This window comes from Psychrobacillus lasiicapitis (assembly GCF_006861795.1).
Taxonomy (GTDB): Bacteria; Bacillota; Bacilli; order Bacillales_A; family Planococcaceae; genus Psychrobacillus; species Psychrobacillus lasiicapitis.
The window spans coordinates 56,821-114,491 of record NZ_VDGH01000014.1 but is presented as its reverse complement, the minus strand read 5'-3'; the positions used below and the strand labels follow the sequence as shown (position 1 = coordinate 114,491).

Genomic DNA, 57,671 nt, shown 5'->3' with positions numbered 1-57,671 from the left:
TTTGGAATTTCGACTTCTAAAGATTCCTTTTTAAAAAACTTCGTAAATAATGGTCCACCAATAATAATCGCAGGAATCGCAATAATGACTCCATATACTAATGTTCTTCCAATGTCTGCATCGAACACACTAGCAATAGCAGTTGGTCCTGGATGCGGAGGAACAAAACCATGCATCGTTATAAGTGCAGCGATTACCGGCATACCAATATATAAAACTGGTACTCCAGCGGCAGTTGCAATCGTAAATACTAAAGGAATTAATACAACAACTCCTGTTTCAAAAAACAAGGCAATCCCGACGACAGAAGCGGTCAAAACAGCTGCTAATTGAACTCTCTTTTTCCCAAACGCATGAATAAGTGTAGTAGCAATACGCTGTGCCCCACCTGAGTCTGTCATTAACTTACCAAGGATTGCCCCAAAGATAATAATCATCGTCAGGCTTCCAAGTGTTCCACCTAAACCGCCCTGAACAGATGTCATAGCTTCTAGTGGTGTCATACCTTCTAATATACCTACAACAAGCGAAACTAAAATAAGCGAGATGAAAGCGTTTAACTTAAATACAATCATTAATAGAAGTAGAAGCGCAACCCCTATACAAACAGATACTATTGGCATTCGAATTCCCCATTTCGATTTAGAAGCTTGTCCCCATGCAAGACACAGGGACATTTCTTATTTATTTGCAAATAAGCGTACAAATTTGGTCATGACAGATTCCATTGTTTGTTGCATTTCTTCCATAACTGTTGAAAGATGTGGCATTTGTTTCTGCTCAAAAGCATTTTGCAGATAAGTAACAGCAGCCATTGATACTTCCGTATTCACATTGACTTTGCATATTCCAAGTTGAACAGCTTGTTTCACGATTTCATCCGGAGTCCCTGATCCACCATGTAGCACAAGTGGTACATCAACAGCTTGCGCTATTCTTCCTAATAGCGGCAAATCAATTTTCGGCTCCCCTTTATACATACCATGAACTGTTCCGATAGCAGCAGCTAAAAAGTCCACTCCTGTTTCTGCAACAAAATCTTTTGCAGACTGTGGATCCGTTAATGTGCCATCTCCTTCTTCCTCATCAGAGAAATCACCTTTTGCTAAAGATCCAATTTCAGCTTCTACCGATACGCCAGCCTTATGTGCGATTTCCACAATTTCTTTTGTACGACGAATATTTTCTTCTATTTCATAAGCTGATCCGTCAAACATAACAGATGTAAACCCGGCACGAATGGCACGAATGATTGACTCTTTTTCATACGCATGGTCTAGGTGCAGTGCAATAGGAACTGGAGACTTTTCTGCGACGGCTTTCACCAGTCCGGCAAAACCTTCTACATCAACGCTTGGAAAGTAACGCTCACCTAATGCAATAATTACTGGTTGGTTTTCCCGTTCTGCCACACGAATAGCTGCCTGAACTGTTTCTAGACTGTATACATTAAATGCAGCGACTGCATATTTACCGGCTTGTGCATTTTTTAACATTTCTTTTGTATTAACTAGCATGTAAGTTTCCCCCTAATCATTACTTATTTAAGATTTCTACTGTATCTTTTAAAGTTGTAACTGCACCAACATTACCTGGGAAAATAATGTATGCAATGCCAGGAAACTTACTTTCTTCTCCGGTAAACCATACAGGAATACCTGGTTGAATTTGACCCGCTACCGTTGCACGTTTTACTTCTAATCCTTTTGTACCGATATCACTAGATGTGATACCGCCTTTTGCGACAATATAATTTGGACGCACAGTCAGTCGTTGAACAATGCTTGTAACCGCATCGGAAATTTTAACGGATAGTTTTAATTCTTCTTCTTTTTTACCTTCACCTAGATCTAGTCTTTCACGATTCGTGTAAACAGTAACTGTTTTACCTTCACGAATGAAGTTTTCAGTAGTTGAAATCACTCGATCTATTTCTTCTTGGAATTTTTCAGGCTGCAATACAAGATGCGTATTAAATTCAATGAACTCAATGAAATTACTTGTTTTCAATACTTCAAGCTGTTCCGTCGTTTTTTTCACATGCGATCCAACTAGGATTAATCCACCATGATTCGTTTCTTCTTGGATTAATTCTTCCCTTGTTAACAGTGCTTTATCGCTTACTCCTCCAATTACTTTTGTTAGCGCAGCTGCACTTCGGAACATAAATTGTTTCCCTGATTTGATCGCTTTAACTAGTGCAATCACAAAGATTTCTACATCAACATAGTCTACAGCATTTACCACCACTTTATTGAAATCCTTTACTTGCATTAATTGATTGGAAATTCCTTCAATATCAAGTGATCGTAAGCTTTCAAGTGAAATATATGTAGCGTTTTCCGCTGTGAATTTGCCAGCTGATTTTTCTTCTACGTATTCACCTAAATGTGATTTTGTATAGCCGAATGTTCTGTCTTTCGCAAATTCAGTCTCCCCAGCAGGTACTAAATATTCTCCGTATTGTACGTAGTGGATATTATCTACTGTAAAGCGACCACCTTCTTTGAAAAACGGAATAATTACTTCACCATCAAATTGGATATTGGAAGTTGCTTCGATTGTATCTTTTAATACTTCCGTTTCCAGTGGGTAATGACCTCTTAAAGTAGAATCTCCTCGACTAATAACGATAAACTCTTTATTTTGTTTTTTGGCTACTTCTGCAATATTCATAGCAATGTCCGTATGCGCTTTTTTGGTTTCTGCAGCAGTAAATCCGCGAGAATTAGTTAGTATAAAAAACATAGAATTCTCTTCTTGGAACCCTTTTTCCATACTTTCTACAGACCAATCTGTGTAAACAGAAATTCCATGAACCGTTTGTACGCCTGTTGGGTCGTCGTCTAGTACGATGATTTTTTTATTTAAATCAGCTAATTCATTCGCAAGCATGTCTTTTACGGTTTGTCTATCCACAGCTTGGATCTTTTCTAAGACTTCCTCAGCGACTCTCTTTTCTGTACTATCAATTGTCGTCATGAATCAAACTCTCCCAACTTCAACATTTGCAAGTTTTTCAAAGTATTGAACAATACCACCGTGATCGTCTGCTGCTTTCCCGTCTACTTTTAATGCGTGGAAAATTTCTAATAGTTGGCTAGACAAAGGCATCGGTACGCCAAGACTATGAGCTGTATCCATTACGTTTGTTATGTCTTTCATGTTAATATCAATTCTTCCGCCAGCTACGAAATTACGATCTAAGATAAGTGGAGCTTTCGCATCAAGTACTGCACTTCCTGCAAGTCCACCACGAATCGCTTGATACATTTTCTCTACATCAATACCTGCTTTTGCAGCTAATACGAGTGCTTCAGACATCGCAGCGATGTTTAGGTTTACAATTACTTGGTTTGCTAATTTCGCAGTAGTTCCGCTTCCATTGCCACCAACTAAAGTCACTTCTGCACCCATCGCATAAAGAACGTCTTTAACTTGCTCAAATACTTCTTCTTTACCACCGACCATGATGGCAAGCGTACCATCTTTTGCTTTTGGTTCTCCTCCACTAACAGGAGCATCTAACATTTCAACACCTTGTTTTTCAGCAATCGCAGCAATTTCTTTAGAAACAACTGGTGTTATAGAACTCATATCAATAATTACTGCACCTTTTTTTGCTCCACTTAGAACGCCGTTGTCCCCAAGCACAACTTGTTGTACGTGATGAGAAGCAGGAAGCATTGTAATAATTACGTCACTGTTTTCTCCGATTATTTTGGCTGAATCTCCAGCGGTTGCACCTGCATCTATTAAAGTTTGAACTGCCTCTTTGTTTAAGTCGTTCACGATAACTTCGTACCCTTTAGCCAACAAGTTCAATGCCATAGGTTTCCCCATGATTCCCAAACCGATAAAACCAATTTTTTTAGACATAATTATTCCTCCTATATATGTTAGTGTTCCTAATTTGAATGTGTACCATACGTTTTAATAATCTCTATCTGAAACCGTTTACAATAACTTTAACATTTTATATTGTATACTCTTTTCATTATTTTGTATACATTTTTGTTTATTTCGTACACTAAATGGACACTTTATAGATTAGTACTTTCTTTCCTTAATTTATTTTGATAAATTTGATAGTAATGAAATAGATAATTGGAGTGAAAGCAATGACTCAGTACGATAAAAATTCTCGCTTTGCTTCCAAACAAGCATATGAGGTAATTCGTGATCGGATATTGAATGGAGATATGCCAGGTGGCACAAAAATTGTCGAAGAAAAATTAGCCGCTGAATTAGGATTTAGCCGGACCCCTATTAGAGAATCATTGCGACAATTAAATTATGAAGGGCTTATCGTCAATAAAAAGGTCGTACAGCCTACAGAAAAAGATTTACGAAACTTGTTTCAAGTAAGAAGTCTACTAGAAGGATTCTCAGCAAAAGCAGCAGCAACCTATTTACCTGAAGAAGACTTAAACGCTCTTTCTAATTGCATAAAAGTAGGAAGAGAAGGAACTATTGAAGAAATCATGGATGCAAATGAACGCTTTCATGAAATTATTGTTCAAGCCAGCGGTAACGCACTTATGATAGACACTATTCATCGTATGAAATCCATTATCTATCTTTTTCGTAAGACCGTGGTGCTTTATAATCGCCCTCGATTAATAGATGAGCATGAGGAAATATACGAAGCGATTAAAGCAAGGGATGGTGAAACAGCGAAGCAGCTTATGGAAGACCATTTGAACAAGGACTTAGATTTTTGTCTTCAAATACTAAATAGTACAAAAAATGCATAACAAAAAGGTAACAAATAAGCGATTAGACCCCGCTCAGTTGTTACCTTCTTTTGTATGTTATAGTCTTATAAAAACCTCTGTACCATCTTTCGCCTGAACGTCAACAATCTCAAGTCCTCTATGACTTTTTAATTCTTTCACAATTTTCCCTAGTTCCTTTTTGTCTAACTGCGGAATGGTAAATGTCATTTCTTTTTCCTTCATAGATTCCTTTATCCATTTATTCATTTGTTTATGCAAAAACTCTGAAGAAAGTAGGAGAATACCTAGATTTATGAATAAATACGGAACAGGAATAGAAAACCGTATCCCTTCTGTTTTTACTTTTACGCTAATCATATTATGGCTCTACTCAATCGTAACGGAAACTGTATCGCCATTTGCTGATTTAACATCCACGATTTGTCCGTCTAGTTCATTTTCAATCGCTTCTAAGATCAAGCTGATATCAATATCTTTTACATATTTCTCCGACTGCGGAATGCTAGAGGCAATACTGTGTCCAGCCATAAGCACAACCTTCACTAGCTTAATCGGCAAATTGACTGTAACATTATCATTTTCTGCTGAAACTACTCGTACTTTCAATGTTTTATCGGTATATGATTTTGGCGAAGGGGTGCTATCAGAGTCTCTTTCTTTTAAAACTTGGATTAGTTCAGAGGCTTTCCCCGCATCTACTTTCCCTTCCTGTACCATTGTTAATACTTTTTCAATTTCAGTTTTCATCTTTCATTCCCCCTATTCATCTTTTAAAAGTTTTAACGCTTCTTCTGAAGTTATTTCTCCATTTTCTAGCATTGCAATTACCTTTTTTTCATCTACTTCATTTTTCTTCTTCGCTTCGTATCCGAGAGAGCTAACAACCTCATTTAGTTTCCCACGGACTGTTGGGTAGGAAATTCCAAGCTCCTTTTCCACTTCCTTAATATTTCCTCTACATGTAAGAAATACTTCTACAAATCTTAGTTGTTCACTGGATAAGGATGCCATTTTCGATAATTCAAATTCGTTTTCAATTGTTGTGTGACAATGCGAGCAGTGCAGCTTTGTAATTTTTAATGTTTCACTACAAACAGGACACTGACTAATAACTTGATAAGCCATAAGAGCTGTTCACTCCCTCCTTTCATTTGTATTCATCATATATCATTAAAACACCAAAATCAATATGTAAATTAAATAAATAAATAAAAACTATATAAAAGGTTAATAATTTTAATATGCACTTTAATAACAGTTGAATCTGGCATAAAAAAAACATCTTCTTCTACGGGCTATTTGTAGACGAAGATGCTTTTTTATTTTGTAGCATTGAATAATAGTAAAGTAATTAATATTAATCACCAAATGCAAATATTAGTTCTAACTCACAAACCGATTCTCCATCAACAGTAGCAATACCTTTTCCCTTTCCAATAAGGCCTTTTATACGAGTAATTTCCACTTCTAAACGAAGTTGATCGCCCGGTTTTACTTGTCGTTTAAATCGACATTTATCTATTCCCGCTAGCAACCCTAACCGACCTTTGTTCCCTTCTTTCGTTAGCATCGCAACTGCACTGACTTGCGCTAATGCTTCCACTATTAATACACCAGGCATTACAGGATAATTAGGAAAGTGCCCCTTAAAAAAGTTTTCATTTATAGTGACGTTTTTTATACCAACTGCTCTTCTTCCCTCTTCTACTTCCAAAATTCTGTCTACTAAAAGAAATGGATAACGATGTTTTATAATAGTTTGCAGTTCTTGTGTATCAATCAACATGAAATCTTCCTTCCGTGTTTATTGCCTATATTATAGCATCTAGTATTAGTAGTAGGTATAAATTTAAAGTGTTTTAAGATAAAAAATGTTTAGGAATAGAATTTTTAAAGATTATTTGGAGTAGGTTTCGGAAATCGCAAGATACCTTTTAAGAATCGCAAATAGCACTCGAAAATCGCACGTTACCCATGATGCCTCTTATTTTGTGTTGAAACAATGTCTTCTGACTACAAAATTAATAGATGAAGAATTTTTTATTTTCTGACTACCTTTTATTATTGCTCTATTCATATAATGGAATTTTCCACTTTTCCTCTAGTTCAAAAAACCTAGTTGCAGTTAGCAGATGTAAGGACATTTCATCTGGTACTTCTGCTAATCCATTAGTTTTGAAATAGATGGATCGCTTGAAACATTCATTTACTTTTTCAGTAGTTTCATTATCTATTCTATAAGCACTTCCCGTATCGCCCTTTAAGACCCAATTACCTAATACTGCTGCATTGCTTTCTTGACACACCTCCATCTCTATTTCAAAAAAAGCTGAGTCATCTGCGCTTACAGCATTCTGTAGTTTCGCTTTCTTAATTGTTACTGCATTACCCATATATTCAAATGACACGGGATTGTCCTCTATTTTTTCGGGATTAAACTTAACCGAGAAATCAGTAGGAACGACTTTATATACACCCTCCAAGACAAAGGTAAGTTTGCTATCCACTTTTTCTGGTACAAATGATTCCTTCCATGCTGCATGACCTAATTTTCCTTTGCCCTTAGCAGAACTTATAATTAGTTTATCGTCATTTGGTTCCTTATTGGTAAAGGGTGAAAACTTTAGAATAATTTTCTTCTCTTCATTTTCTATATAATATTTAATAGATGTTCCAAAATTGAGTAGCTCACTTACGTTATATCCAAATTCTTCTTTTAAATATTTTAGCTTTTCTTCTGCTTCAACTAATTCAGAAGTTTGATAAGCTGTCTCATATAATAATGTATTAGAAGTAGGAGCATATTGTATTTCTTTTAAAGTAACTTCTACCCCATCAATATTTTGGGCAGCATTATTTAGAAGAACCTTTCTTGTTTCTTTCTCTTTGTCTGCTACTTCTACTGGTATTTCTAGCTCCCAATTCCCCTGCTTGCCATTCAACTCAACTAGATGAAATTTGATCGTTACCTTTTCTAATCCAGGTTCATCATTAATAAACACTTGCAAAGAATTATAATCCAAGCCATTATCCATTCTATAACCCATACTATAATTGTAAGAACCATTATAACCAGTAACAGAAATGATATTTCCATTGTTAGATATATTTGGTCGCTCTGCTATGCCATTTTCATTAATAACTTGAATAGACAATGCTACTCGTGATGAATCTACAATTATATCTTCAACTTTGAATGTAAGTCCCTGATCAGATACTTCTAAATCTAGCCTTTTCTCTAGCCCGTCATCTGATGCCATCTGCAATCCTTCATCTACCTGTTTCGTACTAAACAAACCACCTATAAATTGAGCGAAGCTAGGGTTAATTGTAGCAGTTAAACTAAGTGCCAATAAAACTCCCGCTGCTAATATTAAAATGCGTCTGACCATTTGGCTATTTCTTCGTGCTTTTTTCTTCTTATATGGGTCCAGTTTATCCAAGACAATAGATGCAAAGTCATCTGATAATGTTGGTGATTGTAAACTACCTTTTATAAATTGCTCTTCCTCTTTAAATAATTCAACGATACTTTTACAAGAATCACAACTTTTTAAATGTTGTTGTATTCGTGAATGTTCCTGTTCTGTTAGTAAGTTATCAACATACTGCGAAAGTTTATCTGCCTTTGGACAATTCATAAAAATAGCCTCCTTCGCGTTTGACCGTGTCTCTCATTTTTTTCTTTGCTCGATGCAGTTTATTTCGAACATCGGAGAGAGGAATTTCAATTAGCTCGCTTATTTCGTTATAGCTCAGTTCATTTACATATCGCAGAAGAATAATCATCCGCTCATCCTCCGGTAGAGTTGCAATAAGTCTTTCTAGCTGTCTGCTTTTCTCTTTTTTCAAAAATACAACTTCTGGATGGTTGGTATTCACAATCTTCTCTTCATTTATTTCAACTTGCTTCATCTTGTAGCTTTTTTTACGAAATTCATCCATACAATGATTGATCGCCACTCTATAGATCCAACTAGAAAACGAACCTTTTTGATCATATTTGTTTAATTGCTGATACACTTTGATAAATGCTTCTTGTACTAAATCATGGGCATTTTGTGGATTTCTTGTCATTCGTAAAATCGTTGCATATAGCCTATTTTTATATTTATTAATAATGTGTGCGTATGCTTGTTTATTTCCAGACAGTACTTCCCGGATCCACTGCAGCTCTTCTTCCATATTGACCTCCTTACTAAAACGACCATGCGCTTGTCTCGTTTTGATCACTCGTCTATACTAACGAGTATACCTGCTTAATAATTTCATTTTGTTGAAAATAAACAATTCAAACGTATACATGTAACAATAGAGTAAAATAAAAAAGGTCGTATGATGCGTAAACATCAAACGACCAAATATAATAGTAGGTTCCCTTCAAGGGGATTGGCTATTGATTAGGTAATAACCCACCCGAGCGCTCAACTCAAGTATGGGTTATTTTTTATGGTTAAATGACAGGATTACTACGATTAATGTAGCAAAAGCTATTGCGAACATCAATGCCATACTTTCTATTAAATACTTCCATTACCATTAACTAAATTCCTAAAATAAACTCTTTAGTTAGCTGAAGAGTTTTCTCTTGGACGGCCTTTGTATTTTTGTTTTCTGTTACATATCCTACATGATAAAGATAGCCCTCATAATATGTATATAGTTCATTTGCTGAGGTAACCACTGTAGATACTTGTTTGTTTTTCTCATCATACGAATAATATCTATAAGCTAGTGCACCATCTGTAGTAATCACTTGGTGAAAAATTGGGAGATCATCTATCAATATTTCTTTTCTTAACTCGTTACCTATTGTGTCGGTTTGTTGTTTAGAGAAATCATATTTATCCAGTGGATTTTCCTTGAGCTCTGTGACCGTTATTATATAAAATGCTTCTGTTTGATCGTATTCATCTGAATGGATATATGTAAGCTGAACTTGATTTTGTATATTTCCCTTTTCATCTTCTGAGGTTACTACATATGCAGTTTGCTCACTTACTTCGAAAGGCAATTTTTGAGGATCAATCAGATGAACAGCATTTTTAATAGAATTAGGTACAACACTCACCAACTCATCGATTGGTAAAGGCGTATAATATGTTACTTTTTTTCTGTTATCTTGTTCATCTACTGATTTAAAATATTCACTATATGCAAAACCAGTCCCTTTCACCTTTTTCAGAAAAATTTCATCCTCTTTATTAGCGCAGCCTGTCACCATGAAAAGCAGGGTTAGTAAGAGCAAAAAAGGTTTAGCTACTTTATTATGAGTCATTAAGAACCTCCTTTCTCTTTGTTCACTTTTAACATTTCCTTTAACGTAGAATGTATATTGGTTAGGCTGATTAAAATAAGACCTAACATTACAAAAGTAACTACTTCCCCTGTTATAAAAGAAATAATGCCCAATACTATGAAATACAAAGTATATAGCCAATTATTCATTATCGAATCACTTCACTTTCTTTTTAGCTAGTCAAAGAACCGCAATAAACGGACTATCACCCTAGGGATGAAAGTAATTATGTTCCAATTTGTATAGAAAAAATACAAAAAGAATGAAACTCCAAACCAATTAACCCAAACATCCCCAGTGTAAGGAATACCAAAGCTCTCATAAATCACTCGCAATAGCTTATTAGTTAAAATAAAACCAAGAATTAATTAAACTTAAATCTTAAAAGCGAGAACAGTAGACATTTTTAAAGTAGCCAGTTCTTATTTCCTCCTTCCCTAGGCTCTTACTTACTATTCTACGTGTAAAGATAGCAATCAGTTTCAAAGTTCGAAAATTTGTGTAAATATTTTCATTAAACATGGAGTGTTCTAGACAAAAGTCTCAACTCACAACATTGGAGGGCATTTGCGCAACTTTCTCTAAGAGAGGGGAATGTCATAATCGTCTCACAGCAAGTAAACTTTCTATTTTAATAAGCTGTTACCCCATCCCACTCACTTTGACGCATTCCACATACATTCTGTACAAAACAAAAAAGCAACCCCTACATCAAAAGGGATTGCTTAATATCTACTATAAAACTTTTTCTAAAAACTCTTTCGCACGAGCCGATTTTGGCTCTTTGAAAAACTGTGCTGGTGGCGTGTCTTCTACAAGCTGGCCGCCATCTAAGAATAATATACGATCCGCTACTTCACGTGCAAAGTTCATTTCATGCGTAACAATAATCATTGTCATACCTGAATCAGCAAGAGACTTCATTACCGCAAGAACTTCTTTTACCATCTCTGGATCAAGTGCTGATGTTGGCTCGTCAAATAACATAACAGAAGGATTCATCGCTAGTGCACGGGCAATCGCTACACGTTGCTTTTGTCCACCTGATAAACGGTTTGGATAATCATCCCGTTTCTCATGAAGACCAACTTGACGTAATAGCTCTTCAGCTTTTGCAATCGCTTCTGTTTTTGAAACTCCTTGTACATTTCTTGGAGCATACGTAATATTCTCAAGTACTGTTTTATGCGGGAACAAATGGAAATGCTGAAATACCATTCCTACATTTTCGCGTACTTTCATAATGTTTGTGCTTTTATCCGTGACAACGTCTTTGCCGATCGTAATGACACCATTCGTTGGCTCCTCTAATAAGTTTATACAGCGTAAAAATGTAGACTTACCGGAGCCTGAGGGACCAATGATCGCAATTACTTCTTTTTCTTTGATTTCTGTTGAAATGCCTTTTAGCACTTCATTTTTACCGAATGATTTATGCAAGTTCTCTACTTTAATCACTTCTACTCATCCTCTTTTCTAGCTTTTTACCAAGGAATGTTAAAATGAGCGTCATAATGTAATAAATCACACCAGCAATCATTAAAGCCTCTAAATAATGATAGTTTGAACCGCCAACAACATAAGCACGGCGCATAATATCTAAAGCACCGATTACTGTGACAATGGCAGATTCCTTATTTAATGTGATAAATTCATTCATCAATGCTGGCATAATATTTTTCATCGCCTGCGGTAAGATGATATCCTTCATCATTTTTGCATAGGGAATACCTAATGCGAGCGATGCTTCTTGCTGCCCTTTATCGACTGCATTAATACCACCTCGAATAATTTCTGAAATATAAGCCCCAGAGTTTAAACCAAAGGCAAGAATAGCTGCTGGCATCGGGTCAATATTAATATCAAAAAGCTGAGGAATAGCATAGTAAATAATCATTAATTGCAAAACGAGTGGAGTTCCACGGAAAATGGATGTATAAAAATCTGCAATGATCCGCAGTACGGTTACTTTTCCGATTTTGCAAAGTGCCAGTAAAATACCTAGCACCATACCCATTATAGTTGCTCCCAACACAATCTGAAGCGTGACACCTATTCCCTTTAATATATAAGGAATAGAGGGAACGACTGCATTAAAATCTAACATATCGTTGCCCTCCTTTCTATTCGAACTATTTAAATTAAATTCTCCTCGGCGTATTTGCGTCCAGATCAAGTAAGGAAGTTAGTCTAAGAACATCGCATTCATGCGACAACGACTAACTGACCTGCATCACGCAGGCCAGAGCTTACTCGATAAATCCCTTTAAAAATCTGTGACATCCGCCGGAGACCTTAATTTCCTTCAGCGGTTATTTTTACTGAAGGAAATTAGACTTACTCTGCTTCTACGACAAACCATTTCTGTCTTAATTCCTCAATTTTTCCGCTATCGATTAATTCTTTAATCGCTTGGTCGAATTTCGCTTTTAGCTCGCTTCCTTCTGGGAATACTGCTGCTTTATAATCTATATCGTCCACGACAACTGGGAAATAAGTTAAATCTGGATTGCGCTTTACATAGTTTTCAGCTACGATATCTTCGATAATTGCTGCATCAAAGCGTTTTGTCATTAATTCTTGTACTACTTCCGGGATTAAATTACGGCTTTCCACTTTTAAATCAACCGTTTTTGCCACTTCCTTTGCAAGATCTTCTTGAATAGAAGAAACTTGGGCACCTACTGTTTTACCTGCTAAATCCTCTACAGTTTTAATGCCACTATCTTTTTTCGTAACAACCATTTGTTGTGTTTCATTGTATGGCTCTGAGAAGTCTACAACTTTGTCACGTTCTGGGTTTGGACTCATACCTGCTAAAACGAAGTCAACTTTTCCTGCTTGTATTGCTGGGATTAAACCATTGAAATCAATGTTTTCTACCTTAACTTCAAAATCTAATTTTTCTGCGATTAAATTGGCAAGGTCAATATCAAAACCAATAATTTCTTCGCCTTTTGCTGTGTCTACAAATTCGAATGGTGGATAGTCTGCAGATGTACCCATTACTAATACTTCTTTGTCCTCTGTTGAAGTTCCTTCACTACCGGATGATTTTTCATTGTCTGATTTTGTGCCACAAGCTGCTAATACAGCGATTATTAGTACTAGCATAAGCATAAATAATTTATTTTTCATTGGATTATTTCCCTTCCATATAGCGATCAAGTGCTTTTTCTAGCATTCCTAAACCGTCGTCTATTTGTTCTTTTGTTATTGTTAGAGGTGGAATCATTCGAATAACTTCCCCTTCATTTCCACATAAGTAAAAGAGTACGCCTTCTTCTAATGCATAGTCCAGAATTTCCATAACAGCTTGTCCATCAACCTTGCCAGTTTCTGGATTTGAAATTTCAATTCCGATCATTAAACCTACTGAGCGAACATCACTAATAATTGGATATTTCGCTTGAAGTTTTATTAACTGCTCCGTCGCGTATGCCCCTACCACTTTGGAGTTTTCCACAAGATTTTCCTCGTGAAGTATTTCTAAAGTCGTTAAAGCTACTGAACATGCAATTGGATTTCCACCGAATGTAGTCCCATGCATACCGAGCGGCCATTTTTTCATCAATTCTTTTGAAGCTACTGTTGCGCTTAATGGAAGACCAGATGCAATACCTTTTGCAATTGCCATAATGTCTGGAGTTACGCCAAAGTATTGTGCTGCAAACCATTCACCAGTACGACCGAAGCCTGTTTGTACTTCATCGAAAATTAATAAAATGCCATGCTCATCACAAATTTCTCGAATTTTCTTTATCCATGCCTTTGGAGGAATAATATATCCACCTTCTCCAAGCACTGGCTCTAAAATGACGCAAGCCACTTCTTCTGGTGTCACTTGATGTTTAAATAGACGTGAAAAATCTTTTTCTAGCTGTTCTACACAGTAAACTTCAGGATCTATTCCAGCTGGCCAACCTTTTACGTCTGCATACGGAATTTGATAAGACAGATGCGATGGCTGTAAAAACTTACGATATTTACTTTTAGATGTTGTCACACCTAAAGCCCCTAGAGAACGACCATGAAAACAACCAGTAAAGGATACAACATACGGACGTTCTGTTACGAATTTCGCAAGTTTTAATGCTCCTTCAATTGCTTCGGTTCCACTATTTGCAAAGAAAAAACAATCTAAATTTCCTGGTAGAACATCGCCTAGATTTTTAGATAGTTGTAAAATAGATTCGTACATAATAACGCCAGACGGGCCATGAACAAGCTGATCCGCCGCATCCTTAATACTTTGTACTACTTTCGGATGACGATGCCCTGTATTAGCTACCGCAATCCCAGACGTAAAATCTAAATACGTTTTACCGTCTGCACCATAGTAATAACAGCCTTCTTCTTTCACAATTGGTATATTTGGATGATCCTTTGCCATACTTGGTGCTAAATAATCTCCCATATGATCATATAATTCTAACCAGTTACTCAAACTGTTCACCTTCACTTTTCCATAAGTTGTTCTAGTTGATAATAAAGAGCACACATAATCTATCTATTAATATTTGCACTAGCAAATCTGTATTTCCTTATTTGTTTTTTTACATGTATACAATATAGACCCTTACGCATAATTATTCAACAAGTTTTTTCGTCGATAGAAAAGTTTAAATTAGTCGAATCTTCAGTATTATTTCCTGTTCATTTGTAATTATGAATGAGTAGCGGAATATTGAGTTGTAAAAGCTGATGAGCACGAATTAAAAGCAATAAAAGGGGGTGAATTAAGGACAGAAGACTCTAGAAAAGTTGGAGTATATAAATCTAGTTCAAAATTTTTGGAGAGCCATTGGTACAATGACTCCCCATATTAGTTCAATCAGTTTTTATATTTTCTGCAATATTATTTTCAAGTCAATTAAGTCATCTATTACAAAATCAGCCTGTGTTAGTTCATCTTCTTGTGCAAAATCAAAGTTACAGCCAATTGCAATTAACTCATTATTTTTCGCCGCATTGATATCAGATAGACGATCTCCAACTACCGCTGCTTTTTTAATATCATATTTTTCGATAATTGTTTTAACTAAATCACCTTTATCGAGTGTCTGTATTTGTTGAATACTAAATGTCTCCGTAACCCAATTATCCAAATTATAATAATGCACAATTGCTTTTAAGTATTCCGTTAAACCGTTACTTGCTATGTAGATGGAATAATTATTCTCTTTTAAATAACTGAAAACTTTCTTTACATTAGGATATAAAGCACCTTTTCCACTTCTTATATTTTCAATTAATCTCTTCAGAAAATAAGCATCCACTTGCTCTCTTACTTCATCAGAATGATTAGGCAACAAAGCTTCCCATACTTTCGGTAATGGTACACCCATTATTTCACGATATTTATCAATAGGCGTTACTGAATCCCATTTATCTAATGACCTCAAATGGTTAAAAGTATCTTCTAACGATAATTCTAGAATTTTATCTGTTTGAAATAGCGTACCATCCATATCAAAAATGATTGATTGTAACATTGCTTTTGTCTCCCTTTTTATTCTGCTTGAATAACTGTATTTTTTAGAATATTGATCCCTACCTACTTGTCCTAACCAAGATACTGTTTAAGTGTATCTAATCCCATTTGTAACTCATCTAATGTATTCGTAGAAGAAAGCGCTATGCGTAAATAATGATCCTTTGTTGAACGTCCACTCATAAATCGATTGGAATGAAAGACGCTTATCCCCATATTTTTCAAATCCATTTCCATTTGTGAAGAGTTTAAATTTGTTTGTATCGGTAGCCAACGATAAAAACTAAGTGGATGTTCCCCTTCCCTTTTTTGCGGAAAATAATTTGTATAAATAACATTCGCCATTTGCGCTAATTGTTTCTTTTGATTAGCAATTTTAGATGCTACTCCAGACAGTATCAATTCAGTAATTACTTCTGCATCAAAAGAAGAGGTTTTTACATTTATTGTATAGATGGACTGTAGAATTTTATGATGAAAAGCGTCGCTATACACCATATAAGCTACACGCAGACCAGAACAAATTGACTTAGAGGTTCCACAAATATATATCGTTTGCTCTGGCAATAAGTTAAACATCGGCTGCTTGTAGTCTTCTATTATCCCTGCAGTTAAAAAGGCATGAATATCATCCTCTATTAAGATTAACTGATATTTACGAATGACCTCTGCCAATTCTTGTTTTCTTCGATCTGACATCATAATAGTAGTTGGATTAGAGCACGAAGGCATTAAGAAAATCCCATGAATTTTCATTTGCGCACAATGCTTTTCTAGTTCATCTGGTAGCATCCCAGACGTATCTCCATCAATTGGTACAAGTTGTATATGTAGTAATTTTGCTAATTCGATAAAGTTAGAATAAGTATATAAATCCGTTGCTATACGCTGACCGGGCTCAAATAGAGCAGTTAAAGCAATCGCTAAAGCGTTTTGAGCCCCTGATACGATCGCCATACGCTCCTGCTCCGCTTGTATACCGAATGACTTCATCCAGTTAAGTCCAGCAGTTTTTTGGTGAGGAATACCCGTTGGATCGTTGTAATTAAGTAGCCTGGTTACATAGTTTTTATTCACTACTTTTTGAAGTGTCTCTTCTACTAGTTCATTTGTTTGCTCAAAGGAAGCGACGAAAGCAAGGTCCAACATATTTCTCGAACTTTCTGTTGAAATAGTAATGGAACGAGCTGCATTTGGTGCCACAAAGGTTCCACTACCTGTAGTTGCATAGATTAATCCTCTTCTTTCACAAAGTTTATAGGCACGTGTAATAGTCGTAAAATTCAAGTCAAGAAAATCAGCTAATTCTCTTTGAGGAGGCAATTTTGTTCCTGACGCTAAAAAGCCATTCACAATATCTTGTTCCAGTAACGCAGCTATTGATTGATAATATGGCCTTGTTAAAAGAGCTTTTTCAGGCTTCCAGGACATCGGGTAATGATCGAACGAATTGACAGGCATGGTAACACCTCTTTCCTCATTTTCTATCCAATTATACACCGAATTGTATGAATTTAATTGTAATCCATACAATTAAATTGTTTTTTGTATGCATTTTCAATGCTATATTGAGGTTAATGTAACTTATGAGGAAGTGAAACAAATGACCAAAAGAGAAATAATATGGAATGCTCTTCGCGCCGCTTTCCCACATACCATCCCAATTTTCGCAGGATTTGTCTTTTTAGGTATTGCATATGGAATGTATATGCAATCCTTAGGGTTTAACGCAATTTATCCGATTTTAATGAGTCTCCTCATTTTTGCAGGTTCCATGGAATTTCTGGCAGCAAATTTATTATTGATGTCCTTTAACCCATTAAATGCACTGTTACTCACATTAACCGTAAATGCACGTCATTTATTTTATGGGATTTCCATGTTGGAGAAGTACAAAGGGACGGGGAGAAAGAAAGCTTATCTTATTTTCGGCATGTGTGATGAATCTTTTTCTATCAATTATTCTGCTAATATCCCAAAAGAGGTGGATAAGGGATGGTTTATGACCTTTGTGACGTTGTTGAACCATAGCTATTGGGTGCTTGGCTCCGCACTTGGTGGTCTATTTGGCTCGCTGATCCACTTTAATACAGAGGGGCTTGAATTTGTCATGACTGCGCTATTTATCGTCATCTTTATTGAACAATGGCGTAAAGAGAAAAAACATTTGGTTGCACTTATCGGTCTGACTGCATCTATTATTAGTCTTGTCATTTTTGGTGGTAGTGGGTTCATTATCCCAGCCATGATGGCTATTTTAGCGAGCGTAACCATTATAAGAAAAGTTTCCGAACAGAAGGAGATTACCGTATGAGCTTAAGTCTACAAATTATCACGATCGCGATGGTAGTGTTGGGAACTGTGCTCACTCGTTTTATTCCCTTTCTACTATTTTCTACAGGTAAAACCACACCTTCGTATGTTCAATATCTCGGAAGTGTGTTGCCTTTAGCAGTTATTGGTCTGTTAGTCATCTATTGTTTAAAAGATGTCACCCTTCTCACTGGCTCTCATGGTATTCCTGAATTGTTTGCAGTGGCAGTTGTGACTGGACTACATCTTTGGAAGCGAAATATGTTGTTATCCATAGCTGCAGGGACAATTGTTTATATGTTACTTGTTCAATTTATTTTTTAAATTCATTCAAACAAAGGGGATAGGAAAAATGAAACAAAGAATAAATGAATTAGAAATTCACGAAACACATTACGAAGCAATTTTGCAAAAAGTACAAAATGATCCTTATGCACTTTCTTTAGGCATACAGCTAACCCAATTCAAAGCTGATTTTGCGGAAGCAAAATTAGAAGTACAAAGTCATATGGTGAATGCATATGGTACTGTGCACGGTGCCATTATTTATGCTTTAGCAGACTATGCTTTTTCAGTAGCTTGCAATGCTTTTGGAAAGACTTCACTAGGAGTGAATACAACGATTCAATTTATGGAATCAGCTAAACCCGGGGACACTTTAGTAGCCCGTGCAACAGAAGTTAAACGAAATTTCCGCACAGGCTTCTATCGAATTGAGGTTTATCATGTAGATAACTTGATCGCTACTATGGAGGCTATGTCTTACCGAAAGGATCATTATTTTATTGAATTAGAGAGATAGTTTACTTGAACATAAATAAGTTTTTCAATACCTTCCTTTCTAATAATAAACTCTGCAATAACCTACTATATGCCTTTAAATAGAAAGATGTAATGATTAAAGATCCCTTTGAAAAATCAATTACGCCTCGGCGTAATTGATTAATTCTCTCCCATTTCTTTGCTCCAATTTATAGTTTCCGCATTTTCTACACTCACTTCCCCTAAGCTCAAAATATGGGGGATGTATACAAACATGCCAAACTTATTTCCACTTTTATGTTCCTGTTCAAAATAGGTTTGGGTGTCTCCAGGAATATGTGTTAATTCCTCGAAGCTTTCCATATGAATAAGTTCAATATCCTCGCTGTCTATCTCTCTCGAAGGACCTTTATCGTTTTCTTTTCGATACCAGTACACTGCGTTTTTATTGCTTATAAGACTTTTAGCAGAAATTTTGTAGAACAACAAATTGGTCTTCACATTTACACCGACTGATTTTAATGCACGATATACATGATGCGGATGAATCGGCAAAAAGAAAATAACATCATTCCAAAAACAATCTAGTTTAGGCACTCTGCGTTCCAACAGTTTCACTCGATCTGGATGATCATTATACTTTTTTGCGTACTCCTTATAAAGCTCCTCATTTTTTTCTCTTAAACTATTCAATGACAACAGCTTATCATCAATCATTTTGTTAGGAACCATATGGTAAACATAGTCCATTATATTTTGTCTCCTCTTTTGGAAATCATTTTTTCCATTCGTGATGTAAAATGCCATATAAAAATGAATCCCTCCATCCATCTTTTAAAAGTAAATCTTCACGCATTCTGCCTTCTTGAATCATCCCTATTTTTTCTAGTACCTTCGATGAAGCTATATTCCTAGGGTCACAGGTTGCAAAAATCCGATGAAGGTTACATTTCTCAAAACCAAAATTGATTAAAAGTTTTGCCACCTCGGTTGCAATTCCTCTTCCCCAATAATTAGGATTTACGATGTACCCAATCTCACCAGTCTTATTTCGACTATCTCGTATATTAAACTCCCCTGCTCCAATCATCTTTCCTTTTTCCTTTTCAACAATTGAAAAAACAAACCGTGTCCGCTCTCCTCTTTTGGCATCCGCAAGTACTTCACTTACAAAATTCTTTGATTCTTCTTCACTGTTTGGGCCCCATGGTTGATATTTGCATACCTCTTCATTGGAAGCATATTTATGAACGTCCAGCCAATCCTTCTCATCCATTTCACGCAATAATACATTACTGCTTACTAGAATGCTACTCATCTTAAAATCCAACTTCCTTCCAAATCGTTGTGTTATAACGTATCCATTCGTCGATTTGTTCCTTATTAAAATATTTGTCTTCACCGATTTGAATATAGGGAATATATTCATACGTGTCAAAACTGGAAAGTACTTCTCTACTACTATCTTGTTGCTGAATCATAGCCACTAATCTTTCTTCGTTTAAATTCAAATAAAATGCAGCTTCTTCTACTGTTAGTAACCCCTTAGCTGAATTATCCACCATTTGCACTGATTCATTTGCTTCCATTGAATCACTATTGCCAAACTGAATAGCTAAGAAAAAAATAGATATGCTCAATAAAATAATGGATATGTTTAAAAAATGCTTGCTCAAACTAATTTTCCTCCTTTATATACTTACATGACATTCTCTAATAACTTAATAAAATCCTTTATTCCTATCATATAAAAGACACCCTGCATTTCTTTTAAAGAGGATGTCTACTATGTCATTCATTATTTTTAATATAGCCCTCTATTTCATCCGAGATAATAGAAGTATCCCAAGGATGCCAAAACCAAACATTGCCGTCGAAATATATAGAGAAATTATATGCAATCGGTTCCTCGCTATAGAGAACTACTTGGAATCTGGTAGGATCACCATAAGCGGTGTTTGGATTAAAAGAAGGGTTGGTTTCCCCATCATTAAGAATTGCTATTATTTCTGCTACTTCTTGTTCATTCACGATTGTATGAGCGAGTTGCTGTTCATAATCCCCCTCGTATATTTCCACTTTATTGATAGTTTCAAGTGCAATATCTTTGTAATGGTAGTTAAGATTATTCTCATCCGTTTTGTATATACGATAGCCATTTATTTCAGACGCATCTGGAATGGCAATTAAGCGCTCTCTATCTTTCACACTGTATATCTCAGTTCCTTTCTCCCAATATGCTGCATCCCCCTCTTTAATTCGGTAACTTGGATTAGAAACATTATCTGCCACTCTAAACTTAACTTCACCAACTTTTTCTCCTATGTTTACAGAATCGGAAATCACGGCAGTATAGACTGCATCATATTGCTTCCCATTTATTTTTACAAAGTCAACCCACTCAATAATTGTCTGTGAACCACATGCTACTAATAACATAATACAAAGAAGAAACAAGCCTATTTTTTTCATGTGATCTCCCCGTTCCAATGCATTCTATTATTAGTACGTTCTCTCCAATCATATAGTTACAAAATTCCGTCATCTTTACTCATCCAGTTCTAACTAGAGTGACAAGCATACTATATGTGTAGTACTAAAAGGAGGGAAATCCAATTACTAACGACTATTTAGATTTATTAGCTTATTTTGGTATCGGAGGAGCACATCCTGGAGGATTTGCTTTAACTAAAACTATATTGCAAGCCGAAAATATACAACCAACGGATGCTGTACTAGATGTAGGATGTGGAACGGGGCAAACTGCAGCATTTTTAGCGGAAAGGTTTCACTGCCAAGTGACAGCGATTGATAATCATCCCATTATGATTGAAAAAGCGGAAGAACGACTGAAAAATAATAATCCCCCTATCCAGTTGATAGAGGGTGATGCTGAAAATTTAAATTTTGCAGATGATTCTTTTGATGTTGCCATTGCTGAGTCAGTAATCGTCTTTACTAATATATCGAAAACATTAAATGAACTAGCCCGAGTCTTAAAACATACCGGCAGGCTGATTATCATTGAGATGACTGCTGAACAAAACTTACCAGAAGCATTACAAAAAGAAGTGCGAAATTTATATGGAATACAAGATATTTTAACGGAGGATCAGTGGATATCCAGATTACAGCAAGCTGGATTTACTAAAATTGAAATGTTAGAAGTGCCCTCCACACTATCACCGAGTGAACTTGATGATATCAATCAATCCAATAGCATTCAAACCAAATTTTATGATCTATGGGATAAACATCATCAATTTTTAGATCAATACAATCATTTCATTGGCTTCCGCATATTTAAATGTCATTTATCTTCATAGGAAAGTCAGAACCAGTGATTATCTCTTCCGAAGTTTTCTTATACAATAAGTTATTCGGAAAAGGACCATGTTTCTTTTGAAAACTATCTACTATATGAAATCCTATATGGTAACCAATCCATTTCGGTAAACGACTTCCCACTTTACCGAATAAAAAATGCTGATGATTTTTAACTCCTGTCACATGTAAAGAAGGTATAAAAGATTTTTTCCATATAGCAGCAGCTTCTTCATGTGAATAAAGAGTAATCCATGGTGCTAGCCACTCTTCACCATATAAATCCTTTACTGCATATTCTCCAAGCCCTTCAATAATAAGTGACTCCATTAATGAAATCTTATCGGGAGCCTGATTCAAATAATCTAATCGGCACACATGATTGTACTCATGTGCAAAGAGGGCCTTTATTTCTTCCTTAGATAGATCAGGAGATAAAAACAAAAATAATGCCCCTCTATAAGCTACCCCATTTTTTTTAGGTATTTTCTTACTTGATTTAGCAGTTGCATTTTTTACAGGGAAAATGTAAATAGATACTTTTGGTCCATCCCACCGTTTTCTTAATAATTTATATTCCTGTTTTACGGTTTGCCATATATTTTCTGCTTCCATTTGTTTAACAGTCTCTTTTATATTTCTCCATTCTGCCGGCTGAAATAAACCATTTCTTAATAATTCATACTGTACAAGGTCGGGGTTGATGGTGGGGAATAGTTTTTTGAGAGGCGCTCCTATTATTTCGGCATGTATAGTAGCTGCCCCTCTTCCTGATTTTTCTTCACATAATTCCACAAATTTATAAAGAAGGTTTTGTGTTTGAATTACGGGCATGCATCTCTTCCTTTTTGTTTTTTCTAATCATAAGTTTAACTGTCAGATTATTTCAGAGACTTCCTATTTTTAATATACGGACTTTCCTTAGACGATTGTCTTTCGTGCCATACCATTAACTGCATATGTTAGTAGGACATACATGTATGTAATTTGTCTTGAGAGGAGGACGAATATGAATCGATCTGATTTATACAATCAATGTTGTAGATATCATGGGCAAAGAGTGAGAATAACATGTCGCGATGGTAGTGTTCATGTGGGGGAAGTTACGAGAGTCAGCAGAAATACAGTTTGGATTCGACCAGACGCAGAATTTGGTGGGTATGGTTTAGGGTGGTTTGGTGAAGGATTTGGTGTTGGCTTTGGTATTGCGCTCGGTGCTATTACTGGAATCGTTTTAGCTTCCGCATTTTTTTGGTAAAACATATCCTATCCTATTCAAATACATTTCATAATGCTTATCTGTAAGGAGAAAGAAAGGGAATAGGTGATTATTGATTACCCATTCCCTTTTTCATTAATTGTTTTAATAGTACAGAATTTTATTTATGCCAATCCCTGGTCCAGATCCTCCATCAAATCTTCTACATCTTCAATGCCAACGGAAATTCGTACAAGTCCGTCCGTAATTCCTAATTCTTGCCTGCGTTCAATTGGAATCGAAGCATGGGTCATTCTTGATGGAACAGAGATCAAACTTTCCACTGCCCCTAAACTTTCTGCTAATGTAAAGTATCGAAGCTTCGCAAGTAACGCATCTGCTTTTTCTCCACTACCAACATCAAAAGAAATCATCCCACCAAAGCCGGTTGTTTGTTTTTTCATAAGTTCATGACCTGGATGCTGTACTAAACCTGGATAATACAATTTTTCAACAGCTTTATGTTCCTGTAAAAACTCGGCAATTCGCTGTGCATTGGACTGATGCTCTTCCATACGAAGCCCTAGTGTTTTAATTCCGCGCATTAATAACCAGGAATCTTGAGGTCCAAGTACTGCTCCCACGGAGTTTTGGACAAAATGTAAATCAGTCGCAAGCTTTTCGGAATTTACAACAGCTAACCCAGCTACAACATCACTATGTCCACCAAGATACTTCGTTGCACTATGCAAGACAATGTCCGCTCCAAGAGCTATTGGTTGTTGAAAATAAGGTGTCATAAACGTATTATCAACAATGGTAAGTAGACTTTTTTCTTTTGCAAGCTTAGCCACAGCCTCCATATCTGTAACTTTTAATAAAGGATTTGTAGGGGTTTCTAAAAAAATTGCTTTTGTATTTTCTAAAACAGCCGCTTCCACGACGGCTAAATCACTCGTATCTACAAAAGTAGCCTCTATTCCAAAACGATTTAATACTTTCGACATAACACGAAATGTTCCGCCGTAGACGTCATCTGTTAAAATGACGTGATCACCTTTTTGAAAAAGCATCATGACGGAACTCGTTGCAGCCATCCCCGAAGCAAACGCAAATCCGGCAAATCCGCCCTCTAACTCGCTTATTAATACTTCCAATGCATGACGAGTAGGATTGCCAGTTCGAGAATATTCATAACCCTTGAATTTTCCTACTGCTTCTTGTTTATACGTACTCACTTGATAAATTGGTGTAGATACAGCACCAGTTGCTTCATCACCAACAATCCCTGCATGAATCAGTTTTGTTTTTGCACGCATTTACTTTTCCTCCTTAAACACCTGATAAACATTTTGGCTTAAATAACGTTCACTCGAGTCCGGGAAAATAGTAACAATATGGCTTCCTTCTTTTGCAATTTCAGCTTCTTTTAAGGCAGCAAAAAATGCTGCTCCAGATGAACTCCCAACTAGTAATCCTTCTTTTGTAGATAGTGCTCGAAGTTGTGCAAAGGCATCTTCATCGCGTACAGTATGAATCGCATTAAAATAAGATGGATCCATAAATGTAGGGAGAAACTCCATTCCAATACCTTCTGTCACGTGCGAACCTGCTGTCCCACCATTTAAAATAGATCCAACAGGTTCTACTATGACTGTTTTTATATTCGCGTTGCGCTCTTTCAAAAACATAGAGGTACCCATAAAGGTCCCCCCTGATCCAGCACCAGCAACAAACACATCAATCTGCCCATCTAAATCTCTCCAAATTTCAGGCCCAAGTGTTTTTTCATAAGTAGCTGGATTGGCCGGATTGGAAAATTGGGATGGTGAAAATGCATTGGGGATAGTGCCAACTAGTTCACGTGCTTTATCGATTGCCCCTTGCATTCCAAGAGCCGTCTCTGTATTAACAATTTCTGCTCCTAATGCGCGCATCAACGTTTGTTTTTCCACGCTGAACTTTTGAGGAACGACAAAGATTACTTTATACCCTTTTCCTATTGCGGCAAGTGCAATACCTATGCCTGTATTTCCAGCAGTAGGTTCAATAATCGTTCCACCAGGCACTAGCTTTCCGGAATTTTCCGCATCCTGTATTAAAGATAAGCCGAGGCGGTCCTTTACACTGCCACCTGGATTTAAATATTCCAGCTTTGCAAAAATTCTACAATTATTTGGAACAGTAATATGCGTAATTTCCACGATAGGCGTTCTTCCTATTAATTCCTGGACACTACGAAAATAGTTCATTATGCTTCCTCTTCATAAATTTGGCGCCACTCATCTTTTTTAGCGAGCATTTCCGTCGCAATTTCTTTCGCACCTTCTAAACTATGACTAGCCGCCCATCCACATTGAACTTCATTGCAAGCAGGAACTTCTGTTGCTTGAAGCACATCTTGTAATGTTTTTTCTAGAATCTCTAAAATTTCATCATAGTTTTCATGATTAATAACAGATAAATAGAATCCAGTTTGGCATCCCATTGGACTAAGGTCTACTACTTGGTCCGTGTGATTTCGAATATTCTCTGCCATCAAATGCTCTAGTGAATGCAAAGCTGGCATTTTCATATGCTCTTTATTTGGCTGCTTAAAGCGAATATCGTATTTATAAATTTCATCCCCGCGGATTCCTTCTTTAGTACCTGCTAAACGGACAAATGGTGCTACTACCTTTGTGTGATCTAAGTTAAAACTTTCTACATTCATTTTTTGCATGTTTATCGCTCCTAAAATTTATTCCCGCATTAACGGGCAGTAAGACTTCAACTTCATTATTTAAGAAAAGAGGTAAAGATAAGCAGGAGAACAACTGCCCGTAAAAGCCCGATGAAATGTATCGCAGACTAAGTACGCAACATCGTGTTGGTTCAACTAACAATCAGCGGGGATGAAGACCCCCCTCTGATTGAAGTTTCACTTTATCGCATCCATTAACCAAACAAAATCATTCATTTGCGTGAATTGCACTTGAAAGCCTGCCTCGTTAAACAATTTTGTTAAGATTGGGATCGTCGTATAATATTCTCTTTCTAGATCGTCTGCTACATGATGAAACCCGCGTGCTCTTTCTTTCACGATTTGCGCTTGTTTTGCATCCTCCGATATAAAAGCAGTATCTGCAAATACCACCTTCCCATTTGTGGGTAAAAGCACTGCATATTTTTTTAATGCTTCCCCTTTTTCCGAATCAGTTAAATGGTGAAACACATATGTGCTAACAAATGCATCGATACTTTCTGTTTCTGCTTCAAACTGCAACAAGTCACCATCCAATACTTTCATAAAAGGAAAGCGCATAGCTGTCGCTTGACGCATCTTAGTATTAGGTTCTATACCGATAACCGAAATACCTGCTTCTATTAACTTTGCAGTTAAATTTCCGGTCCCTGTTCCAAATTCGACGATAGTACCCGAAACCCGTTTGGTAACAGCATCTAATATGTTCTCATAACCCTCAAACACATCTCGGTACTCCGGATCTTCTCCAGAAACTGAAGCCTCGTATGAATCCGCCCACTCGTCAAAAATATCAACAAACTCCCTACCCATTTGTTAACCCCTTTTTAAATTAGATTATTCCTATTTAATTACTTTGAATTGGGCTTAATATAAATAGTTATATCACAATTGAGTAAATTGTCAAACAAAAAAAGAGTCTCTCTACAATTAGAGAAACTCTCATCCATAATTACAATGGGAAAAACAGCGGGATAACAATCATCATGACGATAAACATGACGGCCTGCAGGGGAATTCCTGCTTTTACAAAGTCAAAAAACTTGTATCCACCTGCTGTCATCACTAATGCATTTGTTGGTGACGCAACTGGTGTGGCAAAAGCCATGCTAGATGAAACAGCAATTGCTATTAAAAACGTATACGGATTTGCCCCCATACTAATTGCTGCACTCATTGCAATCGGCGCAAACAAAACAGCCGTAGCTGTATTACTTATAAACTGTCCAAACACCATCGTTATAAAATAAATGCCGATAAGTACGCCCATTGCCCCAAAACCACCAAGCAGATTGATAATCCCTTCTGAAAGAATAACCATTCCACCCGTTTTCTCAAGAGCAGTAGCCATTGGAAGCATCGCTGCTATTAACACAATACTTTCCCAGTTCATCTTTCCATACGCATCTTCCATATTACGTAAGCACCCAGTAACAATCATTAAAACTGCCCCAATTAAAACAGAAATGACAGCTGGAAAAACTTCTGAAATCATTAAAATAATCATGAATAACATGATAGCACCTGCAATTGGTGCTTTCCCGCTTGCTGCCGCAATACTTGCATGTTCTTTCGGCTGCCCTACTACAACGACATCTTGCATTGCTTTAGATAGCAATTCTATTTCATCCCATGCTCCTTGCACTAACAGCGCATCTCCAAAGCGAAGCCGCACATCTGCCATCTCACTAAGTACATAATCTCCTTTACGATTAACACCTAGTATATTCAAATTATACTTTTCCCGAAAGCCGATGCTACCAACTGTTTCATTGATCAAGCTAGAATGGGGAGTTAAAAGGACCTCGGCGATGCCTAGCTGTTTCGAAACAAGCACGTCTGCTTCCGAATCTTCCGCGTCTATTTCTAATAAAAAATCCCTTGCTAGCTGTTCCATACTGCTAAAGGCACCTTGAACAAATAAAATATCCTTCGCATGAATGATACTAGTCGGCCCGGCCATTTCCTGATACGTGATTGGTAAAAGATTCATGCCTTCTATCGATTTACGATCAATTTTTAAAATAGCTAAATGATACTTAGCAGGCAGCTTCAATTCCGCCAATTGCTTCCCAATCATCGGTGAATGCTCTGGAACTATAAGCTTGTGTAAATTTCCGCCAAGCTCATAATCGATTGCCAATTGTTTCGGTGAGAGCTTGTGCCCATCCTTTAACGCGTTTTTATTTTTCGCATTTGGTAAGACTACATTTCGAGCTACAACAAAATACAGAATACCGACAATAATAGCAATTACTCCTACAGGGGTAATCTCAAAAAAACCAAGTTTTTTATAGCCTTTATCTACAAGTACTTGGCTGACGATTAAGTTAGCTGGTGTTGCGATTAACGTCAAAAGTCCCGACAAACTACTGATATACGAAAGCGGTATTAAATACTTGGATGGACTGCTATTAATGCTGATTGCAATACTAATAACAATTGGAAGCATTAAGGCAACCGTCCCTGTGTTACTCATAAATGCCCCAACTGTTCCAGTAATAATAAGCAATAAAACAAATAAGCGGTTTTCGCTTTTCCCCGACCACTTAAGCAGTAAATTTCCCGCAATCTGCGCAAGACCCGTCCGTACGATTCCTGCTCCCACAACAAACAGTCCTGCAATCATAATAACAACCGAATTGGAAAACCCGGCAAGTGCTTCGGTAGGTTCTAATATTCCAGTAATAACAAATGCTAATAACGCCAAAACAGCAACCAAATCGGCTCGGACTCGATTACTTATAAATAAAACGATACTAATCGCTAAAATGCTAAACGTCATAATAAGCTGCATACTACCCTGCGCCCTTTCCGTCAGATATTACTTCTATTATATAAGAAACGAAAAGCAAATACTCCATCCCAACTATCCCATTAGTTAAATATTTCACAAAGTGCCACATATTCTTCACTAATATTTCCTTTTACATTAAAAATATTTACCTCGAAAAAAATGGATTTGCAATTACTTAGAAAAAAAAGGATGATTAATATAGAAATACTTAAAAGGAGGCACCAAAAATATGACTTTGTTAAATCGATTAAAAAAGGGAGATAAAATCGGGATTTACTCCCCATCATCTCCCATCACTCATTCTTCACCAATACGATTTCAAAGAGCCAAATCATTTTTACAATCGCAAGGCTTCGAAATTGTGGAAGGTAATCTTACCGGTAAGCATGACTATTATCGAGCTGGAACTATACAAGAACGTGCCAATGAGTTAAACGAACTCATAAGAAATCCAGACATTCGTTGCATTATATCGACTATTGGCGGAACAAATTCTAATGCGCTTTTACCCTATATTGACTATGAAGCTTTTAAAAAACATCCTAAAATTATGATAGGTTATTCGGATGCTACCGCTATTTTGTTGGGGATATATGCTCGAACAGGAATACCGACATTCTATGGTCCTGCTTTAGTTCCTTCATTTGGTGAATTCGAGCCATTTGTTCATTATACATATGAGTATTTCAAGGAAATATTAATAGAAGAACAACAAGTTCCTTTCACGGTTCCTACACCACCTTACTGGACAGACGAGCCAATTAATTGGGAGCTCAAAACAGATAATAAAGAACTGAGACCAAATAATTGGATTTGCGTAAATGGAGGTACTGCTGAAGGCAGATTAATTGGTGGCAATCTAAATGCGATGTATGGTATTTGGGGAAGTCCCTATATGCCTAGCATACAGGAAGGGGATATTTTATTAATCGAAGATACGATGAAAACCGCCTCCGTTGTAGAAAAGAACTTTAACCTATTAAAATTGAATGGGGTATTCGATCGTGCTTCCGGAATTATTTTAGGAAAACATGAACTTTTTGACGATCAAGGAACTGGTAGAAAACCGTATGATATTTTGCTAGAAACGATTGGAAAGCCTACTGTTCCGATTCTTGCAGACTTTGATTGCTGTCATACACATCCAATGCTTACCATGCCTATTGGCAGAACCGTTAAGATGGATGCAACGAATAAAGAAGTAATGATTATGGAACAGTGGATAAAGTGAATAAAAGATAAGTAGTTTCATACGACCAAAAACATGATCATTTTTCAAAAAATGATTATGTTTTTTTTACTAATTTCCCCTTTTACAACTAACACTCCGATTTTTACAACTAAATGCGATGAAATTACAACTAAACTTCCCTTTTTTCCAACTAAAATTATTTTCCAAAAAAAATGCAGGGAGGAACATTAACCTCCCAGCATTTTTATATTCAAATTAGATCAATTTCTGACATATTTCATTAAAATAGGATCTAAATAGTCTTCTTTTAAGGAATGGTCGTTTTCAATAAAGTCTAATACATGTGCTTTCTCTAACAATACAAACACAAACTCTTCAAATTCTGGTTGCTCACCCTTCTCTATTAGACGTCGATTATGTTTATCGAACATCACTCGTAACTCATTTGAAGTGAAGTCTACTCGAAGCTCAAACATGACTGCCCAAAAATCATAGGTTCCTTTACTTTTCAAAAATCTCGGGGCAAATGATTTCACATAAGAAGATTCAATCTGTAAACCCATTTCCTCCTCTAATTCTTTACCGATACTTTTCTTCAAATCAAATACAGAACCATTTAAATCGGTCTCGTCTAATCCTCCACCAGTAAATTGCAGTCTCCCAGGTGTCGAAGTATGGTCATTCATCCGTCCAAAAGCAATATAATTGTCGCTCGTAATAACGGCTACACAAGTGAAGATGACCTTACATGGAAAAGCACAATCTTTGTGACGGATTGTATATAAATAGTGTTTATAATCTGTCTTTGCAACTGTCACTTGCAGTTCTTTTGCAGTATTTTTAATTTGGGTTATCGTGAATACTTCACCGTTGCGTAAATGCGGATTGATTTTTATATGGTCGTTCCAAAATTTTTCGTGCTGTTCCCTTATGCTCTCTGGCAAATCGACTGCTACCGAATCGTACTTAACCGTAACTTTAGAAGGTGTCTCCTCTATTAATATTGGTTCCATTTTATTCACTCCACTTCTTCAGTTGCAAATCCTTCGTGAATAAGTTTTTATAACAAAGCAAACTTAGCATCATGCTCGTAATTGCGGAAGAACTAGTAAACACAAAAATGATTAGTATTTGATAGCGTACAGCTTCTACTGGATCTGCTCCGGCCATAATCATTCCGGTCATCATTCCGGGCAATTGAACTAGCCCCACTGTTTTCATCGCATCGATGGTCGGAATCATACTAAACTTCACCGATTGTTTCAGCACATCCTGAACTGCCTGCCGACTCGTTGCACCTAGTGCTAACAATGTTTCGATTTCTCCTTTAGAGCTTTCTGTTTCCCGTTTTAATTGCGTTAAAAACAATCCACAGGCAACCATTGCATTCCCAATCGTCATACCACTAAGCGGAATGATATATTGAGGGGTTGCTTCGATAATTTGCAAGCTCAGTAAAAGCCCCATCATCAATATTTCCATCGTCGCAATCGAAAGAATAATTCTCCAAACAACTCCACTCATGCCTTTTGCCCGCTTTGCTGCATTAAGTGCAGCAACGACAATCATGACGCAAACGATTAATATTATAAATAGCAGATTCTCCGATTGAAATACAAATTGCAACACATACCCAACAGCAAGTAACTGAATTGCCGCTCGTACCGTACCAATCGCAATATCCTTTTCCAGATCTAGCTTTTGCCAAACAGACAAAAGCATCGTAATAACGACAAATAATAACGTAAAACTTAATGCTAATAAACTCATAATGTCACCGAGTCGGAAAACGAGTGTTGATGTTCAAAAAATGATTCTGCCTTGCAATCAACTGCTAGGGTTCCATTCTCCATAAACCAAATTCGTTCGCTTACCTTTTTTGCTTGTTCTAAGTCATGCGTTACCCAAATAAAAGCAGTTTTTTCAACCTCGCTCCATTTGATCAACAAATTTTCCACATACGCTTTACTTTGTAGGTCAAGAGATGCTGTCACTTCATCAAGCAATAAAATAGAAGGAGCAAGTAGTAAAGAACGAACTAATGCTACTCGTTGCTTCTCTCCCCCTGATAAATCTGTCGCTTTTTTGGCCCAATCAATCGATTCGAGTCCAACATCTTTCATTAACTTCCGTGCATGCTTCTCGTTAAATGTTTCATTATGTAAATTACTAACTGTCTTTAAGTTTTCTTCAATCGTACCAGGCAGCATAACTGCTTGTTGCGCTACATAAGTTATCTTCGTACGCCAAACTCGTGTATCCATTTCTTTGGCCTCAACCCCATTAAAACGCATTCCGCCGCTATCGGCATTATCCAATAGTGCGAGCATGCGTAAAAGCGTACTTTTCCCTTGTCCAGATTTACCAAGCAAAGCAATACGCTCCGAACTCTCTATTGTAGCGGTTAAATCGGAAAACAGATAAGCACGTTCCGTTTGTTTTTCTGTTTGCCAATAATTTTTCGTTAAGCCTTTCATTTCAAATAAAGCTGTCATACTTGTCCTTCCCATTCTTCTCGGAGTATACCCATTCGAATAGAATCATAGTAAATACCATCATAGTACCGGCATTTGCGAAGTCGGGCTTCCATCGTCATCCCTAACTTCTCTCCTACTTTGATCATACGTTGGTTACCAGACCAAGTTGTATAACCTACACGTACAAGTGGTAATTCTTTAAACAAATGGGTAATCCACATACGCAGGGCTTCTGTCCCAATTCCGCCACTCCAATACTGTGGTTCATAAATAACAATGCCCATTTCTAACCAAAGCGATTCTTCATGCTCCCAGTAATAGCAAAGCGAACCTACCAGTTCATCTTCTATATAAATACCCCACATATCATCTTGATGAATCAGCTGATCTTTTTTCTGTAGAAATTGCTCTAAAGTTTTTGGTTCATAAGGATAATATGGAGCATCCCATTTTTTCCATTCAGGTAATTTTTCTTTTGCACTTAACTCCCAAAGCCGAATAATCTCTTTTTCTACGATTGGCCTTATAGTAATATCTTGCATTTTCATGACCCCCGTCCTACATGCATATACATAATATTATCACAATTTCGTTCATATGAACCGTATCACAAACATACTTTCTTATGATAAAGTGTTATACAACAAAAGTATTATTTTAAAAAGGAGTGACACAACTTTGGGTGGAAATCAGCAACTACAACGAGGACTTGAACAACGGCATATCACCCTCATGTCATTAGGCGCAGCTATTGGAGTCGGATTATTTTTAGGCTCTGCAACGGCTATTCGATTAGCTGGGCCGGCAATACTTATTTCATACATAATTGGTGGAGTATTTATCTTTATCATCATGCGTGCCCTTGGAGAAATGGCAGTATATAATCCTGTTTCTGGATCATTTAGTAGATATGCGAAAGACTATTTAGGACCGCTTGCAGGATATATCACCGGCTGGAATTACTGGTTTTTATGGGTAGTTACATGTATGGCCGAAATTACAGCAGTTGGAGTGTATATGCAAATGTGGTATCCCGACTCTCCAAGCTGGATATGGGCATTAGCGGCACTTATTATTATGACTTTAGTAAACTTAATCGCCGTGAAAGCTTATGGTGAATTTGAATTTTGGTTTGCCCTTATAAAAATTATCGCAATTTTAGCAATGATTTTCGTTGGACTTGGTGTCATTATTTTTGGTTTAGGTAATGGTGGCGTAGGTGTAGGCATTAGCAACTTATGGTCTAATGGCGGGTTTGCACCAAACGGTATTACAGGAATTTTAATGTCCTTGCAAATGGTCATGTTCGCTTATTTAGGTGTAGAGATGATCGGAGTTACGGCAGGGGAAGCTAAAAACCCGAAAACAGTAATTCCTCGTGCAATAGATACGGTTTTTTGGCGTATTCTAATTTTTTATGTTGGTGCTCTTTTCGTTATTATGTCTATTTATCCTTGGAACGAAATTGGTGAAAATGGAAGTCCATTCGTTTTAATGTTCGAAGCAATCGGTATAGGACCAGCTGCGGGGATTATTAATTTTGTTGTTTTAACAGCGGCACTCTCTAGCTGTAATAGTGGAATTTTCAGCACTGGACGGATGTTATTTAACTTGGCGGAACAAAGCCAGGCCTCTCCTTCTTTCAAAAAAATAAATGGAGCTGGAGTGCCTGCTAGGGCGGTATTATTTTCTGCTTTATTGCTATTATTCGGGGTTCTATTGAATTATCTGGTCCCTGAAAAAGTATTTATATGGGTAACGAGCATATCAACTTTCGGCGCAGTTTGGACTTGGGGAATTATTCTTTTGTCTCAATTAAAATTCCGTAAGACGCTATCTAAAAGCGAGGTTTCCAAACTAACATATAAGACATTGTTTTATCCACTTGGTTCCTATTTAGCTTTAGCATTTTTAATACTTGTGCTTGGTCTAATGGCATACTTTCCTGAAACAAGAATCGCTTTAATCGTAGGTCCTATCTGGATTTTCTTGCTAGTTTTTTTATATTATAATAAAGGATTTCATAAAAGATAAATTGATATATTGAATCGTCAAAACCCCTTCATTTTCTACAAATGAAGGGGTTTTGGATTATTACAGGTATTTTTCAAACCAACTAGTAATTTGTTCTAATCGGGTTTGACGTAAATTAGGCAAACCAACTCGTGATAAATTATGATCTGCTTGCGGGAAACGTACAAAACTTGTTTCTTTCCCCATCGCTTTCAACGTAATATACAATTGTTGTCCTTGCTCAATCGGACATCGGTAATCATTTTCACTATGCAATATCAAGAGCGGTGTTTCTACATTCGATGCGTATTTCAACGGAGATGCATTCCAAAGCTTCTCTATATCCTTCATATCAGAACCAATTTGCCATGGCGTGAAGTAATAGCCAATATCAGAAACGCCATAAAAACTAATCCAGTTTGAGATTGATCGTTGCGTAACCGCTGCTTTAAATCGATTTGTATGACCAACAATCCAGTTCGTCATAAAACCTCCATAGCTACCTCCAGTTACACCAAGTCTTGTTTCATCAATCCAGTCATTTTCAGCGAGAATATAATCTAGGCCAGCCATAATGTCCTCGTAATCTCCTCCACCGTAGTCACCACGTACTGCATCGACAAATTGTTGACTATAGGAATGACTACCGCGCGGGTTTACATATAACACTCCATATCCTTTTGCAGCAAGCAATTGCAGCTCATGGAAAAATGTATTTGCATACATAGTATGTGGTCCACCATGAATTTCTACGATAAGTGGATACTTTTTACCTTCTTCATAACCGATTGGTTTCAATAACCAGCCATGAACTTCCCAATCTTTAGCACCTTTATATACAATTGCCTCCGGTTCAGAAAGCTCTATCTCTTTTAATAATTCTTCATTAAAATGCGTTAGTTGAACTCTTTCACCAGTCGCTAAATTTTGCTTAAATAATTCCCCGGGAAATATTGCGTTACTTATTGTCGCAAGAGAGAATGTGCCTGTCGTATCTATATCATAGCTATAAACATGCTCATTTTCCCCTGTCGCAGGATACACTGCACCATCTAACGATGCAAAATAAAGTCGAACGTCTCCCATCGTTGACAATTGAAAATATAAATGATTGCCAGCTGTCCACACAACATCTGGTGTACTTACACCTTGTTGAACATCCCCGCCAGCATAGTCTCCCACCGGTGCATCAATTCCCTCTGTTAATATTTGAAGAAATCCTGTACTTACTTCGTAAACATACACTTCTGCATGTGTAGCGTTTTCATATTGTCGATTACTGCCCGTGAAAGCGATGTATTTGTCGTCTTTTGAGAAGGCTGCTCCCCCATAATATCCGTCATCAGTCGTTAGTATTGCTTCTTCTTTAGTCTCAATATCCACTAACAATAAGGGCTGGCGGAATGTGAAATCTTGATTTTCTTCTCGGTTAACACCCATTACTAATTTCTTTCCATCATGTGAGATAGCTTGCAAGTTATAATTGTAATTTCCTTTTGTAAACTGAGTTATCTCCTGTGTGGTGATATCTATGTATCCAATTTGTTTATATGTCTCTTTCGGTAAAAGACCAACACCATCTGCATGATACTTCATTTTTTCTACAATATAAGCTTCCGGCAATGTTTTTTCTTCTTTTTCCGCCTCATCTATCCATGCTTTTCCTTCTTTTAATGATGCAGCAAACCATATTTTTTGACCGCATGGAGACCAAAGAAAACTAGTAATCCCTTTTTCCAGTTCCGTTAACTTCTTTGCTTCCCCACCATTTGCAGACAGGATATAAACTTGATTGTCCTCTTCACGGTTCGATAGGAATGCAATGTATTTTCCGTCCGCAGACCATTGCGGTGCGGATACGCGTTCTTTCTTATGCGTCCATTGTGTTATCTCTGATGATTCTACATTCACATGATATAAATATGCATAATATGTATTATCTTTTTCATCCATTTCCGTGCGAATAAAGACTGCTTCTTTCCCATTTGGTGCGATAACCGGATTTGTAATTGAATGCAGGTTAAATAAATCTTTTGCCTCTAATTTTCTTTTCGTCATTTGTCCATTCCTACCTTTCAAAATGATTCTTCCATATATTTCGACACTCGAAACCTTTTTCCTTCTTTATAGTGAAAATTGAAAAGATTAATGGCAAATGATTGAACCGACATAATCAACAGCCACCTTTAGAAAGGATAGTTCGTATAGTATAGGGAAACTGCGTAGTAAAGTGATACGGCAAAGGCAATTGATTTCCGCTCCAGGCGGACGCTTACCGCGGGGCGGGCGGTGAGCCTCCTCGTCGCACGCTCCTGCGGGGTCTCACCTGTCCCGCTGATCCCGCAGGTGTCGCCGCCTTGTGCTTCAATCAATAGAACTTGCTGACTAATCCATAATTAAATGCAAAAAATTTATTTAATTTATTTACAACTGCCGAGCAGTTTCATATTTAGAATCATTTTATGTACAGCATAAATTATAGGAAAGGTTGCTATTAGCCATTCAAGCAATGGCAGCTCCCAATAATTAATCACAATCGCTAGATAGTATATCTTATTCAACTAATCAAAGGTTTTCACCAATAGAAAATGCAACGTAGTACTATATTTAGTGTCTCATTGAAGTAAATAACGAACTCTATTAGATTGTAGCGAAGGGGTGGCGACTCCGGCGGGAACAGTACGAGCTGAAAGCCCCGCAGGAGCGTGAGCGACGAGGAGATGGAAGCCGTGCCCGCGGAAAGCGTCCACCCTGTAGCGAAAATTCTAGTGGTTATCTACTAAAATTTCTTACTTCACAGTTTCCCTATACAGTCCTTAATATAAGATCTGGCGTGGCTTATATCTATTTGCAGGTAATTATTTGCATAATATTAAATTTATTAATTCCAAAGTCACCAAAAAGCCGCCTCTATTAGAAGCGGCTACTGTTTTTATTGGACCGTTTGTTCTTTCAAGGAACGACGTAGAATTTTGCCAGTAGTGTTTTTCGGTAATTCTTCTAAAAATTCAATGCGTTGAGGAATTTTATATTTTGCTAGTTTTTCCGAACAATATTCCACCAATTGTTGTTCGGTTAACGAAGGATCTTTCTTCACTACGAATGCAAGAACTTCTTCTCCAAAAGTAGGATCTGGTACTCCGACAACAGCGGCTTCTACAATACTTGGATGTTCAAAGAGAACTTCTTCTACTTCTCTAGGATATACATTATACCCTCCTACGATAATCATATCTTTCTTACGATCGACAATATAAAAATATCCTTCTTCGTCTTGTCTCGCGAGGTCTCCTGTATAAAGCCAGCCATTGCGAAGCGTGTTTTCGGTTTCTTCAGGCATTTTATAATACCCCTTCATCACATTAGGTCCACGGACAATCAGTTCCCCAACTTCTCCAACAGGAACCTCTTCTCCCAATTCGTTCACTACTTTGTTTTCCACATTCAAAATATTAGTACCGATAGAGCCTGGCTTCCGTTCGCGATCAATTGGATTGAAACAAGTTACTGGTGATGCTTCAGATAACCCGTACCCCTCTGACACACGTACATGGAATTTATTCTCAAAATTATGCAGTAACGCAACTGGCAATGAAGAGCCGCCGGAAATCGCCAAGCGTACGCTTGAGAAATCCTCCACTCTATCTTCTGGGTATTGATACAAGAAATTATACATTGTCGGAACTCCCGCAAAAACAGTCGCTTTTTGTTCTCTTGCAATCGTGAATACCTCTTGAGGACTAAATCTAGGAACTAGTAATATCGTAGCTCCTACAAGTAATGGTGCGTTCACCACAACAGTTAGAGCAAATACGTGAAAAACAGGAAGTGTTGCAATGACACGATCATTTGTATTAATACTCAAATACTCGGCTACATCACGTGCATTAGAGTAAATATTATTATATGTAAGCATCGCACCTTTTGGATATCCAGTAGTACCTGATGTATACAAAATAATTGCTGTATCATCGTCTGAAACTTCCACTGCCTTTACATGGTCTCCAGAAATAGCAAGCAAAGATGAAAACGTTTTCACTCTTTCTTTTAAAGAATCTGAAAGACTAGCTATCTTCTCTAACGTCTCCGCTTGCGTTTCACAAATAATATAGTTTTCCACAGTCGTAAATACATTAGCCGCTCTTTCCACTAAAGGTAATAAAGCATCAAGCGCAATAATCACCTTTGCATCACTATTTTTCACAATATAACTAATTTCATCTGGTGTATATATAGGATTTATCGGTACAGCAGTTGCTCCTAAACGCATCGTTGCATATAAAGCTATTAAAAAATGTGGTGTATTACCGAGTAAAAATCCAACATGGTCACCATTTTCAACCCCTAATGTACGGAGTCCATGTGCAAATCGTTCTACTGATAGGTCAAATTCTGAATAAGTCGTATCTTTCCCAATAAAATGGTACGCTATTTTTTCTGGATGCATTGAGGCAATTTGTTGAACTTTCGAAGCTAAACTCATTTTCCCATCTCCCGTTTTTTATTTGAATGAGTATTCATTCACATCCCCAAATTCATTATATAAAAAAAGTTTTGACAATTCAATCTCAAAAGAAGATTGCATACGACAATCTTCTTTTACTCTTGTATATGGGCAATATATCTCCATCGAATTAAGAAAAAATAAGAAACTTGAATAACAGTAAATACAATTAGCACAATTAACATTTCCATCGCAATCGAAACCGCTGCAAGATCTACCCAAAAGGCTTGTAAAAAGATAAATGAAAATGTACTATGCACCATTGCAAGTCCCCAAGGTAAAAAGAATTGTGGCACCAATTGTCGATTCACAATTTTCACTAGTTCGCGATCGGTTACCCCCATTCTTCGAAGGACATCATATTGCTTTTTATCCCTATCTAGATCTGTATAAAGTTTGAAATAGACAAAACTTCCAGCCGCGAGCAAAAGGACTGCTGCTACAAGTAAGCCAGTAAACAATAATAATGCAAACGTTGCTCGAATAACAGAAAAATTCAATCCAGGATTCACAAAATAAAACGGATTGGGATTCACTTCTGAAACACCCATCGTTTCGGTCATAATCCTATCTAAATTTGTTCCTACATCTTTTGTTCGCAACCATTCCGATACATGAAATGCATAAAAAGTAGTTTTAGACTCTTCGATACTAAATCCAAATAGTGGCTCCGTAATAAAAGAAAAATCCTCGTCACTAATAATGAAAGCTCTATTTTTTATAGCAAAAGAAGGAAAAATCGAATGTTTATACATTCCTTTTATTTGGATAGGGACGCTACTTTCTTCGAGTACCGTTTGTTCCTCTCCACTTCGAATGTTTTCAAAGTCCACTTGGTTATTCCAAACTAATAGTGCTTCCCCTTGTTTCAAGTCGATTAACGGTAGTTTCAAGGCAACCGCCAAGCTATTGACTTCTGATTCCTTTATGACATTCACTGGTTCATGGGAGTTAGAAGAAGTTTGCTTTTTCACATTAAATTTCACTAGCTCGTAAGACAAGCCTTCCCTTTGAAGCTCCTGGGACAAGTTCATAATATGTGCTTGTTCAAATGGATTGTCCCAATCACTAGCATAGAAAATACTGACTGGGTTCAGATCCCGATACTGGGCTGTAAAGGAAGTGAAGGATGTCACGACTCCAACAGATAAAAATGCAATAGTAGACACTATCGTCACAACAAAAAACATCCGGGCATTTTCCCTCATTTTAATTGATGCTTCCGCAAACGCAATTAAACGAAAAGAATGCCAATAGAGACTTTCCCTTCTCCGGATGACGTCGAGTATATATAGCATACTATCTGTGTAAAAGAAATACGTCCCAATAAAAGCCATTAATATAATCAGTAAGCTCATAAATATATTCATATGGAAAATAGAAAAAATAACGAGACCATACGCTCCTACCAGCAATCCTAGCCCTAAAAAAGCATTCCCTTTTTTAAACGTAGCGACTTCGTTATATTTGCCGTCGCCTTTTATAAGCTGGATAACCTCTTTTTTTCGAATGAATACAACGCTACTGATGGAGATGATGATAAATTGAGATAAAAATACAATAATCGTTAAAGCAAAAGGCTTCCACGATAAGTAAAGAGGTAAACTATCCAGTAAAAATAATTCTCGGATAATCATGAAGAAAAATTTAGAGAAAGAAAATCCAAAGAAAATCCCAATTGTAATAGATATTAACCCTAAAATCATCGTTTCTAAAAAAATTAAACGATTTAACTGTTGCCTTTCCATTCCTAAATTTAGCAACACCCCGAACTCGTGTAATCTCGCTTGTAAAAACGCACTCATTGAATAAAACAAAAAGAACATTGTAAAGATGATTAGAATTACTTGCGCGACTAGCATCCCACCAAAAGCAATATCTCGTAAAAACTTGTCTTCAATATTCGGATGAAACATAAGCATCGAGTAAACGAAGAACACCATGACTGAAAATATACTCGCCATAAAAAATGCGGCGTATATTCTACTATTGCGAATTACGTTATGATAAGCGAATTGTTGAAAGGTCATTTACATTTCCACCTAATAAAGACAACACATTAAGTATTCTTTGGAAAAAAGTTTGTCTTCTGTCATCTTTATAAATCTCATTGAAGTATTCTCCATCTTTTATAAATAACACTCGATCACAGTAACTAGCGGCTATTGGGTCATGTGTCACCATCATAATGGTCGTTTCACTTACCTTATTTACTTTTGAAAGAATTTCTAATACATCTTTTGCTGCTTTCGAATCTAAATTTCCGGTAGGCTCATCCGCAAGAATAATACTCGGTTCATGTATTAACGCACGTCCAATAGCCGTTCTTTGTGCCTGGCCTCCCGAAATCTCTGATGGTCTTTTTTCTAAAATAGACGTTAGGTTAAGATGTTCTGCAATACGTTGTACTTTCGCTTTCATCACTTCCACCGATTGGCCATCGAGCGTTAATGGTAGTACCATATTTTCTTCCACCGTTAGCGCAGGGAGCAAATTGAAGTCTTGAAACACAAAACCAAGTTCCCTTCTTCTAAAGAGAGATAAATCATTTTTAGGGAGCTCTGCTGGTTTTAAACCACTTATCGTAATTTCTCCGGAAGTTGGTCGATCTATAGTTGAAATAATATTCAATAATGTCGTTTTCCCGCTTCCAGAAGGTCCCATTACGGCGATGAACTCCCCTTTTTCTACTTCAAAGCTTAATTGATTAATCGCTAGATGTGCTACTTTGCCTTCATATACTTTCGTTACTTCCTCCAGTATTAATATGGACATCTTGCCCACCTCGCTTCATAATTTCTTGTCTATCAAACTTAATCGACACGGTTGTTCCTTGTCCTATACTCGATTCAACGTCTATTTCATGCCCTAAACGGCTACAAATTTCCTGTGCCAAATATAATCCCATACCTGTTGACTCGCCAGTTTTCCGACCATTTTCTCCTGTGAAAAATGCTTTTGTCACCCTTTTGATATCCGATGCAGGAATACCGATTCCTTCATCTCTAACTGAGAAAATGATTTGCTTCTCTTCGATACTCGTTTCAAAATATACTTTTTTATTTTTTTCAAATGTATATTTAACCGCATTCGTTACAAATTGTGCAATCACATAACGAATCCATTTTCTATCCGATGTAATCATGCAGTCATCGTCCATTGAAATCACTGGAAATAAATGCTTGCCGATAAATAATCGCTTGTTCTCCGTCACAACTTCCTTTACCAATTGCTTTAAATCTATTCGCTCGATTTGCATATCTTCTTCAAATGTGTCCAATCTCGCATTCATTAGAACTGCTTCTAACCCTCTCTTCAGCCGATCCATTTCTTCCATTACACTTTTCGAGTCTATTTGTTCATCATTTTGTGCTATCAGTTCAAGAATAGAAATCGGGGTTTTCATTTGATGTACCCAGCTATTCATAAACTGTAAATGCCTATTTTGTCTTGCATATAAAAGCTGTACTTCTTTTTGATATAAACGATAGATATGTTGTAAGTAATTCTCTACTTGTTTAATTTCGGGAGACTGCGCTGATCGTTGTAAGACCACTTCTAATTGGGTTGGGATAGAGAGAATTTTTTTATAAAACGTATATTTTTTCACAAACAATGTCCCTAAAAAAGTAAGCGTTAATATAATACTAATAACAATGGAATAGACTGCGGTGTCTAGATTTCGAAATCCGTCTAGCCAGTACAATAGCATCACAAATAGTACTAATGAAAACTGAAAAATGATAAATAGTAAATGCTCCTTTAAAAATAATCGAAACATATTAAGCTTCCTCCGGACTTAGGTTCAAACGATATCCTGCTCCTCGAACGGTTTCAATTGTAGATATCACACCGTAATCCGCCATTTTCTTTCGCACTCTCGTCATATTGACATTAAGCGTATTTTCATCAACAAATGACTGGTCATCCCATAGTTCTTCTAGTAATTGCTCTCTAGTGACTAGCTTTGGATAATTCTTTAGTAATAATTCTAGAATTGTACATTCTTTCTTTTGAAGTGGAATTTCTTCTTTGGATGTGTGTAATTCCATACGCTCCATATATAGCTGCAATTTTCCTATCTTCACTACTCGCTCTTCTTGTTTCGCTGCATATTCACCATATGTTCTTCTTAAATGGCTTTTTATCTTAGCTAGAACGATTTCATAGTGAAAGGGCTTCGTAATAAAATCATCTCCACCATTTTCAAGTGCGAATACTTGGTCCATCTCACCAGATCTTGCTGAAACAAAAATAATTGGGCAAGTAGTTAGCTGGCGGAGTTGACGACACCAATAGTAGCCATCATAAGATGGTAAATTCACATCTAATAACACAATATGAGGATCGAATGCTGTAAACTCCTCGATTATATGATCGAAATTTTCAATTGTATGTACTTCATAATGGTATTTCCTCAAAGTATCTGCAAGTAGCGATGCGATTTTCCGATCATCCTCTACTACTAACACACGGTGTACCGTCACAAAAATCCTCCTCCGAAATATTATTCTTACCTTATTATATCAAAAAAGAGTCTCCCATACGTTAGTATGTTAGACTCTTCCATCATTACTCAAATCAGGCTAGGAGTTAGCAATTCTCTGTTTGCCATAAAGACCAATTTAGTAAATAAGCTGTACTAGTTCTTCCTTCGTAATCCCTCCGAAGTATTTAGGGACATCCACCTGCTCCAGTGCTTCTTCAATCGCTTGCTTACTATATACTTTACCTGTTAATAATTGTTCCACTTCTTTAATATCTCCAACACCAAAGAAGTCACCATAAATATTTACTTCTTCTATAATGCCTTTATTTACTTCTAAACGCACATCGACACCACCTGCTGGGAATCGGTGTGAATGCTTCATATTAAATTTTGGGGATTTACCGTAGTTCCAATCCCATTGTTGATAACGTTCTTCCGAAAGCTTATGAATATTTTGCCAATCTTCATCCGTCAGCTCCCAATATTGAATATTTTCTGTTCCACCGAAAATAGAGGAAAGAATTTCAGAACGGAATTGTTCAATCGTCATCGGTTCTGCAAGTAAATCAGCAATATTTGTTACACGGCTTCGAATTGATTTGATACCTTTTGACTCAATTTTTTCTTTGCTAACTTTTAATGCGGACACAACTGCATCAATTTCCGTATCAAACATTAATGTTCCATGGCTAAACATTCTGCCACGAGTAGAAAACTGTGCATTACCGGAGATTTTTTTACCTTCAGCTAATATGTCATTGCGTCCCGATAGTTCCGCGTCCACACCCATTTTATGCAATGCATCAACAACTGGCTGTGTAAACTTTTTAAAATTGCGGAAGCTGTCTCCATCGTCTTTCGTTAAAAAGCTGAAATTCAAATTCCCCAAATCATGGTACACAGCACCGCCTCCTGAAAGTCTGCGGACAGGGATAATCCCGTTTTTTTCTACAAAATCTGTATTAATTTCTTCTATCGTATTTTGGTTCCTGCCAATGATGATAGAAGGCTGATTTATGTAAAACAAAAGAAATGAATCTTTTTCCACATCCATTGTATTTAGTGCATATTCTTCAATTGCTAGGTTAATACGTGGGTCGGTTATACCTTTATTATCAATAAAATACATGATGATCTCTCCTTTACTCCTATTTTAACAAAAAACGAATTAATGTGTTGACAAAAGATTCTGTGTTATATTACAATGTATTTAACTTAACCAGTTATATAACAGATGGAGGTGGAACAACTATGTTAGAAAACGTACTTGAATTTTTCCGTAACCTGCCTAAAAAGAATTGCGCTACATGTGGCGAAACCATCGAAGAACAACATGAGTGCTATGGAAATCACTGCGACAAATGCAGTAATCTTTAATTTCATCAAAAAAGCCAACTAGATACTCCCCTTTCTAGTTGGCATTTTTTTTAGGATGATGTTAATAATTTTTAAAAGTAAAATACAGTATGGCATTCATTATATAGTGCGCTATATAGAGATAGTGTGTCTTAGAGGGTTGAATGAAATGTCCGCTGGGATTTCCGCTACAGGGTGGATGCTTTCTGCGGGCACGGCTTCAATCTCCTCGTCGCACCGCTCCTGCGGGGCTTTCAGCTCGTGCTTTTCCCGCTGGAGTCACCACCCTTTCGCTCCAATCCAGTAGAGTTTGCTACTTATTCAGAAACAATGCACTAAATCCAAACGTATGTCTCATTTGCTGTAAAATTAAATGCAAAGTTGAATGGGACAGACTATCAAACAATTAATATCAAGTTATTGGAAGCTATTTTCCGTTAAATGGCTAATAATAACAATATGCTTAATTTATATTGTTTAAACTAAGACACTGCTAGGTGGATGCTCATAAACTTAGTGCGCTATTTATTTATATACAAAGTAGTCAGCAAGTTCCATTGATTGAAGCGCAAGGCGGCGACACCTGTGGGATCAGCGGGACAGGTGTGACCCCGCAGGAAGCGCTAGCGACGAGGACGCTCACCGCCCGCCCCACGGTAAGCGTCCGCCTGGAGCGGAAATCATAGCGGACATCTTGGTATCTTTATGACGCATTATCCCTATAACGTTCGCTATACCACTTATAGTTTTTTTCACTTCTTATTTTGGAATAGCAAAAGCGCTTATCTCCTTTCATTAGGGATAAGCGCTTTTTATTATGCTTCTGCTGTTTGTTTTGAATGACGTTTTTTGAATATAAGCATGAAATAGCCGAATGTTAAGACTAGACATACTACCATAAATCCAATTAGTACACCATTGCTCGCCCATAGGTTACTCATATTTCCTGTAGAAATAGCCGCTTTAAAAGCTTGAACAGAATAAGTCATCGGCAAGAGTTTATTAAATATTTGTAATGGCTGTGGAATCAGTTCCAATGGGAATGTTCCCGCACTTGTTGTTAATTGAAGGATCAACACAAGTATAGCCAGGAATCGTCCTGAATCACTTAGAACAGATACAAATAATTGAATCAACGCTAAAAATGTAAAGCTTGTAATAATCGCTGTAAGGATGAACATACCTACATTTTGTGTTTCTAGCTTAAGCGCAAATAATGCGATTGCTACGACGATTAAGGATTGAATAATACCTACAACCCCAAGTACTGTTACTTTACTTGTAAACCATGCTGCTCCATTTGTAGGCTTGATAGCTGGTTGCACAAGTGGAAACACAATCGAAATTAGTAATGCTCCAACGAATAGACCAAGTGATAAGAAGTAAGGTGTGAATCCTGTACCATAGTTAGGTACTGCATTGACTGCTTCTGTATCTACATCTACCGGAGAGGAAATCATATCAAATGTATCATCATTTGCACTTACGTCTCCAACCTCTTTACTTGCATCTTGTAAGCGAGTTTTCAATGTATCTGTACCATCGACCAATGCTTTTGTACCGTCCGCGAGTTTAGTCGATCCAGCTGCAAGTTCTCCAGATTTTTCTGCTAGCGTTCCTGTTCCTTTTTGTAATTGTGTAGAACCGTTTGCTAGCTGATTAAGACCACTAACCAAGTTTGTTGAACCTGTATATGCCTGTTTTATACCAGTATTAAATTCTTTCATTTTTGCTGCTAGTGTGTTTGTTCCTGTTGCTAAACTAGAAGAACCTTCTACTAATGCTGCTGATGACTCATTTAGTTTTGCAACACCTTGACCTGCTTGTGCGTAACCAGCACTTAATTGTGCAGCCCCATTATGCACTTGAGCTGTTCCATCAGATAATGCAGTTGTTCCTCCAGCAAGCTTTTCTAAACCGGCTGACACAGAAGAACTTCCAGTTTCTAATTGTTTCAGTGTTTCCGTTAATGCTGCTGCTTGTTCTGCTGGAAGTGTAGCACTTATTTGTTCCATTTGACTTGCTAACGCTTTAATACCAGTAGTTACTTGAGAAGCCCCTTGTGATAATTGGTTGGCGCTATCGTTTAATGTTGCAGAACTACTTTGTAACTTCGCTAATGATTCGACTAAAGCTTTTTCTTTCTCACTAAGTAATTGATAGCTTTCATTTAACTTTGCAACTCCTGCTGTATAATCGCTTATACCTTCTTTTAATGACCCTGCTCCTGTTGCTGTTTGGCTTGCACCATCTGCTAACTGAGTGGACCCGTCAGCAAGTTTAGCTATGCCGTCATTTAGCTGAGTAGAGCCTTTTGCTGCTGATTGAATACCATTTACTACTGTATCTGTACCATCTTGCAGTTGAATTGTGCTGCTTGCCAGTTGTTCTAAATAACCTTTTAAATCGCTAGCACCGTTATCTATTTCTGAAGCGCCATCTTTTAATTGACCAGCGCCATCTGACGCTTCGGCAAATCCATCCCCAATTTTAGTAATCGAATCAAAAAGCTGTTCTGCATAAGTTGAAGTGACTTCTTTGTTCACCTCTGCACGAATACGATCCATGGCAGTTCCACCAATTTGAGATGCTAGGAAATTATATCCTTCATTTGCTTTATACGTAATTACCATTTTTTCTGGCTGTTCATCTAACAATGTTGTTGCATGCTGTGAAAAGTTTTCTGGAATTTCGATGAGCAAGTAATAATCCTGATCTTCTAAGCCTTGCTGTGCATCTTTTTCCGATACAGATATAAAATTGAATTGCTCACTATCCATCAATTTATCCTGTAACGTCTCTCCAAGCTTAAGTTCTAGTCCCTCCATTTGTGCACCTTCATCTGAATTGACGATTGCTACAGGTAAATCACTTAAGCTTGCATATGGATCCCAAAAAGCCCATAAGAACATTCCTGCATACAAAACAGGAATAAATAATACAGCAATAATAGGAATCAATAATTTTCGATTCGTCAATATCGCTTTCCATTCCGCTTTTATCATTCTATCTTCCTCCTAAAACCATTTGACTAAATTATTCATTCAGTCATTTATTATCAAAAAAATTAGTCTCAAACTAAGAGACTACGAAAAATTGTTTCCTGAAAAAAGTTTGCGATTTCTACTTCGGGTAATGATTCGTCATGCGTTACATTCCAATCATTAATAAAAGCAAGATACGCCTTAAACAATAAGTATGCTACAAGTTCGCTATTTATTTGTCTCAATTCACCCTTTGCTACATACTTATCAATCTTCTCTTTAATGAATGTAACAATGGCTTGCTCCGTTTCATGTAGCATTTGTTTGACAGCTGGTGTTCTCCAATCTTTTTCCTCATCTACAATTTTGGCATATAGTTGATGAGTTTCTCGGAATTCCAACATTTTCATCAAAGCAGCATGGGCATTTTCTTGAAAAGAAGCACCTTCTTGAATAGCGTCTGTTGCTTCCTGCTTCATCTCACAAATCATTTTCCGTACAATTTCTTGAAAGAGCACTTCTTTATTTTCAAAAAAAGTATAAATCGTTCCTTTACCTACATTTGCGATTTTTGCTATTTGCTCCATCGTGGTAGCTTTGTAGCCGAACAGCGAAAAAGATCTAGTAGCAGCTTCTAAGATTTCTTTTTTGCGATCCATTTAGCACCCCTCCGTTTTCCACTTTAAAAATGACCAGAAAACCATTTCGGTCATCTAGTCATTATAATACTCCTAACATATTCTTTTTGCAAGCATTTCTTAATGACCGTTATGCATTGTATCATCACTTTCGTCTGGTAATACTTTACTCAAGTCTGGGCTTCCAACAGTAAGCTTTTGTTTTGGCATTGTATGAAGACCTCTTGCAGTAGTGTGGGCAAACATATAATAGACGCCGTCATGATCGAATGTATGATTCGCTTCATATACACCATCTTTAGTTAACGTCCCTTCAATCATTTCTCCTTCATCGCGCAAACCTGATTCCCACACTTCGAATTCTACCTTATCCGCATCGTCAACTGCTTCTTCCCCTTGAGATACTTTGGCAGATAAAACAACTTTCTCACCTACTGTTAATTGTTCAGGTGTTTGTATTTGTACAACAATCTCTTGAAAAGTAGTTTCCTCTTGACTAGCCTGATTTGCCTCTTCTGCTCCACAACCTGTTAACACCATTGCCGTTAATGTAAAAGTCGATATCCATTTAATCATTCGAATAAATCCTCCCAAATTGGTAATGTAATATATACAGTAGTCCCTTTTCCTACTTCACTTTCAAAAGCAAGTTTACCATTTTGCGCATCTACTAGTTGCGCAGCAATGGACAGCCCTAATCCTGTTCCACCATCAGATCGACTTCTCGCCTTATTCACACGGTAAAAACGCTCCGTAATATGAGGCAAGTGCTCCTTTTCAATTCCACATCCTTCATCTGTAACTTGAATGATCGTTTCTTTTTTCATTGTTTTATTCGAAATAACGATTTTGGATGTGTTTGATGAATATCTAATGGCATTTTCTAAAATGTTAATAAGCACTTGCTTTGTTTTTTGTTCGTCTGCACATAAAATCGTCTCTTCGTCTATCGAAATAGCAAACGTTATTTCTTTTTCGTTTGCCATTGGTTTAACAAGCTGTATTACCTCCCGAATTGTTTCTGCTAAAACGAGTGGTCCACTTTCTACCTCTTCTAACGTTTCTGATCTTGCTACAGTTAACAAATCATTGGTAAGCTTCTGCATACGATTTGCTTCTCGCACGATGAGATTGTATATTTCTGCTTTTTTCTCTTCGGGTATTAGTTTTTGTTCAAATGCCTCTCCATACCCTTTAATATAACTAATCGGTGTGCGAAGTTCATGGGAAACGACAGACAGAAAGTTGCGTTTCTTGTCGTCTTCTTGCTGAATGGATGTGGCCATTTGGTTAAAACTTCGCGCTAAATCTCCTACTTCATCTTGAGACTCCACTTTCACACGTGTATCATACTTTCCGGCAGCCATATCTAATGCTGCCTCATTTAATATGGCTAATGGTTTTAGCACTCTTTGCAAACTCTTCAGGCTAATATATGCCAAGCAAATTAATAGAAGAGAAACAATCGCTATTAAAAAAAGTACATCACTGGATGCCATCTCAGCAATTTTGGTTAAAGGTACATATATATAAATAATTCCTTCTAATCTATTCTCATCAACAAGTGGATAAATAACCGACACTACTTCCCGGTCAAACCGCTTTTCATACCCACGTTTTGTTATTGCATTTCCATTTATTAGTTCGACTCGTTCTTCTGCTCCAATTAACGTATCATAATCAATATCGAACGGTAGACAAGCACTCAGCTCTCTTGGATTGCGCACCGTAAATACTTCCACATCTGAAAAACGATTATAATCTTCGGTTTGTTTAATAAAATCATCTGTTACGACTCCGCCCTCATAGGTACGCTGCAAATTCTCTGCAACTTCTTTCATAATAGCTTCTGTATGCTGCACATAAAGCTCCTCATATAAGAAATTCGTAAAGATGACTAAAAAAACAATCGTCGTTGTGATAAATAAAAGCAACAACATCCAAATTTTAACCGATAGTTTCTTCATTTTCTTACCTCAAAACGATAACCAATTCCCCAAACTGTTTCAATGTATCTTCCTGCAGCAGTACCAAGCTTTAATCGAAGCGTTTTGATATGTGTATCTACTGTCCGAGTTCCGCCTTCATAATCTAGCCCCCATAGTCTTTCTAGGAGCTGCTCTCTTGCGAAGGCCACCCCTTCATTGTCCATAAATAAATGAAGCAGCTCATATTCCTTCAATGTAAGGTTGATTTTTTTACCACCACTTAATATTTGTCTTCCAGCAGGATCATTTACTAAGATTCCTTTTGTGATTTTTACATCTTTCGATTCTTTCCCCATTCTTCTTAAAATAGCCTCTATTCTCGCTATTAGTTCAATCGCAGTAAACGGTTTAATGACATAATCATCCCCACCTAGCTTAAGTCCTTTTACTAAGTCTGTTTTTGCATCTAATGCTGTGAGAAAAATGATTGGTATCGATGAAAACTCTCTTAATTCCTGGCACACTTCAAAACCGCTTTTCCCAGGCATCATGACATCAAGTAGTATTAAATCAATCGAAATTGAATGAACCATTTGGATGGCTTCTTCTCCATTTTCAGCATGCAACACATCAAAACCATTTTTTTGCAAATGCAATTCAATTAGTTTGCGCATCTCCTGTTCATCATCTACTACTAATATCGTTGTCATTTGCTAACCTCCCTTACGACTAACTGAAATGGACCTTTACCTACTTGAAGCTTATTCGTTACTTTTCCCGAATGAATAAAGTATAGTTGATGATCATCATAACCTGCCAGTACAATGTTTTCTCCAAATGTTGCGATGGAAAATGGGTTCGCGCCTGCTTTCATGGAAGCTAGTACCTCTCCCGTTTTTGAAATGTCATAAACTGTGCTGCTTCCATGACTCACCGCAAAAATATGTCCATTTCCTGCCTCCGTCATATCAATCGGCATCATTGGTGCTTCTATCTCACCGAGTAACTCTCCAGTTTTAATATTATATCTTTTAATAACTCGATTAGGACTACTACCAGCTCCATGTCCCCCGAGCCATAGTTCGTTTCCATTTACTAAAATCCCATGCGAGGAACTCGGAATATCCCATTTCGTTTTTTCCGTTAAATTTAATGAAAAGATCGAAAGGATTTCATCTTTGAAGTTTACTACATACAGATCACCATCCTGTGCAATCATCGACATCGGATAATTCCCAGTAGCTGCCTCTGCTAGAAGTTCTCCTTTTTGATCGAAAAGAGAAACCGTATTTTCTTTTCCATTTGCTATGTAAATATTTTCTTCATAAGCGTAAGCAAAGGTCGTTCCTTCTCGTACATCCAACGTTGCCAATTGTTTCCCCGTAGACAACTGAATAAGTACCGCTTCTTCTAATGTAAATCCATATAGTAATAAAAGGTCATCTGATACTAACGTAAATCCTGTATATGCTGCATCCAGCTGCCAACTTTCCATAACTTCCTGCTCCTCGGAGATGAAATCTATCGTTCCTTCTATCGTATTTAAGCTTGCGACAAATTTTACCGATGGATCAATAGATGGCAACGAGGGCTTTCCACACGCACCCAGCAAAAACAAGACGAACAATATACTTAGCTTTTTCAAATCTCCACCCCCTAACACTATTTTACCGAATACGTGTGAAGAAAGTTTGAAATTCCACTAAAGATATGAGCCGTTTCTGGGTAAAATATCCTTTTACAACTAAATGCTCAGATTTTACAACTAAATATGTTAAATTTACAACTAAACTCCTCGAAATTCCAACTAAACTAAATTTCCAAGAAAAAATCCCTCAAAATCAAAGGAGAAAGAGTTTGTGGATTGAAAAAAGCCATTAGAATCTGGATAAAATATCCTTTTACAACTAAACGCTCAGATTTTACAACTAAATATGTTAAATTTACAACTAAACTCCCCGAAATTCCAACTAAACTAAATTTCCAAGAAAAAATCCCCAAAAACCACCTTAGAATAGTTTTCGGGGATGTCATTTTTCTATTAATTACGCACGAAGCTGTTTTAACACAACATCCGCCATTGCATCGATGAATAGTGGTTGATCATTTGGCATCGCTGGGCGTACATAAGTAGCTCCAATTTCCTCACAAACAACTTTACACTCATAATCGTTATCGTATAGTACTTCTAAATGCTCTGCTACGAAACCAACTGGTGTATACACAAAAGTTGTATAGCCCTTTTCTTCGTGTAATTCGCGGGTTAAATCTTGTACATCTGGCCCGATCCATGGCTCTGGAGTTTGTCCAGCACTTTGCCAACCAACCGCATAGTTTTTCACGCCTGCCGCTTTTGCGATTAAATCTGCTGTCTCGTTTAATTGATCTGCATATGGATCTCCCATAGCAAGAATTTTTTCAGGTAGGGAGTGAGCAGAAACGATTAAACAAGCTTTTTCTCTTTGTTCTTCCGACATTGCTGCAAATGCTTCGCTTACTTTTTCATTCCAATATTGGATGAATTTTGGCTCATCATACCAACTTTCCACGGATGTAATCGTTAAATTGCCTAATTTCTCCGCTTCTTCCTTGATGCGACCATTATATGATTTGATCGAGAATGTAGAGAAATGTGGCGCCAACACGATAGATACCGCTTCTGTAATTCCATCTTTATGCATTTGTGCAACCGCATCTTCTAAATAAGGCTCAATATGCTTTAATCCAATATATAGCTTGAATTCGATTTCATCTTGCACTCCATTTAAGCGTTTGCAAAGACCTTCTGCTTGATTTTGCGTTATTTTCGCCAGTGGAGAAATTCCTCCAATTGCCTTGTAACGACCCGTTAGGTCTGCTAATTGTTCCTCGCTTGGTTTCCTGCCATGGCGAATATGCGTATAGTAACGTTCAATATCTGCTTCTTCGTAAGGAGTGCCATATGCCATTACTAATAAACCCATTGTCTTTTTCATCAATTGTCACCTCAAAAAGTTTAGTTAGACTTTGCTGCGATGAGTTCGCGGCTATATTCATGTACAAATGTTGTTAAACGTTTTAATGTATCAGGATTCACTTCAGGGAATACGCCGTGACCAATATTAAATATATGACCTGGTTGTGCTACCCCTTGCTCAATAATAAGCTTCGCACGTTTTTCAATTTCCGCCCAGTCTCCGATTAGGTAAGATGGATCCAAGTTTCCTTGAAGCGGTTTCGTCAATCCTTTTGCACGCGCTTCTTCAATCGATAAACGCCAATCTAGTCCAACTACGTCTACCGGAAGGTCATGCCATTCATTTGCTAAATGACTTGCACCAACACCAAAGGTTATTAATGGAACACCTAGCTCACGAAGTTCTGTAAAAATTCTTGTCATTACAGGTTTAATGAAAATACGATAATCTGCTACATTCAAAGCTCCTACCCATGAGTCGAAAATCTGAATCGCTTTCGCTCCGGCTTTTACCTGTGCTTTAATATAAACGATAATCATATCTGCAAGTTTGTCCATTAATGCAAACCAAGCTTCTGATTCAGAAATCATGAATGCTTTTGTTTTGTTGTAACTTTTAGATGGTCCACCTTCAATCATATAACTAGCAAGTGTGAATGGTGCTCCAGCAAAACCGATTAATGGAACATTCAACTGTTCAGTTGTTAACAATTTTATCGTTTCTAATACAAAAGGCACATCATCTTCTGGAGATAAATCTCCAAGATTATTTACATCTTGCACCGAGCTAATCGGATTTGAAATTACTGGACCTACACCAGCTTTTATCTTCACATCTACACCGATCCCAGGTAGTGGGGTTACAATATCTTTATACAGTATTGCTGCATCCACATTGTAATTTTCTACTGGCAAACGTGTAACGTAAGCACATAATTCTGGTTCATGCGTAATTTGTTCTAAAGAATACTTTTCTTTTATTTTTCTATACTCAGGTTGGGATCTTCCTGCTTGCCTCATATACCAAACTGGAGTGTGCTCAACCTCTTCTCCGCGGGCTGCACGAAGAAGTGTATCATTAAAAGTAGTCATTCAAAATTCCTGCCTTTCTTCTACTCACGATCATTTTTCCAATATACGTCTTCACTATAGTCGTTCTATTTCCTATTGTATAGGTATATAGTGTAATTGTCATAAATTTGTCCTGATTCCTCTTTTAAATTGGATTCAAAGGTTTTTAAATTTGCAATTAGGGGAAAAGTAATAGAAATAAACAAATTTAGGAGGTACTTACATGTATTTATATATTACTTCTGGAACACCCGAATTTATGGAATCTATAAAAAAGAAACATCCCAATGAGCAATTATATGCATTACATGGAATAGGTAATTCTGTACTCATCCATGAAACTGACAAAAAATCTGTTTTTCAAGCTCCTAGAAAATATGAAATTATTGAAGCTTCTGGACAACTCTCCAAAAAGGGCTATTTCGCTATACAAAACATTCCCCTTTCAGACGAAGGCAAACCCATTTTTGAATATAAATATACAAACTTATCGCCAACTCTTGAACGTGAGCCAGGTTTTATAGCATTACGTGTATTAAAACCAATTAAATCAGACACTTACATTATTTTAACAGAATGGTCAGGTCCAAACAGCTATGAGGTTTGGGCAAAGTCTCACCAAATGAATTTTGACGACATTGCCGATAAACAGCAATTCTTCACAAGTGCCCCTTATGTATCTACTTATTCATCAACAAATGAAGAAGACTAAATTAATGTTAGTACACAATAAATAAAATAACTTTGCTTTAAAGTTGATCTGCAAATGATAAGTAAACCATCCCTGCTCGCTACGGTTTAGGGACGGTTTACTTTTTTCTATTAACAAGATAGAAGTACCTCATTAGAACTATAAAATCTTCATGTAAACTCCCGTTTAGTTTAAAATCACATGCTCTGCTATTGCATATTATAGGGAAACTGTGCGGTAGTGAGTTGAATAAAGTGTCCGCTGAGATTTCCACTGCAGGGCTTACGCTTTCCGCCGGCTTGGCTTCTGCCGCTTCCTTCGCTACGCTCAGTCCAGGGTCTTAGCTCAAGCTATTCCGGCTGGAGTCGACACCCTTCCGCTACAATCCATAAGAAATAATGCAAATTAATTAGCGTCACTATTTATCATTAAGCTTTAGTAAAGTAATCCTAAATAATGCTCCCTTAATATTGGCGTCTCACTCCAAGTAAACTTGTTTTATGAAAATTGGTTGCTTTCGACAATTGTTTGGTCGCCCTTATCCATTCTCTGGAGATACTTATTCTGCAACTACATAATTGGAGGGATTTAGTGCGCCGTCGCGAGGCGGACGAGCCCGTGGAAAGCGAAGCGCTGCCGTGCTAATTCCAGCGGTCACTTTCTTCAAGCTCACTACTTAGTAGTTTCCCTAAAAAATGTCTTCACTTAAATTAATGAAAGTCCCTAATTTTGCAAAGCGAATTCCAGCATTCATCACACAAAGTCTTACATTTACTAATAAAATGGAAAATATCAATCTACCCAACTAATAGTCTTCTTTTTTGTTATAATAAGAAAAAGATAAATGGAGGCTTAGATTAATGACAAAAGAATTAACAGAAAAATTAGATAGTGCATTTGAAGAGATGGTCGAAATCCGTCGTTATTTACATATGCATCCCGAAGTATCGTTTCAGGAAACAAAAACGGCTCAATATATTCAAGATTTTTATACGAATTTAGGTATACCGTTTGAAGCAAATGTAGGAGGAAATGGCGTTGTCGCAAGAGTAAAAGGCGCTTTACCTGGTAAGACAGTTGCACTACGCGCTGATTTCGATGCTCTACCTATTCAAGATGAAAAAGATGTCCCATACAAATCTACCGTAGACGGTGTTATGCATGCATGTGGGCATGATGGCCATACCGCAACGCTGCTCATTCTTGCACGTACAATCAATGAATTAAAAGACGAGTTAGCTGGAGAGTATGTATTTATTCATCAGCATGCAGAAGAATATGCACCAGGCGGAGCAAAACCTATGATTGAAGCGGGATGTCTAGAGGGTGTCGACGCTATTTTCGGTACGCACCTATGGTCTTTATTCCCACTTGGATCTATCGAATATAAAACTGGTCCAATTATGGCGGCAGCGGACCGTTTTGAAATTACGATTCAAGGGCAAGGTGGACATGGAGCGAATCCTCATCAGTCAAAAGATGCAATTGTTGTTGCCTCCCAACTTGTCGTAAACTTGCAGCAATTAGTAGCTAGAAGAGTGGATCCTACACAATCTGCTGTTCTTTCTGTCGGTTCTTTTGTTGCTGAAAATGCTTTTAATATTATTGCGGACAATGTAAAACTGGCTGGGACAGTACGTACTTTTGATGCTGGAGTAAGGGATTTAATGGAGCGTGAATTAGAACGTGTACTCGAAGGTACTTGTCTTGCCGCTGATTGTACATATACGTTGAAATATACTCGTGGATATCCACCAGTTATTAATCACAAAGCTGAAACTGAGTTTCTAGCAGAAGTTGCAAAAGAGGTACCGGGTGTGGAACTAGTAAAAGAGTCAGAGCTTCTGATGATTGGAGAAGATTTTGGTTATTATATGGAAGAGATTCCTGGAACATTTTTCTTTACTGGCGCAATGCCAGAAGGCGAAGCTTACCCACATCATAGTCCTAAGTTTGACTTTGATGAACGTGCTATGCTTATTGCAGCCAAAACATTAGGAACAGCTGCTATTCAATATCAAACGAAATAAAAAAAGGCTGTCGATCGACAGCCTTTTTTATTTCTTACTCATTCGAATGGTCAGCTCTGAAACAATGTAGACAGCAAGTGGTATGAAGAACAATTGTAGCGTAAACTCACCTTGCACTAACACTACGATAAGTACCAAAACTGCTTGTACGAATTGAATCACGCGCATTAACTTATTGACTGCCCATTTCCTAGCATTCGGATCTACCGGAAATAACTGATCCATTCGAAACTCATGTCCAGATAACAAAGCATGTCGCAGTTGCACAACTGTGGCAAATGCAAGCGCACTGGAGAAGATAACCGCAACTATTGGAAATGGAATAAAATACACACCAATAACCGATATAGCTGTAAGTCTTACCCACAAATAGAAATAATCATTCGTGCGTATAAAGGTCCGCATCACTAGATATAGCTGACTATTTTTTTGCACATATGGAGCAATGTTATAAATAACATCTAGCCATTTTCTTCTTTTCGTCATTCCTCTTATATGCGGAACATCGGTGAAATAATTCGCAAATCGATAAAAACGCATCATGCGAGACTGTTCTACTTCGATAAAATGATCAAATGGAAACGGAACCTCGCTCTTTTTCCTTTGCCATACGATTGTATATATTAATTGAATAACAACAATCGCAATTAAAAATAGATAGTTTCCACTCATT

Annotated in this window: 58 protein-coding genes (2 of these 58 only partly in view); 11 read left to right on the top strand and 47 right to left on the bottom strand. The window is 37.1% G+C overall.

Annotated elements, in window-relative coordinates:
* The 4 genes in view from FG382_RS20565 to garR are tightly spaced (at most 57 nt apart) and all read right to left on the bottom strand, a layout consistent with a single transcriptional unit that may run on beyond the window.
* On the bottom strand, positions 1 to 623 hold the 5' end (the start) of the coding sequence (locus FG382_RS20565; protein ID WP_142540725.1) for a gluconate:H+ symporter. 700 nt of this gene lie to the left of the window's left edge; the window shows 623 of its 1,323 coding nt (coding positions 1-623); it begins with the start codon at positions 621 to 623; its stop codon lies off the left edge, out of view.
* Between the two features lie 57 nt (positions 624 to 680).
* A complete protein-coding gene (locus FG382_RS20560; RefSeq protein ID WP_142540724.1) occupies positions 681 to 1,517 on the bottom strand; it encodes a class II fructose-bisphosphate aldolase in 837 nt (278 codons plus the stop codon).
* 19 nt (positions 1,518 to 1,536) lie between these two features.
* Positions 1,537 to 2,982, bottom strand: a complete 1,446-nt coding sequence (locus tag FG382_RS20555; RefSeq protein WP_142540723.1) for a four-carbon acid sugar kinase family protein — start codon at positions 2,980 to 2,982, stop codon at positions 1,537 to 1,539.
* A 3-nt stretch (positions 2,983 to 2,985) separates the two neighbouring features.
* Complete coding sequence (gene garR / locus FG382_RS20550) at positions 2,986 to 3,879, bottom strand: 2-hydroxy-3-oxopropionate reductase (protein WP_142540722.1); 894 nt, start codon at positions 3,877 to 3,879, stop codon at positions 2,986 to 2,988.
* Positions 3,880 to 4,121: 242 nt separating this feature from the next.
* On the opposite strand from garR, the gene FG382_RS20545 reads away from it, so the two are divergent.
* Positions 4,122 to 4,757, top strand: a complete 636-nt coding sequence (locus FG382_RS20545) for a GntR family transcriptional regulator (protein ID WP_142540721.1) — start codon at positions 4,122 to 4,124, stop codon at positions 4,755 to 4,757.
* 57 nt (positions 4,758 to 4,814) lie between these two features.
* On the opposite strand, the gene FG382_RS20540 is transcribed toward FG382_RS20545, so the two are convergent.
* The 13 genes from FG382_RS20540 to FG382_RS20480 all read right to left on the bottom strand — a co-directional run bounded on the left by FG382_RS20540 (position 4,815) and on the right by FG382_RS20480 (position 16,993).
* On the bottom strand, positions 4,815 to 5,096 hold the full coding sequence (locus FG382_RS20540; RefSeq protein ID WP_142540720.1) for a hypothetical protein: 282 nt from the start codon (positions 5,094 to 5,096) through the stop codon (positions 4,815 to 4,817).
* Positions 5,097 to 5,105: 9 nt separating this feature from the next.
* Positions 5,106 to 5,486, bottom strand: coding sequence for a hypothetical protein (locus tag FG382_RS20535; protein WP_142540719.1), 381 nt, complete (start codon positions 5,484 to 5,486; stop codon positions 5,106 to 5,108).
* A gap of 12 nt (positions 5,487 to 5,498) precedes the next feature.
* The gene (locus FG382_RS20530; RefSeq protein WP_142540718.1) at positions 5,499 to 5,864 is read right to left on the bottom strand and encodes a DUF2089 domain-containing protein; all 366 of its coding nucleotides are present in this window, start codon (positions 5,862 to 5,864) and stop codon (positions 5,499 to 5,501) included.
* Positions 5,865 to 6,096: 232 nt separating this feature from the next.
* On the bottom strand, positions 6,097 to 6,525 hold the full coding sequence (fabZ, locus tag FG382_RS20525; protein ID WP_373287659.1) for a 3-hydroxyacyl-ACP dehydratase FabZ: 429 nt from the start codon (positions 6,523 to 6,525) through the stop codon (positions 6,097 to 6,099).
* Positions 6,526 to 6,808: 283 nt separating this feature from the next.
* Positions 6,809 to 8,380, bottom strand: coding sequence for a DUF4179 domain-containing protein (locus FG382_RS20520; RefSeq protein ID WP_142540734.1), 1,572 nt, complete (start codon positions 8,378 to 8,380; stop codon positions 6,809 to 6,811).
* A complete protein-coding gene (locus FG382_RS20515; protein WP_244950552.1) occupies positions 8,358 to 8,972 on the bottom strand; it encodes an RNA polymerase sigma factor in 615 nt (204 codons plus the stop codon). The genes FG382_RS20520 and FG382_RS20515 overlap by 23 nt, the downstream gene beginning before the upstream one ends.
* Before the next feature lie 310 nt (positions 8,973 to 9,282).
* Positions 9,283 to 10,017, bottom strand: coding sequence for a hypothetical protein (locus FG382_RS20510; RefSeq protein ID WP_142540716.1), 735 nt, complete (start codon positions 10,015 to 10,017; stop codon positions 9,283 to 9,285).
* Positions 10,018 to 10,773: 756 nt separating this feature from the next.
* The gene (locus tag FG382_RS20505) at positions 10,774 to 11,496 is read right to left on the bottom strand and encodes an amino acid ABC transporter ATP-binding protein (protein ID WP_142540715.1); all 723 of its coding nucleotides are present in this window, start codon (positions 11,494 to 11,496) and stop codon (positions 10,774 to 10,776) included.
* A complete protein-coding gene (locus FG382_RS20500; RefSeq protein ID WP_142540714.1) occupies positions 11,489 to 12,145 on the bottom strand; it encodes an amino acid ABC transporter permease in 657 nt (218 codons plus the stop codon). Before FG382_RS20500 ends, FG382_RS20505 begins: the two co-directional genes overlap by 8 nt.
* Positions 12,146 to 12,375: 230 nt before the next feature.
* Entirely contained in the window at positions 12,376 to 13,176 is an 801-nt protein-coding gene (locus FG382_RS20495) for a transporter substrate-binding domain-containing protein (RefSeq protein WP_142540713.1), read from the bottom strand.
* Between the two features lie 4 nt (positions 13,177 to 13,180).
* Positions 13,181 to 14,485 (bottom strand): aspartate aminotransferase family protein, encoded by a 1,305-nt coding sequence (locus tag FG382_RS20490; protein ID WP_142540712.1) that lies wholly within the window; start codon positions 14,483 to 14,485, stop codon positions 13,181 to 13,183.
* A gap of 394 nt (positions 14,486 to 14,879) precedes the next feature.
* Positions 14,880 to 15,533: an HAD family hydrolase gene (locus tag FG382_RS20485; RefSeq protein ID WP_142540711.1), complete on the bottom strand. Its 654-nt coding sequence runs from the start codon at positions 15,531 to 15,533 to the stop codon at positions 14,880 to 14,882.
* A 71-nt stretch (positions 15,534 to 15,604) separates the two neighbouring features.
* Positions 15,605 to 16,993: an aminotransferase-like domain-containing protein gene (locus FG382_RS20480; protein ID WP_142540710.1), complete on the bottom strand. Its 1,389-nt coding sequence runs from the start codon at positions 16,991 to 16,993 to the stop codon at positions 15,605 to 15,607.
* A gap of 142 nt (positions 16,994 to 17,135) precedes the next feature.
* Between FG382_RS20480 and azlC the strand changes: the two genes are divergently transcribed.
* Genes azlC through FG382_RS20465 form a run of 3 tightly spaced genes read left to right on the top strand, consistent with a single transcriptional unit; the run spans position 17,136 to position 18,647 of the window.
* Positions 17,136 to 17,846 (top strand): azaleucine resistance protein AzlC, encoded by a 711-nt coding sequence (gene azlC / locus FG382_RS20475; RefSeq protein ID WP_142540709.1) that lies wholly within the window; start codon positions 17,136 to 17,138, stop codon positions 17,844 to 17,846.
* Complete coding sequence (locus FG382_RS20470) at positions 17,843 to 18,169, top strand: branched-chain amino acid transporter permease (RefSeq protein ID WP_142540708.1); 327 nt, start codon at positions 17,843 to 17,845, stop codon at positions 18,167 to 18,169. Before azlC ends, FG382_RS20470 begins: the two co-directional genes overlap by 4 nt.
* Positions 18,170 to 18,197: 28 nt before the next feature.
* Entirely contained in the window at positions 18,198 to 18,647 is a 450-nt protein-coding gene (locus FG382_RS20465) for a PaaI family thioesterase (RefSeq protein ID WP_142540707.1), read from the top strand.
* Between the two features lie 140 nt (positions 18,648 to 18,787).
* Here the strand turns inward: FG382_RS20465 and FG382_RS20460 are convergent, their stop codons facing one another.
* The 4 genes from FG382_RS20460 to FG382_RS20445 form a co-directional block, all read right to left on the bottom strand.
* Positions 18,788 to 19,357 (bottom strand): group-specific protein, encoded by a 570-nt coding sequence (locus tag FG382_RS20460; RefSeq protein ID WP_142540706.1) that lies wholly within the window; start codon positions 19,355 to 19,357, stop codon positions 18,788 to 18,790.
* Between the two features lie 25 nt (positions 19,358 to 19,382).
* Entirely contained in the window at positions 19,383 to 19,925 is a 543-nt protein-coding gene (locus FG382_RS20455) for a GNAT family N-acetyltransferase (RefSeq protein ID WP_142540705.1), read from the bottom strand.
* Position 19,926: 1 nt separating this feature from the next.
* On the bottom strand, positions 19,927 to 20,283 hold the full coding sequence (locus FG382_RS20450; protein WP_142540704.1) for a helix-turn-helix domain-containing protein: 357 nt from the start codon (positions 20,281 to 20,283) through the stop codon (positions 19,927 to 19,929).
* Positions 20,284 to 20,398: 115 nt separating this feature from the next.
* Positions 20,399 to 21,079, bottom strand: coding sequence for a putative periplasmic lipoprotein (locus tag FG382_RS20445; RefSeq protein WP_142540703.1), 681 nt, complete (start codon positions 21,077 to 21,079; stop codon positions 20,399 to 20,401).
* A 227-nt stretch (positions 21,080 to 21,306) separates the two neighbouring features.
* Here FG382_RS20445 and FG382_RS20440 point away from each other — a divergent pair, with 227 nt between their 5' ends.
* On the top strand, positions 21,307 to 21,933 hold the full coding sequence (locus FG382_RS20440) for a class I SAM-dependent methyltransferase (RefSeq protein WP_229677461.1): 627 nt from the start codon (positions 21,307 to 21,309) through the stop codon (positions 21,931 to 21,933).
* Here FG382_RS20440 and FG382_RS20435 read toward each other — a convergent pair.
* On the bottom strand, positions 21,911 to 22,765 hold the full coding sequence (locus FG382_RS20435) for a DUF2268 domain-containing putative Zn-dependent protease (RefSeq protein ID WP_142540701.1): 855 nt from the start codon (positions 22,763 to 22,765) through the stop codon (positions 21,911 to 21,913). The two genes, FG382_RS20440 and FG382_RS20435, sit on opposite strands and share 23 nt — an antisense overlap.
* 175 nt (positions 22,766 to 22,940) lie before the next feature.
* Between FG382_RS20435 and FG382_RS20430 the strand changes: the two genes are divergently transcribed.
* Entirely contained in the window at positions 22,941 to 23,189 is a 249-nt protein-coding gene (locus FG382_RS20430; RefSeq protein ID WP_142540700.1) for a hypothetical protein, read from the top strand.
* A 125-nt stretch (positions 23,190 to 23,314) separates the two neighbouring features.
* On the opposite strand, the gene FG382_RS20425 is transcribed toward FG382_RS20430, so the two are convergent.
* The 5 genes from FG382_RS20425 to FG382_RS20405 form a co-directional block, all read right to left on the bottom strand.
* Positions 23,315 to 24,448 carry a bifunctional cystathionine gamma-lyase/homocysteine desulfhydrase gene (locus FG382_RS20425; RefSeq protein ID WP_142540699.1) on the bottom strand — a complete coding sequence of 378 codons (1,134 nt, stop codon included), beginning with the start codon at positions 24,446 to 24,448 and terminating at the stop codon, positions 23,315 to 23,317.
* Positions 24,449 to 25,381, bottom strand: a complete 933-nt coding sequence (locus tag FG382_RS20420) for a PLP-dependent cysteine synthase family protein (protein WP_142540698.1) — start codon at positions 25,379 to 25,381, stop codon at positions 24,449 to 24,451.
* Positions 25,381 to 25,851 (bottom strand): S-ribosylhomocysteine lyase, encoded by a 471-nt coding sequence (locus FG382_RS20415; protein ID WP_142540697.1) that lies wholly within the window; start codon positions 25,849 to 25,851, stop codon positions 25,381 to 25,383. Before FG382_RS20415 ends, FG382_RS20420 begins: the two co-directional genes overlap by 1 nt.
* A gap of 198 nt (positions 25,852 to 26,049) precedes the next feature.
* The gene (locus FG382_RS20410) at positions 26,050 to 26,685 is read right to left on the bottom strand and encodes a class I SAM-dependent DNA methyltransferase (RefSeq protein ID WP_142540696.1); all 636 of its coding nucleotides are present in this window, start codon (positions 26,683 to 26,685) and stop codon (positions 26,050 to 26,052) included.
* A gap of 139 nt (positions 26,686 to 26,824) precedes the next feature.
* Complete coding sequence (locus tag FG382_RS20405; RefSeq protein WP_142540695.1) at positions 26,825 to 28,669, bottom strand: SLC13 family permease; 1,845 nt, start codon at positions 28,667 to 28,669, stop codon at positions 26,825 to 26,827.
* 229 nt (positions 28,670 to 28,898) lie between these two features.
* Here FG382_RS20405 and FG382_RS20400 point away from each other — a divergent pair, with 229 nt between their 5' ends.
* Complete coding sequence (locus FG382_RS20400) at positions 28,899 to 29,900, top strand: S66 family peptidase (RefSeq protein WP_142540694.1); 1,002 nt, start codon at positions 28,899 to 28,901, stop codon at positions 29,898 to 29,900.
* A gap of 221 nt (positions 29,901 to 30,121) precedes the next feature.
* Here FG382_RS20400 and FG382_RS20395 read toward each other — a convergent pair whose 3' ends face one another.
* The 4 genes from FG382_RS20395 to FG382_RS20380 are packed head-to-tail and all read right to left on the bottom strand — an operon-like array spanning position 30,122 to position 32,880.
* Positions 30,122 to 30,874, bottom strand: a complete 753-nt coding sequence (locus FG382_RS20395; RefSeq protein WP_142540693.1) for a hypothetical protein — start codon at positions 30,872 to 30,874, stop codon at positions 30,122 to 30,124.
* Position 30,875: 1 nt separating this feature from the next.
* Positions 30,876 to 31,631, bottom strand: a complete 756-nt coding sequence (locus FG382_RS20390) for an ABC transporter permease (protein WP_142540692.1) — start codon at positions 31,629 to 31,631, stop codon at positions 30,876 to 30,878.
* The gene (locus tag FG382_RS20385) at positions 31,628 to 32,356 is read right to left on the bottom strand and encodes an ABC transporter ATP-binding protein (protein WP_142540691.1); all 729 of its coding nucleotides are present in this window, start codon (positions 32,354 to 32,356) and stop codon (positions 31,628 to 31,630) included. The genes FG382_RS20390 and FG382_RS20385 overlap by 4 nt, the downstream gene beginning before the upstream one ends.
* Positions 32,353 to 32,880, bottom strand: a complete 528-nt coding sequence (locus FG382_RS20380) for a GNAT family N-acetyltransferase (RefSeq protein WP_373287658.1) — start codon at positions 32,878 to 32,880, stop codon at positions 32,353 to 32,355. Before FG382_RS20380 ends, FG382_RS20385 begins: the two co-directional genes overlap by 4 nt.
* Before the next feature lie 190 nt (positions 32,881 to 33,070).
* Between FG382_RS20380 and FG382_RS20375 the strand changes: the two genes are divergently transcribed.
* Positions 33,071 to 34,372, top strand: coding sequence for an amino acid permease (locus FG382_RS20375; RefSeq protein WP_229677463.1), 1,302 nt, complete (start codon positions 33,071 to 33,073; stop codon positions 34,370 to 34,372).
* A 60-nt stretch (positions 34,373 to 34,432) separates the two neighbouring features.
* Here the strand turns inward: FG382_RS20375 and FG382_RS20370 are convergent, their stop codons facing one another.
* The 7 genes from FG382_RS20370 to lplA all read right to left on the bottom strand — a co-directional run bounded on the left by FG382_RS20370 (position 34,433) and on the right by lplA (position 44,473).
* Positions 34,433 to 36,409 carry a S9 family peptidase gene (locus FG382_RS20370; RefSeq protein ID WP_142540688.1) on the bottom strand — a complete coding sequence of 659 codons (1,977 nt, stop codon included), beginning with the start codon at positions 36,407 to 36,409 and terminating at the stop codon, positions 34,433 to 34,435.
* A gap of 874 nt (positions 36,410 to 37,283) precedes the next feature.
* Positions 37,284 to 38,834, bottom strand: a complete 1,551-nt coding sequence (locus tag FG382_RS20360) for a fatty acid--CoA ligase family protein (RefSeq protein ID WP_142540686.1) — start codon at positions 38,832 to 38,834, stop codon at positions 37,284 to 37,286.
* Between the two features lie 116 nt (positions 38,835 to 38,950).
* Positions 38,951 to 40,885 (bottom strand): FtsX-like permease family protein, encoded by a 1,935-nt coding sequence (locus FG382_RS20355; protein ID WP_142540685.1) that lies wholly within the window; start codon positions 40,883 to 40,885, stop codon positions 38,951 to 38,953.
* A complete protein-coding gene (locus FG382_RS20350; protein WP_142540684.1) occupies positions 40,857 to 41,630 on the bottom strand; it encodes an ABC transporter ATP-binding protein in 774 nt (257 codons plus the stop codon). The genes FG382_RS20355 and FG382_RS20350 overlap by 29 nt, the downstream gene beginning before the upstream one ends.
* A complete protein-coding gene (locus FG382_RS20345; RefSeq protein ID WP_142540683.1) occupies positions 41,590 to 42,636 on the bottom strand; it encodes a sensor histidine kinase in 1,047 nt (348 codons plus the stop codon). Before FG382_RS20345 ends, FG382_RS20350 begins: the two co-directional genes overlap by 41 nt.
* Position 42,637: 1 nt before the next feature.
* The gene (locus FG382_RS20340; RefSeq protein ID WP_142540682.1) at positions 42,638 to 43,342 is read right to left on the bottom strand and encodes a response regulator transcription factor; all 705 of its coding nucleotides are present in this window, start codon (positions 43,340 to 43,342) and stop codon (positions 42,638 to 42,640) included.
* A 138-nt stretch (positions 43,343 to 43,480) separates the two neighbouring features.
* Positions 43,481 to 44,473 carry a lipoate--protein ligase gene (gene lplA / locus FG382_RS20335; RefSeq protein WP_142540681.1) on the bottom strand — a complete coding sequence of 331 codons (993 nt, stop codon included), beginning with the start codon at positions 44,471 to 44,473 and terminating at the stop codon, positions 43,481 to 43,483.
* A gap of 122 nt (positions 44,474 to 44,595) precedes the next feature.
* Here lplA and yhfH point away from each other — a divergent pair, with 122 nt between their 5' ends.
* A complete protein-coding gene (gene yhfH / locus FG382_RS20330; RefSeq protein WP_142540680.1) occupies positions 44,596 to 44,721 on the top strand; it encodes a protein YhfH in 126 nt (41 codons plus the stop codon).
* A gap of 794 nt (positions 44,722 to 45,515) precedes the next feature.
* On the opposite strand, the gene FG382_RS20325 is transcribed toward yhfH, so the two are convergent.
* From FG382_RS20325 to hemE, 8 genes are all read right to left on the bottom strand, one after another.
* Positions 45,516 to 47,705 (bottom strand): YhgE/Pip domain-containing protein, encoded by a 2,190-nt coding sequence (locus FG382_RS20325; RefSeq protein ID WP_142540679.1) that lies wholly within the window; start codon positions 47,703 to 47,705, stop codon positions 45,516 to 45,518.
* Between the two features lie 68 nt (positions 47,706 to 47,773).
* On the bottom strand, positions 47,774 to 48,343 hold the full coding sequence (locus FG382_RS20320) for a TetR/AcrR family transcriptional regulator (protein WP_142540678.1): 570 nt from the start codon (positions 48,341 to 48,343) through the stop codon (positions 47,774 to 47,776).
* Positions 48,344 to 48,442: 99 nt separating this feature from the next.
* Entirely contained in the window at positions 48,443 to 48,898 is a 456-nt protein-coding gene (locus tag FG382_RS20315; RefSeq protein WP_229677460.1) for a FixH family protein, read from the bottom strand.
* Entirely contained in the window at positions 48,895 to 50,289 is a 1,395-nt protein-coding gene (locus tag FG382_RS20310; protein WP_142540677.1) for a sensor histidine kinase, read from the bottom strand. The genes FG382_RS20315 and FG382_RS20310 overlap by 4 nt, the downstream gene beginning before the upstream one ends.
* Positions 50,286 to 50,960 (bottom strand): response regulator transcription factor, encoded by a 675-nt coding sequence (locus FG382_RS20305; RefSeq protein ID WP_142540676.1) that lies wholly within the window; start codon positions 50,958 to 50,960, stop codon positions 50,286 to 50,288. Before FG382_RS20305 ends, FG382_RS20310 begins: the two co-directional genes overlap by 4 nt.
* Complete coding sequence (locus FG382_RS20300; RefSeq protein WP_142540675.1) at positions 50,957 to 51,895, bottom strand: YncE family protein; 939 nt, start codon at positions 51,893 to 51,895, stop codon at positions 50,957 to 50,959. The genes FG382_RS20305 and FG382_RS20300 overlap by 4 nt, the downstream gene beginning before the upstream one ends.
* Positions 51,896 to 52,295: 400 nt before the next feature.
* Positions 52,296 to 53,228: a ferrochelatase gene (hemH, locus tag FG382_RS20295; protein ID WP_142540674.1), complete on the bottom strand. Its 933-nt coding sequence runs from the start codon at positions 53,226 to 53,228 to the stop codon at positions 52,296 to 52,298.
* 17 nt (positions 53,229 to 53,245) lie between these two features.
* Complete coding sequence (gene hemE, locus FG382_RS20290; RefSeq protein ID WP_142540673.1) at positions 53,246 to 54,298, bottom strand: uroporphyrinogen decarboxylase; 1,053 nt, start codon at positions 54,296 to 54,298, stop codon at positions 53,246 to 53,248.
* Positions 54,299 to 54,500: 202 nt separating this feature from the next.
* Here hemE and FG382_RS20285 point away from each other — a divergent pair, with 202 nt between their 5' ends.
* Together FG382_RS20285 and FG382_RS20280 are read left to right on the top strand one after the other, a co-directional pair.
* A complete protein-coding gene (locus FG382_RS20285; protein WP_142540672.1) occupies positions 54,501 to 54,989 on the top strand; it encodes an antibiotic biosynthesis monooxygenase family protein in 489 nt (162 codons plus the stop codon).
* A gap of 839 nt (positions 54,990 to 55,828) precedes the next feature.
* The gene (locus tag FG382_RS20280; protein WP_142540671.1) at positions 55,829 to 56,998 is read left to right on the top strand and encodes a M20 metallopeptidase family protein; all 1,170 of its coding nucleotides are present in this window, start codon (positions 55,829 to 55,831) and stop codon (positions 56,996 to 56,998) included.
* A gap of 27 nt (positions 56,999 to 57,025) precedes the next feature.
* On the opposite strand, the gene FG382_RS20275 is transcribed toward FG382_RS20280, so the two are convergent.
* Positions 57,026 to 57,671: the 3' portion of an ABC transporter permease gene (locus FG382_RS20275; protein ID WP_142540670.1), read on the bottom strand. The gene runs 551 nt beyond the window's last position; 646 of the gene's 1,197 nt are visible here — the last part of the coding sequence; its start codon lies beyond the right edge, outside the window; the stop codon is at positions 57,026 to 57,028.

Bases quoted from the DNA above. Each gene is read 5' to 3' on its own strand.
- FG382_RS20560 (WP_142540724.1), bottom strand. From the start codon at position 1,517: ATGCTAGTTAATACAAAAGAAATGTTAAAAAATGCACAAGCCGGTAAA.
- FG382_RS20555 (WP_142540723.1), bottom strand. From the start codon at position 2,982: ATGACGACAATTGATAGTACAGAAAAGAGAGTCGCTGAGGAAGTCTTA.
- garR (WP_142540722.1), bottom strand. From the start codon at position 3,879: ATGTCTAAAAAAATTGGTTTTATCGGTTTGGGAATCATGGGGAAACCT.
- FG382_RS20545 (WP_142540721.1), top strand. From the start codon at position 4,122: ATGACTCAGTACGATAAAAATTCTCGCTTTGCTTCCAAACAAGCATAT.
- FG382_RS20540 (WP_142540720.1), bottom strand. From the start codon at position 5,096: ATGATTAGCGTAAAAGTAAAAACAGAAGGGATACGGTTTTCTATTCCT.
- FG382_RS20535 (WP_142540719.1), bottom strand. From the start codon at position 5,486: ATGAAAACTGAAATTGAAAAAGTATTAACAATGGTACAGGAAGGGAAA.
- FG382_RS20530 (WP_142540718.1), bottom strand. From the start codon at position 5,864: ATGGCTTATCAAGTTATTAGTCAGTGTCCTGTTTGTAGTGAAACATTA.
- fabZ (WP_373287659.1), bottom strand. From the start codon at position 6,525: ATGTTGATTGATACACAAGAACTGCAAACTATTATAAAACATCGTTAT.
- FG382_RS20520 (WP_142540734.1), bottom strand. From the start codon at position 8,380: ATGAATTGTCCAAAGGCAGATAAACTTTCGCAGTATGTTGATAACTTA.
- FG382_RS20510 (WP_142540716.1), bottom strand. From the start codon at position 10,017: ATGACTCATAATAAAGTAGCTAAACCTTTTTTGCTCTTACTAACCCTG.
- FG382_RS20500 (WP_142540714.1), bottom strand. From the start codon at position 12,145: ATGTTAGATTTTAATGCAGTCGTTCCCTCTATTCCTTATATATTAAAG.
- FG382_RS20495 (WP_142540713.1), bottom strand. From the start codon at position 13,176: ATGAAAAATAAATTATTTATGCTTATGCTAGTACTAATAATCGCTGTA.
- FG382_RS20485 (WP_142540711.1), bottom strand. From the start codon at position 15,533: ATGTTACAATCAATCATTTTTGATATGGATGGTACGCTATTTCAAACA.
- FG382_RS20480 (WP_142540710.1), bottom strand. From the start codon at position 16,993: ATGCCTGTCAATTCGTTCGATCATTACCCGATGTCCTGGAAGCCTGAA.
- azlC (WP_142540709.1), top strand. From the start codon at position 17,136: ATGACCAAAAGAGAAATAATATGGAATGCTCTTCGCGCCGCTTTCCCA.
- FG382_RS20470 (WP_142540708.1), top strand. From the start codon at position 17,843: ATGAGCTTAAGTCTACAAATTATCACGATCGCGATGGTAGTGTTGGGA.
- FG382_RS20465 (WP_142540707.1), top strand. From the start codon at position 18,198: ATGAAACAAAGAATAAATGAATTAGAAATTCACGAAACACATTACGAA.
- FG382_RS20460 (WP_142540706.1), bottom strand. From the start codon at position 19,357: ATGGACTATGTTTACCATATGGTTCCTAACAAAATGATTGATGATAAG.
- FG382_RS20455 (WP_142540705.1), bottom strand. From the start codon at position 19,925: ATGAGTAGCATTCTAGTAAGCAGTAATGTATTATTGCGTGAAATGGAT.
- FG382_RS20445 (WP_142540703.1), bottom strand. From the start codon at position 21,079: ATGAAAAAAATAGGCTTGTTTCTTCTTTGTATTATGTTATTAGTAGCA.
- FG382_RS20435 (WP_142540701.1), bottom strand. From the start codon at position 22,765: ATGCCCGTAATTCAAACACAAAACCTTCTTTATAAATTTGTGGAATTA.
- FG382_RS20430 (WP_142540700.1), top strand. From the start codon at position 22,941: ATGAATCGATCTGATTTATACAATCAATGTTGTAGATATCATGGGCAA.
- FG382_RS20425 (WP_142540699.1), bottom strand. From the start codon at position 24,448: ATGCGTGCAAAAACAAAACTGATTCATGCAGGGATTGTTGGTGATGAA.
- FG382_RS20420 (WP_142540698.1), bottom strand. From the start codon at position 25,381: ATGAACTATTTTCGTAGTGTCCAGGAATTAATAGGAAGAACGCCTATC.
- FG382_RS20415 (WP_142540697.1), bottom strand. From the start codon at position 25,851: ATGCAAAAAATGAATGTAGAAAGTTTTAACTTAGATCACACAAAGGTA.
- FG382_RS20410 (WP_142540696.1), bottom strand. From the start codon at position 26,685: ATGGGTAGGGAGTTTGTTGATATTTTTGACGAGTGGGCGGATTCATAC.
- FG382_RS20405 (WP_142540695.1), bottom strand. From the start codon at position 28,669: ATGCAGCTTATTATGACGTTTAGCATTTTAGCGATTAGTATCGTTTTA.
- FG382_RS20400 (WP_142540694.1), top strand. From the start codon at position 28,899: ATGACTTTGTTAAATCGATTAAAAAAGGGAGATAAAATCGGGATTTAC.
- FG382_RS20395 (WP_142540693.1), bottom strand. From the start codon at position 30,874: ATGGAACCAATATTAATAGAGGAGACACCTTCTAAAGTTACGGTTAAG.
- FG382_RS20390 (WP_142540692.1), bottom strand. From the start codon at position 31,631: ATGAGTTTATTAGCATTAAGTTTTACGTTATTATTTGTCGTTATTACG.
- FG382_RS20385 (WP_142540691.1), bottom strand. From the start codon at position 32,356: ATGACAGCTTTATTTGAAATGAAAGGCTTAACGAAAAATTATTGGCAA.
- FG382_RS20380 (WP_373287658.1), bottom strand. From the start codon at position 32,880: ATGCAAGATATTACTATAAGGCCAATCGTAGAAAAAGAGATTATTCGG.
- FG382_RS20375 (WP_229677463.1), top strand. From the start codon at position 33,071: ATGTCATTAGGCGCAGCTATTGGAGTCGGATTATTTTTAGGCTCTGCA.
- FG382_RS20370 (WP_142540688.1), bottom strand. From the start codon at position 36,409: ATGACGAAAAGAAAATTAGAGGCAAAAGATTTATTTAACCTGCATTCA.
- FG382_RS20360 (WP_142540686.1), bottom strand. From the start codon at position 38,834: ATGAGTTTAGCTTCGAAAGTTCAACAAATTGCCTCAATGCATCCAGAA.
- FG382_RS20355 (WP_142540685.1), bottom strand. From the start codon at position 40,885: ATGACCTTTCAACAATTCGCTTATCATAACGTAATTCGCAATAGTAGA.
- FG382_RS20350 (WP_142540684.1), bottom strand. From the start codon at position 41,630: ATGTCCATATTAATACTGGAGGAAGTAACGAAAGTATATGAAGGCAAA.
- FG382_RS20345 (WP_142540683.1), bottom strand. From the start codon at position 42,636: ATGTTTCGATTATTTTTAAAGGAGCATTTACTATTTATCATTTTTCAG.
- lplA (WP_142540681.1), bottom strand. From the start codon at position 44,473: ATGTATTTTATTGATAATAAAGGTATAACCGACCCACGTATTAACCTA.
- yhfH (WP_142540680.1), top strand. From the start codon at position 44,596: ATGTTAGAAAACGTACTTGAATTTTTCCGTAACCTGCCTAAAAAGAAT.
- FG382_RS20325 (WP_142540679.1), bottom strand. From the start codon at position 47,705: ATGATAAAAGCGGAATGGAAAGCGATATTGACGAATCGAAAATTATTG.
- FG382_RS20320 (WP_142540678.1), bottom strand. From the start codon at position 48,343: ATGGATCGCAAAAAAGAAATCTTAGAAGCTGCTACTAGATCTTTTTCG.
- FG382_RS20315 (WP_229677460.1), bottom strand. From the start codon at position 48,898: ATGATTAAATGGATATCGACTTTTACATTAACGGCAATGGTGTTAACA.
- FG382_RS20310 (WP_142540677.1), bottom strand. From the start codon at position 50,289: ATGAAGAAACTATCGGTTAAAATTTGGATGTTGTTGCTTTTATTTATC.
- FG382_RS20305 (WP_142540676.1), bottom strand. From the start codon at position 50,960: ATGACAACGATATTAGTAGTAGATGATGAACAGGAGATGCGCAAACTA.
- hemE (WP_142540673.1), bottom strand. From the start codon at position 54,298: ATGACTACTTTTAATGATACACTTCTTCGTGCAGCCCGCGGAGAAGAG.
- FG382_RS20285 (WP_142540672.1), top strand. From the start codon at position 54,501: ATGTATTTATATATTACTTCTGGAACACCCGAATTTATGGAATCTATA.
- FG382_RS20280 (WP_142540671.1), top strand. From the start codon at position 55,829: ATGACAAAAGAATTAACAGAAAAATTAGATAGTGCATTTGAAGAGATG.